Source organism: Hafnia alvei (genome assembly GCF_900095695.1).
Lineage (GTDB): Bacteria > Pseudomonadota > Gammaproteobacteria > Enterobacterales > Enterobacteriaceae > Hafnia > Hafnia alvei_B.
Genome location: NZ_FMIQ01000049.1, coordinates 1 through 57671, shown reverse-complemented (window position 1 = coordinate 57671; position 57671 = coordinate 1). Strand labels below are relative to the sequence as shown.

Sequence of the window (57671 nt, the reverse complement as noted above, 5' to 3'; positions counted from 1 at the left end):
TATCGCAGCCATAAAACCATCAACCCAACGGGCATTATTTCGATCGGGCCAAAGCAAGATCTTGAGGCTCCGCACGGCCGCGATAAACGTTAATTAAGCCGCACTTTAGCGGCAATGCTGTTCACTTAAGCGTGATTTTAGGGGAAGTACACCGATGGGGTCGTAGCAGCTTTAGCTGCCGGAGGCCCCGCGGTGTGCTAGCCCCGTGTATCTCGATCGTTTAAACGAACGGGATTACACCTTAGCGAGACTTCTTTATTTCTCACAAATACAGCGCAGGGCGAATAATCTGCTGTACGCCACGCTGGGTAAGCGCGGCGGCTAGCGTTTCAATATCTTCTTTTGTGGCACTTTGCCATGCCTGCGCGTCACCGCGAACACCATGATGATGAAAGGCGTTAAGGCGTACCGGAATCTCACCGAGTGCGGTAATAAACTGTGCTAATTCATCGACATGTTGCAGATGATCGCTATGCTGTGGGATCACCAGCAGACGCAGTTCGCTGAGCTTGTCGTGTTTTGCCAACCACTGAATACTTTGCTTGATCCTTTGATTATCTCGCCCCGTTAATGCCTTGTGGCATTCGTTTCCCCAAGCTTTAAGATCGATCATAGCACCGTCCATCCATGGTGCGATTTTCTCCCAGCCAGCGGTGGATAGTTCGCCGTTACTGTCGATTAGGCAGGTTAAATGCTTGAGCGTTGGCGTGGATTTAATCGCGGTAAAGAGATCATATAAAAAGGGCAGTTGCAGCGTTGCCTCGCCGCCGCTAACGGTGATCCCATTGATAAACAGCGCATTACGTTTTACCTGTGCTAAAAGGGAATCTACGCTGTAGCGCTGCACCATCGGGCTGGACTGCCGCGTACAGGTTTGCAGGCAGGTATCGCATTGCTGGCAGGCCTTCTCATCCCAGCGCACGCTCCCTTCCACCAGACTTAGTGCCTGATGAGGGCAGGTTGCTACACAGTCGCCGCAGTGGTCACAAAGGCCAATGGTGTAGGGGTTGTGGCAATTTTTACAGTTTAGATTGCACCCTTGCAGAAAAATGGCCAGGCGACTGCCTGGCCCATCGACGCAGGAGAACGGTAAGATCTTACTTACCGAAGCGCATCGTTTGCTCATGGCTAATCACTCGTGGCTGGCGTTGCATAATCCCGGTGTTTTTGGCCGCTTCCTCTCCCAGCCACGTGGTATTTAGGCGAGAGCCTTCCGCATTGAATTTTTCAATATCAGACAGACGCACCATGTAACCGGTGATGCGAACCAGATCGTTGCCGCAGACGTTAGCTGAAAACTCACGCATACCCGCGGCAAAACCTCCGAGGCAAAGCTGCATCATGGCTTCAGGATTGCGCTTGATGGTCTCTTCCAGCGTTAAGATATCGCTGATGCCCGATGTGTAATACGCATGGTGAGGCGCAACGGTCATCAAATGGGTGACGGGATCGGGTTCTGTGCCGTAAGGAATTCGTGCGCCCGGCGTGGTGCCAATGTCAGAACTAATACCCGATTGAGCATGCAGCATGGCACGCTGTTTCCAGCCGTGCTTAACCGGCGTTTGCGCTACAAATTCAGCTAATTGCTCACTGATACGGTAGCCAAGCTGATTAGCCTGCTCATTTTCACCGTAAACTCCCGATAAACCGTCTTTCTCCTGCAAAATATTTACGGCTTCTGCCAACGCATAAATCCCAAACATAGGTACAAAGCGCTGAGGATCGATTAAACCTTCTTTTACGAGAAAGCTTTGCTCAAAGAAATGCGATTGGTTGTAGAGGAAGTCGGTTCGAGCATCAATAATATTAATTTGCTGGCGACAATAATACGGTAGTTGGCGAGTGAAGAAGTCCTGTGAAGACTCGCTGCGTAACGCAACCTGCCGCAAATTAATACGAACTAAGGTGTTTCCGCCCCCGGCAAGCGGCAGAGAATTGTAACAACTGACAATGCCGTAGCCACCTTTTGTGAAAATATTATCATGTACAGGGCCGTTGGCTATGTGAGGCTTACTGCATTCACAAATATTTTTAGCCGCTTGAAGTAACAAAGATTCAGGCGTGATTTGTGGATCGTAAATAAACGTGAGGTTAGGCGCAACCTGCTTCAGCTCTGCATCTACGCGTAAAATCAGGCGAGTCAGTAAGTTATCGTTCGGCCCAATGTTTGCGTGCATAAAGGCATCTGGTAAAGTGCGATCCAGATAACGCCAGAAACGTTTTATGCGGATATATAATTCGTTTTCTGTTAGAATTCCAACATAAGGCAGCAATAAGCTGTCTAAATGACCGAGAAATACCGGCATAGAGGTGACGGAAGGTACATGGTGGTACAGGATGCACAGCATATTTAGTGCGTCGTCAAAGTCCTGCGCCGGTTCCAATTCCAGATATTCGGAGCCCTGTGACAAAAACTTGGCGTAATCCGGCAGAACGTAGCGTGGCTTGTACGGCGCATGCCCTTCAAACATATCGCAAATCACGTTCTCATCCAGTGCCTGACGAGCTTCTGGTGGTAAATTGGGATACGGCAGGGCGTTCTCGGCTTCTAGAGCCAGAAAGTGACGTTTTTGCTCTGGAGACAGCGTTTCGCTGGTCGCAATTTGCTGGCAACGCTGTAGTAAAGCAGGTAGTTCAGAAGTATTGATGGAATTCGTCATAACGCCTCTCTGCGGGCAATAGTGCTGTTTTATCGTCATTCTAAAGAGGATAAGCCAGCGATCTATTGATCCTGATATGGGCCGTGAGAAAGTAATGCGTTTTTCATCTATATAAGAGGTTATTTCGTGATGACAATCACATATAATCTCGAGTTGTTACAGTTGGTTTTTCATCTACTGTGACAGTGAGCACAAATGTGACGGAGGGTTTGTGTTCAAATAGTAACATATGATGTTGACCATGAAGGGCCACATGCGGTGAGATGGATCTCAGTTGCTTTCCGGTCAGAATGACGGAACAGAATCTTCAAGGAACCAAGTCCGCTCGCCAACGTATTGGGATACCTTCAAGGCTTTCGCGCTTATCGTGAACTGTGAAGCCTCCGAGCCCTAAATCATTGTGTCTGAATCTAGGCAAAGCCAGTTCAGCCCAGTTGGAGAGTAAAATGACTGATTTAAAAGTTGCTGCAAAACGTGCGTTACAGTTGATGGATTTGACTACCCTGAACGAAGACGACACCGATGAAAAAGTGATCGCTCTGTGCCATCAGGCAAAAAGCCCAGCTGGTAACACCGCAGCAGTTTGCATCTACCCACGTTTCATCCCAATTGCGCGTAAAACTTTGCGCGAGCAGGGCACCCCTGAAATTCATATCGCTACCGTGACTAACTTCCCGCACGGCAATGATGATATCGCTATTGCACTGGCTGAAACCAAAGCGGCTATCGCTTACGGCGCCGACGAAGTTGACGTGGTATTCCCATACCGCGCGCTGATGGCGGGCAACGAGCAGGTTGGTTTCGACATGGTTAAAGTCTGCAAAGACGCTTGTAACGAAGCAGATGTATTGCTGAAAGTGATCATCGAAACCGGCGAGCTGAAAGACGCTGCGCTTATCCGTAAAGCATCTGAAATCTCTATCAAAGCGGGTGCTGACTTCATCAAAACCTCTACCGGTAAAGTTCCTGTTAACGCCACGCTGGAAAGCGCAGAAATCATGATGACCGTGATCCGTGATATGGGCGTAGGCAAAACCGTTGGCTTCAAGCCTGCTGGTGGTGTTCGCACCGCTGAAGATGCCGCAGAATATCTGGCTCTGGCGGGTCGTTTGCTGGGTGATGACTGGGCTGATTCCCGTCACTTCCGCTTTGGTGCTTCCAGCCTGTTGGCAAGCCTGCTGAAAACGCTGGGCTACGATGCCAAAGGCACTGGCAGCGCTTACTAATTCAGTTTTTGTCTTAATGTTTTTCGCCGCGACGGTTTCGTCGCGGTGATACTTATTGTTTTATTTAAATTATTTGTTCGATACCCAAAATGATTGACGTTGCATTAAGGCGGCAAACATAGCCAACATAGCGGCAACTTCAAGCAGAAAGGGGCGGGGCGTTCCGCAGAACATACCTCTTTAACCTACACACATATCCAATGTCTTGAGCATGCGCTCTAAGCTCTAAGGATATAATCAGCAGGGGGATACAACCTTGTTTCTAGCACAAGAAATTATTCGTAAAAAACGTGATGGCCACGCGCTCAGCGAGGAAGAAATTCGTTTTTTCATCAACGGTATTCGTGACAATACCGTTTCTGAAGGTCAGATCGCGGCATTGGCGATGACTATCTTTTTCCACGATATGATCATGCCTGAACGCGTTGCTCTTACCATGGCAATGCGAGATTCCGGTACGGTTCTGGACTGGAAATCATTGAATCTGAACGGCCCGATTGTGGATAAACACTCCACCGGTGGCGTGGGTGACGTGACTTCATTGATGCTTGGCCCAATGGTGGCGGCATGCGGTGGTTATGTTCCGATGATTTCTGGCCGTGGTTTAGGGCATACCGGCGGTACGCTAGATAAACTGGAAGCAATCCCAGGATTTGACATTTTCCCTGACGATGCGCGTTTCCGTAAAATTATTTCTGAAGTGGGTGTGGCTATTATCGGCCAGACCAACTCTTTGGCACCGGCAGATAAACGTTTCTACGCGACGCGTGACATTACCGCGACCGTCGACTCAATTCCGCTAATCACTGCGTCTATTTTGGCGAAGAAATTGGCGGAAGGGCTTGATGCATTAGTGATGGACGTGAAAGTGGGTTCCGGTGCCTTCATGCCTACTTTTGAGCTCTCCGAAGCGCTGGCGCAGTCTATCGTTGGCGTAGCTAACGGCGCAGGCTGTAAAACAACCGCGTTACTGACTGATATGAATCAGGTTCTGGCGTCAAGCGCTGGTAACGCCGTTGAAGTTCGCGAGTCCGTGCAGTTCCTGACGGGTGAATACCGCAACCCGCGCTTGTTTGAAGTGACTATGGCTTTATGTGCTGAGATGTTGATTTCTGGTAATTTGGCCGCAGATCAACAGGACGCACGCAATAAGCTGCAAGCGGTGCTGGATAACGGCAAAGCGGCAGAGATCTTTGGCTGTATGGTGGCAGCACAAGGCGGCCCGGCTGATTTTGTTGAGCGCTACGATAGCTACTTACCACAGGCCACATTAAGCAAGCCGGTCTTTGCTGAACACGGTGGTATTATTACTGCTATGGATACCCGTGAACTCGGGATGTCAGTGGTTGGACTGGGCGGCGGACGTCGCCGTGCGACTGACAGCATCGATTACAGCGTTGGTTTAACTGATATGGTTCGTTTGGGCGACAGCGTGGATGCGCAGCGTCCATTGGCGATTGTGCATGCGTCCAATGAAGAAGATTGGCAACAGGCTGCTCGTGCAGTACGCAGCGCAATTGTGTTGGGTGACAAGGCTCCGGCAGAAAATCCGGTAGTTTATCGCCGTATCACCGAGTAAACGCCATACTTAACAGGTGTTGGTTAAACCAGCCTTCGGATTAAAACCAGAGAGTCGCCAAGTTTGCATCGGCTCTTTGGTCACAGCGCTAAAGCGCAGGAGAGTAAGATGAAACGTACATTTATCATGGTATTAGACTCATTTGGTATCGGTGCGAGTGAAGATGCTGAACGCTTTGGCGATGTGGGTTCCGATACGCTAGGCCATATTGCTGACGCCTGTGCGCGCGGCGAAGCTGACATTGGTCGCAAAGGCCCGCTGACCTTACCTAACCTGAGCCGTTTAGGCTTAGGTAAAGCGGCTGAAGAATCAACCGGCCGTTTCCCGCAGGGTTTAGATAAAAACGCCGATATCATCGGCGCATATGGCTATGCGAGCGAACTCTCTTCCGGCAAAGACACTCCGTCGGGTCACTGGGAGATTGCCGGTGTTCCCGTTCTGTTCGAGTGGGGCTACTTCTCCGATCATGAAAACAGCTTCCCACAGGAGCTGTTAGATATTCTGGTCAAGCGCGGCAACCTGCCGGGCTATCTGGGTAACTGCCACTCATCGGGTACTGTGATTCTGGACCAGTTGGGTGAAGAACACATGAAAACCGGCAAACCGATTTTCTATACCTCAGCTGACTCCGTATTCCAGATTGCTTGTCATGAAGAAACCTTCGGGCTAGACCGCCTGTATGAGCTGTGTGAAATTGCACGTGAAGAGCTGACTAAGGGTGGTTACAACATTGGCCGCGTGATTGCGCGTCCATTCGTGGGTGATAAGCCCGGTGAGTTCAAGCGTACCGGCAACCGTCATGACTTAGCGGTTGAGCCACCGGCACCAACCATGCTGAAAAAACTGGTTGATGAGAAGGGCGGCGAAGTCGTTTCTATCGGTAAAATTGCTGATATCTACGCTAACGTCGGCATTACGCAGAAAGTGAAAGCGACCGGTATTGATGCGCTGTTTGATGCAACGCTTATCGAGATGGAAAAAGCGGGCAATAACACTATTGTGTTTACCAACTTTGTCGACTTCGACTCCTCTTATGGCCATCGCCGTGACGTTGCTGGTTATGCTGCTGCGCTTGAGCTGTTTGACCGTCGTCTGCCAGAAATGCTGAAATTAGTGAAAGATGACGATATCATCATCTTCACCGCTGACCACGGCTGTGACCCAACATGGGAAGGCTCTGACCATACCCGTGAACACATCCCAGTTCTGGTTTACGGACCTAAAGTAAAACCGGGCTCGTTGGGCCACCGTGAAACCTTCGCAGATATTGGCCAAACCGTAGCAAACTACTTTGGTCTGTCTCCGATGGATTACGGTAAAGTGATGTTTTAATTTCTGAGCGCCACCCGGCTTTAATGAGTCGGGTGGCGTTTCATTTCACAGTTAGCTTGATATTTAGACTTACATACCAAAAGGATACGAATTATGGCTACGCCGCATATTAATGCCGAGATGGGTGATTTTGCAGACGTTGTGTTGATGCCGGGCGATCCGCTGCGCGCCAAACACATTGCTGAAACTTTCCTGCAAGACGTCCGTCAGGTAAACAGCGTGCGCGGCATGCTGGGCTTCACCGGTACTTATAAAGGCCGTAAGATCTCTGTTATGGGCCACGGCATGGGTATCCCATCATGTTCTATCTATGCGAAAGAACTGATCACTGATTTTGGCGTGAAAAAAATCATCCGCGTGGGTTCATGTGGCGCAGTGCGCATGGACGTTAAACTGCGTGACGTCGTTATCGGCATGGGCGCATGTACCGACTCTAAAGTTAACCGCATGCGTTTCAAAGACCACGACTATGCAGCAATTGCGGACTTTGACATGGTGCGTAACGCATCTGACGCAGCGAAAGCCAAAGGCATCAACGCACGCGTAGGTAACATCTTCTCTGCTGACCTGTTCTATACGCCAGACCCGTCTATGTTCGACGTGATGGATAAGTACGGCATTCTGGGTGTGGAAATGGAAGCCGCTGGCATCTACGGCGTTGCCGCTGAGTTTGGTGCGAAAGCGCTGACTATCTGCACCGTTTCTGACCACATTCGTACCCACGAGCAGACCACTGCTGAAGAACGCCAGACCACGTTCAACGACATGATTGAAATCGCGCTGGAATCCGTTCTGCTGGGCGATGCGGAAGAAGCTGCTGCTAAGTAATAGCGAATAGCTGGAATAAGTTTAAAGGCCCCTGAATAGGGGCCTTTTTTGTATTCGTGTTCGGGTGATTAATGGTATTGCGGGAAGGTTTCGGCTGTCTCTCGTTTATGTGGTGAATGGTGAATGGTGAATGGTGAATGGTGAATGGTGTAAGGTTTCGTTCGCCTATCCGCTGCTGTATTCACATACAAACTGGGTAGAAGGCGACCGATGAGGGGCGCCAGCGCGCGCCCCTTCAATCCTCGCGCTTTTATCCGAGACGCCATCTCCGCTCCGGTTTGGTATCGCCCATCCAGGGCGCCCCAAACTCCGCCGGTACATCCCTGTACCGGCGGCTCTCTCTACCAAGACTTAAACAATGAAAAGAAAAGAGAGAAATAAAATAAAAAGATAAGAAGACAAAAATGTCTTTTGTTTTTTTATGTTTAAGGAATGCATTTTAGAGCCGCCAGCAGGGATGCTGGTGGCAGGTTGAGGGCGTACAGGATGTGCGCTCCGAGACCGGTCGGACAAACGACTCGGTAAAAAGCGCGCGAGTTGAGAGTCCCCGCGCAACGGGACTCTCATCGGACGCCTACGTCAGCGGTTTCATGGAAACATAAAAGCTAACCGGCGTACGAAACCTTTCACTGTTCTAATATAAATACAAACAAGGCGACACAATTGCCGCCTTGTTCGTTCAGTGTTCGAAGCGTATAGAACCTACGAATCGATATTACATCAATTTAAATCACTTAGACCCAATCTTACGCAGTGGCTTACCCTGCATCAGATTACGTTCGATGTGTTCCAGAGAGATGTTCTTGGTCTCAGGGATCAGCGCTAGCGTAATGAAGATGAAGATAACGTTCAGACCGGCATAGACCCAGAAGGTGTGTGCGCTACCCAGAGAGTTCAGCATGGTCAGGAAGGTTGCCCCGACGATCATGTTGGCAATCCAGTTGGTTGCGGTTGAACAGGTGATACCAAAATCACGGCCTTTCAGCGGCTGGATTTCAGAACACAGCACCCAAATCAGCGGGCCGGCGCTCATGGCAAAACCGACGATGAAGATCAGCAGCATGATAACGGCAAAGTACTGAGCAAAGACGGAGCTGATACCGATGTTCATCATGGTACCCAATGTGCCCATACCTAAAGCCATCACGATGAAGCCGAGTATCAAGGTTGGCTTACGGCCCCAACGGTCAACTAAACCGATGGCGATGAAGGTGGCCAATACGTTAACCAGACCCACGATAACCGTGCCCCACATCTGCTGCGACGTGCTGGCAAATCCGGCTAAGTCGAAGATTTTTGGTGCGTAATACATAATGACGTTCATACCGGTGAACTGCTGCATCACCTGTAACAACACGCCTAGATAAACGGCACGACGGAAGTTTTTATTGTTAATAAACAACGCCCAACCGCTTTGTTTCACTTTCAGACTTTCGCGAATTTCATCCAGCTCACTTTTGGCTTGTTCACTGGTATCACGTAGTTTTTCTAACACACGGCGGGCTTTTTCATCGCTGCCGCGTGCGGCTAACCAGCGTGGGCTGTCTGGCAGGAAGAAAACACCAATCAACAACAGAATGGCTGGAATGGTGATAACACCCAGCATCCAGCGCCATGCGCCGGTGTAGCTGAAGGCAGTGTCAGAAAGATAGGCGGCCAAAATACCGATGGTGATCATCAATTGGTACATTGAAATCATACTGCCGCGAATCTTTTCTGGAGCAATTTCAGAAAGATAAATCGGAGCTGTATAAGATGCGATACCCACCGCCAATCCCAGTAGTACGCGAGAAAGGATCAGGATTTCAACGTCAGGTGCGAAGGCAGAGAACAGTGAGCCGACCACAAACAGGATTGCGCCAATCATCAAACTGTATTTACGGCCAATGCGGAAGTTCAACCAGCCACTACCTACTGCACCGACTGCCGCACCAAACATCATAGAGCTCACAACCCATTCTTGTTGGGAGCTGGTGATTTGAAACGTCTCGCTGATAAATGGCAAAGCACCAGCGATAACACCAATATCCAGCCCGAACAGTAAGCCTGCCAGCGCAGCTAAAAAGCAGACAAAGAACGTTAGACTGGCATTTGAACGGGTCTTGCGAACCGATTGTGTACTCACGGTAGTACTCATACTGCCTCCGAAAAGAAACTCGTTTGTATGCTTATCATGTTAAGAATCTATGGCGCTAATGTAAGTGCTCCCGATCACATAAATGTAATCGTTTACACCAATGTGGCATTCATATGGAGAGTGAGTCAGCGTGAGATTATGGATTTACTTACAGTAATCAATGGCTAATTCATTGGTTTTAAAACGATTTGATCCATAAAATACAATGGTGTCATATTGGTTTGTATGGGTGGTTTTTAATCATTAAACGTATTTTTAGTTTAAGTATGAATTTAATGTAATCGTTTTCATTTTGACGGCAATAGCGATGTGTCGATTTTTAGGCAACAAAAAAGCAGGCACAAAGGCCTGCTTTTTTCATTGGAATTAACCTTATTTCAAACCAGCAGCTTCACGCAGAAGTGCGGCTTTGTCGGTTTTTTCCCATGGGAAATGTTCACGGCCAAAGTGACCATAGGCTGCGGTTTCACGGTAGATTGGTTGGATCAGATCAAGCATCTGAATCAAACCGTATGGACGCAGGTCGAAGAATTCACGTACCAGCAGGGTGAGTTGCTCGGTAGAGATTTTCTCAGTGCCAAATGTTTCGATCATGATTGAGGTTGGCTCAGCGATACCAATTGCGTAAGAAACCTGAATCTCACAGCGGTCTGCCAGACCTGCAGCAACGATATTTTTTGCTACGTAACGGGCAGCGTATGCCGCTGAACGGTCAACTTTTGAAGGATCTTTACCAGAGAATGCGCCGCCACCGTGACGTGCTGCACCGCCGTAGGTATCAACGATGATTTTACGACCGGTCAAACCACAGTCGCCCATTGGGCCACCGATAACGAAACGGCCTGTTGGGTTGATGAAGTATTTGGTATTGGCAGACAACCATTCTGGCGGCAGGACCGGCTTGATGATCTCTTCCATCACAGCTTCTTTCAAATCAGGCAGGCTGATGGTGTCAGAGTGCTGAGTGGAAAGAACCACTGCATCGATACCGGCAATTTTGCCGTCGTCGTACAGGAAGGTTACCTGGCTTTTGGCGTCTGGGCGCAGCCATGGCAGGGTGCCGTTTTTACGTACTTCAGCCTGACGCTCCATCAGACGATGGGCATAGGTGATTGGCGCAGGCATTAATACTTCGGTTTCGTTGGTCGCGTAACCAAACATAATACCTTGGTCGCCAGCACCCTGTTCTAAAGGATCGGTACGGTCAACGCCTTGGTTGATATCTGGAGACTGCTTACCGATAGCGCTCAGAACGGCGCAAGAGTTAGCATCAAAGCCCATATCAGAGCTTACATAGCCGATTTCAGCAACGGTTTTACGGGTCAGCTCTTCAATGTCTACCCATGCATTAGTGGTGATTTCACCACCCACTAGCACCATGCCGGTTTTGACATAGGTTTCACATGCAACGCGCGCTTTTGGATCCTGTTCGAGGATCGCATCAAGCACGGCGTCAGAAATTTGGTCAGCAATCTTATCAGGATGTCCTTCGGACACTGATTCAGACGTGAAAAGGTGTTTAGCCATGGTGTTCTTTACCTTTAAAAGACGGGTTTAAAATCACTGCGTAATGCTGGGGTATGTACATCAGTATCTAGCTTGTGGCTAGCTCTGGTGCCTGATGCATCCTGCAACGCCCCTCAGGCAAAGCCGTTCAGCAGTTTATCAGTAAATAAGTATAGATGGATTACCATCTGGACGGCTATTTTAAGACAGACCCGCCGTAGTTTTCTAGTCTTTTTGTCACTTTATGTCCGCAAACGAGTATTTTTTTCTATACAGTCGGTTTCTTTTACACCTGCGTAAACGCACAGAAACAGTTTTTAGCAAAATTTCATTTTGCAATTTCCCGCTGTTGATTGTATAAACTGCGCGCGGCTTACCGTTGCATGACGCTTTAACCGAATCGCTAAAATGTGTTAACAGCAGTGGTTTTTAGATAACTTGCTGAAAATACAAGTGATAAGGGGCGGCTATGTGTCTCACTTCCGGCCGAGGAGGGTATGAGTTGTTGCTCATACTGTCAGTCTCAACACACTGTTAACTTTTTGGATCTGCGCGTTATTTTAACCGCAGGCATGGAGGTGGTTCAGGTAATGATCCGCACGAATATCTCAGCGACAACGGTCGCGTTTCACACTATTGCTTCCGGCAATATTCTGCGTCTTCATGGCGCTCCGCTGTTCCGCGCTTTGCGCCTTCCTTCCTATTTATCTGCATTTCTCGCATTTTCCCGATGTTATTCACCGCTTTGGTGAAGATGGGGAGCGACTCAGGATTCTTACGCCGATAGCGGCAACTGATGACTGAACAAGGGTAACCTGTAGCGTGGTATGACTACCAAACAACGCGCAGGTGAATTTTCATTGGGGTTTATCCTGCATTTAAGAATGCACTCCCCGACCCACGGAGTTAGCGACGTGTTTTGCTCTTATACTTATATCAGTCCGGCATTTTGTCCGGTGCTGAGCTTTGTGGTCACGCCAAAAATCCCGGCGTGTGGGTTGTTAAGCGCAGATGTTGCTGCGATAGTGAATAAGCGTGCTGTGAATAATTCCATTATTTGCCACGGCAGTGCACAAGGAGTTCGTCATGTCTAACGAACTTCGCCAACGTCCGCAGGAAGCGGCCGGACACCATCAATTGCGTTCTATGCAGGAGGTTGCCATGAATGATCGTAATGCCAGCAAAATGCTGAGTACTTATAACGTCGCCTACTGGGGTGGCAACTATTATGACGTCAACGAGTTGGGTCATATTTCAGTTTGTCCAGATCCCGACGTCCCAGAAGCGCGCGTCGATCTGACGCAACTGGTAGAGAAGCTGCAAAAAGAGAGCAACCAGCGTTTGCCTGCGCTGTTCTGTTTCCCGCAGATCCTGCAACATCGCCTGCGTTCAATTAACGCAGCGTTTAAGCGTGCGCGTGAATCTTTCGGCTATGAGGGCGGCTACTTCTTGGTTTATCCGATTAAGGTAAACCAGCATCGTCGCGTCATTGAGTCGTTAGTGAATTCTGGCGAGCCCTTAGGTTTAGAAGCAGGTTCGAAAGCGGAGTTGATGGCGGTACTCGCCCATGCTGGTATGACGCGTTCGGTGATTGTGTGTAACGGCTATAAAGATCGTGAATACATCCGCTTGGCATTGATCGGCGAAAAACTGGGTCACAAGGTGTATCTGGTTATCGAGAAGATGTCTGAAATCAAGCTGGTGATGGAAGAAGCCGAGCGCCTGAACGTGGTGCCCCGCCTTGGCGTGCGTGCGCGCTTATCTTCGCAAGGCTCGGGCAAATGGCAGTCGAGCGGCGGTGAGAAATCTAAATTCGGCTTGGCGGCAACGCAAGTATTGCAACTGGTTGAAACCCTGCGTGAAGCGGGTCGTTTAGATAGCCTGCAACTGCTGCATTTCCACTTAGGCTCTCAGTTGGCGAATATTCGCGATATCGCCACCGGCGTGCGTGAATCTGCGCGTTTCTACGTTGAGCTGCATAAGTTGGGTGTGAACATTCAGTGCTTTGACGTCGGCGGCGGTTTGGGCGTGGACTACGAAGGAACACGTTCCCAGTCTGATTGCTCGGTGAACTATGGCCTGAACGAATACGCGAATAACGTTATTTGGGGTATCGGCGATGCCTGTAACGAGCACGGTTTGCCGCATCCTACGGTCATCACAGAGTCTGGTCGTGCGGTAACGGCGCATCACACGGTTCTGGTTTCCAATGTCATTGGTGTTGAACGCAACGAATTCCATGCACCTGTGGCTCCGGCCGAAGATGCACCTCGTGCACTGCAAAGCCTATGGTCTACGTGGGAAGAGATGCAGGATTCTGATACCAAGCGTTCATTGCGTGAATGGCTACACGACAGCCAGCTCGATCTCAATGATGTGCATAGCCAATATGCGCACGGTATTTTAGATCTAACCCAGCGTGCTTGGGCTGAGCAGCAATATCTGACGATTTGTAGCCAGATCCAAGAGCATCTTGACCCAAGCAATCGCGCACACCGTCCGATCATTGATGAACTGCAAGAGCGCATGGCCGACAAGCTGTATGTGAATTTCTCGCTGTTCCAGTCGATGCCTGATGCGTGGGGGATCGATCAGCTGTTCCCGGTTCTGCCATTGAGTGGTTTGGATCAGGCGCCTGAGCGCCGTGCGGTGCTGCTGGATATTACCTGTGACTCAGATGGTGCCATCGATCATTACATCGACGGTGATGGGATCGCAACGACGATGCCGATGCCGCAGTACGATCCAGAAAATCCGCCGTTGATTGGTTTCTTCATGGTCGGTGCGTACCAAGAGATTCTGGGCAACATGCATAATCTGTTTGGCGATACAGCCTCGGTTGACGTCTTCGTCTTTGAAGATGGCAGCGTTGAGGTGCAAGACTCGGATGAGGGCAATACGGTTGCCGAAATGCTGGAATATGTTCAGCTCGATCCTGAAGTGCTGCTGACCCGTTTTCGCGATCAGGTGCGCAAAACCGATCTCGAACCTGAGCTGCAAACCCAGTTCTTGGATGAATTTGAGTCTGGTCTCTACGGGTACACCTATCTCGAAGATGAGTGATAGGCTGTTCTAACAGACATCGAGATCACAAAGTGTAAGGGTGCTTCGGCACCCTTTTTTGTGGCTGATGTATAGTGACAAATCACACCGATCTGAAGAATGGGAGTATTCACATGGAAAAAGTCGACCTGCATATGCACTCGCATCATAGTGATGACGCAGATTATCCGGTTGCAGAACTGATTGCTCGCTGCGTTCGTGAGGGCGTTACAACGCTGGCGGTAACCGACCACAATTCGGCGTTTTCATTTGCTGAATCTGAAAAGTGGCGGAGTGATGCGCTGAATATCATTTCGGGGATTGAAATCGACTGTACCTTTCAAGGACGTAATTTTCATTTGTTAGGCTATGGCTTTACGCCATCGGATGATTTCACGCAGGTGTATGAAAACTTCAACGATATTCAACGCGAGCTGGTGCCTGTAAAGCTGGCGAAGCTCCGTGAGTTCGGTTTCTTTATTGATGACGAGCATTTAGCGCGGCTGGCGAATGGCCGTTTGCCTCAGGAAGAGCAGATGGGCGAGGCTATTCTTGAAGATGAGCGTAATGCTAATAATCCGCTATTACTGCCGTACCGTTCCGGTGGTGCTCGCGCCGATATGCCATTAATTAATTTTTACTGGGATTTTTTCGGCCCCGGTAAAGCCTGCTATCAGCCAGTGACCTACCCGGCTCTGGAGGAGATGACGGATTTGATCCGTGACAACGGCGGCATTCCCGTTATTGCCCATATTGGGGCCAACGTGAAAGAAGAGCATGAGGCGATACTTGAACTAATGCTGGAATCTGGCGTGGCAGGAATCGAAGTTTTCTCCAGCTACCATGATGATGAACTGGCGCAGCGCTTATATGATTTTGCTCTTGAGCAGGGCGCTTATGTCACCTGTGGCAGTGACTTCCACGGGCGTAACAAACCCAAAATTGAAGTGGGAACCTGTCGATACAATCCAGAGCAGTTGCTAGAGATAAAACGTTTTCTCGATGTGGTGAATCAGTAAATTGTATTCTGCCCGGATGGTAAAAATGCATTCGAGGATAGGATTACGTAGTAGTGTCGAATGACTAAAAATAAAATCCCAGACAGTGTGACAGTCTGGGATTTATTATTTTTAAAATAAGATCAAACTATTTATTGGCTAGGTATATATCCGTATTGTATTCACCAATATAAGACCAGTCACTATTGCTACTTTTCGTTGTTGGGAAATACCAGTAATCTTTATTGCGTAATTGGAAGAATCGATAGCTACCCGCGCTGTGATATAGATATATATCACCTGGCGTGCCAGTTGGATTACTATCATCCCATGTGTGAAGCTTATCTTTTCCATAACGTTTCAGTATTTGTGCGCAATAGATAGTTTCGGGCCGTTGCTGTTCTCCTGGGGATTTCAGCTGAATTTTAGCACCCATATCTATAGTATTGTCTTTATCTGATACCGCACACACGACGCTAACGTAGGCGTTGGCAATACATTCTGCAGCGGAGCGGAAAACGGCGGTCGGGCCATTATGAGAAACTAATTCGAATCCTTCAGGCGTTTTCCAGCTATAGCTTAACTCCGCATCTGGACGGTTTGTCACTATGGCTTGTACCGTAAATTCCTCTCCTATCAAAACCGTTAATGGCAGTGATAATCGTCCTGAAATGCCTTGCTGTTCGAGTGAATAACGATAAAGAACTTTTTCATCTTCATTGAGCCAAATCTTGTCGTTGAGTTTCTTTAACTTCATTTTTGCTAAATTGACAGGGGCTTTCGCGGTTGAGCGATATCCCCACTGTTCAAAGAATGGCGATAAATCAAAACCTGAAACCTTGCAGGCTAACGCAATGAATAAAGATTTTTTTTCTTCATCGCTATCAGGTAACTCAGATACCGAAAGCATGCGAATATTATCAGTTAGGCGTTGATAAAAATCCTTTCCGAAGGTGAGATCAAGCTGCCAGAACATGGTGACGCTTGTCCATAAATCCTCTTCAGCATCGTAATTATTGCCCGATTGCTGCAGATAATCACGAGTACGTTGCCAACAGTTATCCGCCAGCAGGCGTGAAGTGAGCCCCAGTTCCCTCTGGACGTATAAAGAGGTCAGATTTTCGAGAACCTCACTTTTTGTCTGAAAGGCAATAACTTCATACTGGTGGCCGAGTTCATGCCACGGTCCCCACGATAGATTAATATTGTCCGTGATATCTTTGATGCCGTCCTGATTTGTCGCTATCCATTCGTTAGCTGAACTCATGTATCCGCCCGTGCTATCGGCTTTAGTAAAGAAGTGATAACGCACGGCGGTTGCAATATTCGGATATGGGCCATTTTGTGTCAGCCCGTATTGTGTTTCAGCCCAATCAATAATTTTATCCCATGAATTTAATATTGCGACGGGATCGGTGACATTACTTTTAAATTCGTGAATTGGGAGGGTAATGATCATACGCTTCCCGACCAACTCTGCGTAAGGTGATGTGTTTTTACTGACGGCCTGTGCAACATCTTTCAGCCATTGTTTCGCATTGGCATCATCTCTGCCTAATACAAAAACCGGCATCAGATTTCCACCACTAACAATAGTGACTTTCATATTTACCGCAGGGTCAGGAATATTATTAGATGCAATATATACTACGCCAGTTTGTGCGACGTTGATTTTATTGACCCCAACTTCAAGCGGTATTTTTTGCTTATCGCTATAATATTGTTGAGCCTCATCGTATCCCTCGACAATACAGTGGATCCAAATTTGTGGTGCATCTGTTGGTGTATTACCTGATACAGCATACTCAACGGTCAATACGCTGCCGGCTTTGGCCCAATAGCCTGTTGGCTGAATTGGCGCAGGAACAGATTGACGGCGCTGCAGATCGTTAAGTGCATAGGGGTCGCCATGTTGTTCAACCTGAAAAACATTACGTTGGTCTTCCTCAGGCTCAGGTTCAGGTTCTGGCTCTGGCTCAGGTTCATTCCCAATGGCATTCAAAAACGTTGTAGTGTATTCATAGTTTTTGGTTTGTGCCGAATTCTGCGTACAGGTGGATAAATCACCCATACCAGGGAAGTCACGACCAAGCGACCACATTGAAACCAGATTTAGGCTGTGCTGTTTTGCATATTGCGCCGTTTTGGTGGCGTCCTGAAAACTAAACATTTCACCAGCGGTATCGTTCTGGCCAATCATAGGGATCACACCGATCATCTTGTAGAGATCAGCAGAGGATTTATCTGGATAAATGCTGGATAGGTTATTTTTCGTGGCATCAATGGCACTCACGGCCGCCGCCCCCATATCCAGACCCGATGCGCCGTAATCCATCGCCATAATTTGCACGTTAAGTGCCAGACCGATCTGCTTAGCATAAGTGATCATGGCAATACCTTCACCGGTCAACCCTGTTGGCATCACCGGTAGCGTCAGGCTAAACCACAGCGTTGGATCCAGTTTTTGCGCTGCCAATGCGGCAGGGAACGCCACTTTGTAGTTGTATTGCCCCGCGCTTTCAAAATCAAAATCGATATGCTGAATACCGAAATCTTTTTTCAAGTTGAGATAGATAGTGGTGAGATCAGCTTGAGTTTGGGTAACTGAAGGATCGGTGCCGCTGGCGCCGCCAAACGCCGCAATCGGTTCGCCGCCAGCTGCATGAATAATGTCGCAGACTGGCTTAACAGCGCTGTATGGGAAATAAGTATTGCCCCAAACTAACTGGTTAGAGGCACGATCTTGTACGAGAAAAGCCAGATGGAATTTCTTCACTCCGAGGGCAATGGCATCGGAAACCAGGCTAGTGTTGATCCCCGGAGGATTTGTCCCCCAGTTTGCATTGATCGTGACATCGATATAAGGCGCAAAACTGGTGGTCGTGGCTAGCGGTGCCTGAGTGGTTGCCGTGATGATCGCAGAATAGGCGGAAACGTTATTATTGGCATCATAGGCGGCTACGCTTAGGCTATATACTGTATTGGCAGTCAGGCCGGTTAGTTCACAGGTTGTCGTGATGACATCTTTGGTGACGCTGCTACCACTGGCTGAGGTGTATTTGACTTTGTAGCCGGTAACACCAACGTTATCCGTTGATGCTTTCCATGTTAGCGTTAAGGAGGTATCGGTAATAGCACTAACGCCGAGGCCATTAGGTACAGAAGGCGCGCTGGTATCAGCAGAGGGGGTCGCTGTTTTAATCGTAGCGGTGGTTGCAGGTGATTGGTTACCTGCGGCATCTACGGCAGTTAGCGAAATAGCGTAATTTGTTTCCGCCGTTAGGTTACTCAAAATAACACTGGTGATGGTGGTTTGAATTTCAAGTGCAGCCTGAGTATCGCTCACTGGTTGGTAGGTCACCACATAATGGTCGACGCCAACGTCATCGGTTGCTGCATCCCAACTTAGAGAAACGCTGTTAACGCTAATGTTGGCAGACTTCAGATTGCTAGGTGCGGTAGGTGCAGTGGTATCAGGTGTTTGGGCGGTGGTGGTCACATTTGCTTCAACGATTGATGTCCAATTGTCAGGGGTATCGAAAGTAGCAATAGCGATGATATATGAGGTTGTCTCCATAAGGTTATTTATGGTGACCTGAGTTTCCGTGGTCTCGATTTGTAATGCGGCCTGAGGGTCATCCTCTGGTTGATAGGCTACATCATAGTGATCGACATCGCCAGTCGGTGCATCCCAGCTCAACGTAAAACTGTTCGCACCCACACTTGAGAATTTCAGGTTAGTGGGTTTTGTTTGTGCGTCGGTATCTGTGCTGGCAACGCTATTAATAGCGTTGAGGCCATTTACCCAATAAGCCACAGGAGACATACCACATGAGTCATTAGCGGTGACCGAGAAAGTCACTGTTTGATTATTAGCAACATTAGGCTCTTCCAAGTAACCCACTAAGCTACCATAAGAGGGCGTAAACATAATCCCATCATTATATTCAATATATGAATCTTCTCCAAAGTCTATTGTAATTTCAGGATTAATGAGCATCTCTCCGGTGTTATTAGTGAGTTCAAATTCAAATACTCCAACATATGATGAAGTATTTATCCATTTTGCATTGAAGGTGATATTAGTGTTATTTGACATGATATCTAATTCCTGATTTTATTTGGGTTGAAATGCAATATCAATGTTAGATACATATTCCTCATAAAAAAATAGAATTAAATTTATTCAAATAACTTTAAATAATAAAAGTTAGCTCATAGCTATTTAAAATTAAATAAACTAGGCGTGTAAACATAAATACATTTATTAATAAGTGTTCTTCTATGAATTAGTAATATTTTTAATTTTTATAAATATCTTATTTAGTAGCTGAGTTCTTTGCTGTTATCTCTTTGAGAAAAAAGACCTTTTATACAATTGTTTTTCAGGGTAGATAAAGACTCACGTCGGGCTTGAAGAGTTGAAAGTTTGCGGCGATAATTGCCAACAGCAGCTTTAAAAGCGAACAATAAATCCCTTTCTCGTCGGGCTAACGACGCGGAAGGGATTTTTTTTCATCGGTACTTTGACTTCGGCCAGCAACAACTGCGGCCTTTTACGAGGATTGATTATGAGCACCCTAGGCAATAAACCCGATAACTCACTGGTTTCTAACGCCTTTGGCTTCCTGCGTTTTCCGCTGAACTTCCAGCCATACGACAGCGATGCCGATTGGGTTATCACCGGTGTACCTTTCGATATGGCGACTTCAGGTCGTGCTGGTGGGCGTCATGGCCCTGCGGCAATTCGTCAGGTCTCTACTAATCTGGCGTGGGAAGGCAACCGCTGGCCGTGGAACTTCGATCTGCGCGATCGCTTAAACGTGGTTGACTGTGGCGACGTCGTATTTAACTTCGGTGATGCGCAGGACATGAGCGACTCTCTGCAGGCGCATACAGAGAAACTGCTGGAGTCTGGTAAGCGCTGTTTGACTTTCGGCGGTGACCACTTTGTAACCCTGCCTTTGCTGCGTGCGCATGCTAAGCATTTTGGCAAGATGGCGCTGGTGCATTTCGATGCGCATACTGACACCTATGCTAACGGCAGCAAATTCGATCACGGTACGATGTTTTTCCATGCACCTAACGAAGGTCTGATCGATCCAAACCACTCGGTGCAGATCGGTATTCGTACTGAATTCGATCGCGATAATGGTTTTACCGTGTTGGATGCCGCACAGGTAAACGATCGTGGCGTGGATGATGTGTTAGCGCAGATCAAACAGATCGTAGGCGATATGCCGGTATATCTGACCTTTGATATCGACTGTTTGGATCCTGCTTTTGCACCAGGTACCGGTACTCCTGTTATTGGTGGGCTGACTTCTGATCGTGCGCTCAAACTGGTACGTGGCCTTAAAGATCTTAATATCGTCGGTATGGACGTGGTGGAAGTCGCTCCGGCTTACGACCAATCTGAAATTACAGCTTTGGCCGCTGCAACGCTGGCGCTGGAAATGCTCTACATTCAGGCAGATAAAAAAGGCGAGTAATCCTCGCGTTTATACTGATATCAAGGCGGCCTTCGGGCCGCCTTTTTTCGTTATGGATGGTTATTTTCTTCGCCTCATCGTTGTAGATACTCATGTGATAAGAACAGAATAAGATGCTCGGTATAAAGGTAGGGTACAACGTTGGCGGTGTGGGATAAAAAAGTGTAAACAAGATTTTTCAATATTGAATAGAATGTTTTAAATATGAGGTTAGTCTCTCGGAATTAAATATAATTACTCTATTAGGATGGGGTTGAAATAATTATGTTTAATCATTCTAATGATTTATATAAATATCAATTCTATTTTTTTTGGGAATAATTTATGACAAAAGTTCCTACTGCACCACCGAACGCACAAGGCCTTAAACGCCGCTAAGGGGACGCAGTGTTGGGGGGAATATCCTTTTGGTGATGATCCTAGCGATCAAGAGATGATTGAAGCGGGTATCCGCTATGCGAGAGAAAATGGTTATTAAAATTATGCTATTTATTGGAGGGTTTATTTGTGGGGCTTTAGCCCTATTATATTTATTTTCTGATTCTGACCAATTGAATAATAGCCATCTGGTTAAATCATATCAGGCCTGTGATGGTGTTTACGTGAGTGTGCTACTTGATGATACCGGCGGTGCGACAGTTCCTTTTTTCTATCAATATTACTTGATGGAGCATCGCGTCATTTCGTTGAAAGACAAAAAACAGTTTCCTGCACCCGTATTAATTAGCGATGTTGGAAGTGCAAACATTACCTGTGATGGTAATAGAATAAAGATAAATGTTACTGGTCGAGTGTTTGAGTTCACCAACCGTGTTTTAGTCAAAAGTCTGCAGAGTAACGCCCGCCATATTGATTTAGTTGCGATCAGCCAGTAATCAATTGCTATGCCAACAGCTCATGGGTCTATTGATACTGTAAAGCGGCGCCAGTCGCTGTCTTTTTAACAGTAAATCACTTTTTTAATCTAATTTTTTGAATGACTACTTAGTTGCAGATAAATCCTACAAATCCTTACTCTGTGTGCCATAGGAGTTAACGAAACGTTACCCTTTCTACTTATTAAGGGGTAAATATTGAGTGAATAGTTCTATTTTTTGATTTGACTCAATATGAGCAGGGTTGTAACTGTTAGTTTGCCGCTGACAAAAACATCATTGAAGCAATGAGGATGGCAATGGACGTCAGTCGCAGACAGTTTTTTAGAATCTGCGCCGGCGGGATGGCTGGTACAACAGCGGCAGTTTTAGGATTCACTCCTACTATGGCGCTGGCGGAGTCACGTAACTATAAGTTGCTGCGTGCAAAAGAAACCCGTAACTCCTGTACCTATTGTTCTGTTGGCTGTGGGTTATTGATGTATAGCCTTGGCGATGGTGCCAAGAACGCGAAATCAACGATTTTTCACATTGAAGGGGACCCGGATCATCCGGTAAACCGTGGCGCACTTTGCCCGAAAGGTGCTGGCCTGCTGGATTACATCCACAGTGAAAATCGTCTACGTTACCCTGAATACCGTGCGCCAGGCTCTGATAAATGGCAGCGCATTAGCTGGGACGATGCTTTTGAGCGCATCGCCAAGCTGATGAAAAACGACCGTGATAAGAATTTTGAAACGACAAACGCCGAAGGCGTCACGGTTAACCGCTGGCTTTCAACCGGCATGTTGTGCGCCTCTGCGGCCAGCAATGAAACCGGTATGCTAACGCAAAAATTCGCCCGTTCACTGGGCATGTTGGCGGTTGATAACCAAGCGCGCGTCTGACACGGACCAACGGTAGCAAGTCTTGCTCCAACATTTGGTCGCGGTGCGATGACCAACCACTGGGTTGATATCAAAAACGCCAACGTTGTTATGGTGATGGGTGGCAACGCCGCTGAAGCGCATCCGGTCGGATTCCGCTGGGCGATGGAAGCCAAAAACAACAATGACGCCACGCTGATTGTGGTCGATCCGCGCTTTACCCGTACCGCTTCTGTGGCGGATATTTATGCGCCGATCCGCTCTGGCACCGACATTACTTTCCTGTCGGGCGTTTTGTTGTACCTGATTTCTAACAACAAAATTAACGCTGAATACGTTAAAAACTACACCAATGCCAGCCTGCTGGTGCGGGATGATTTCTCGTTTGAAGACGGCTTGTTCAGCGGCTATGACGAATCTAAACGTCAGTACGACAAAACCACGTGGAACTATCAGTTCGACGAAAATGGCTACGCCAAGCGCGACGACACCTTGCAGCATCCGCGCTGCGTGTGGAACCTGCTGAAAGCGCACGTTAGCCGTTATACGCCGGACGTGGTGGAAAACATCTGCGGCACGCCAAAAGCGGATTTCCTGAAAATCTGCGAAGTGCTGGCTTCTACGAGCGCGGCTGACCGCACCACCACGTTCCTGTATGCATTGGGTTGGACTCAGCACACCGTGGGTGCGCAGAACATCCGCACCATGGCGATGATCCAGTTGCTGTTAGGCAACATGGGGATGGCCGGTGGCGGCGTTAACGCCTTACGTGGTCACTCTAATATTCAAGGTCTTACCGATCTTGGTTTGCTGTCTACCAGCCTGCCGGGCTATTTGACGCTGCCATCGGAAAAGCACACCAATCTCGAAACCTATCTTGCCGCCAATACGCCAAAAGCGACGCTGCCGGGTCAGGTTAACTATTGGGGTAACTACCCGAAATTCTTCGTCAGCTTGATGAAGGCTTTCTATGGTGACGATGCGCAGAAAGAAAACAACTGGGGCTTTGATTGGCTGCCGAAGTGGGATCAGTCCTACGACGTGATGAAGTACTTCCAGATGATGGATCAGGGCAAAGTCACCGGCTATATCTGCCAAGGCTTTAACCCCGTTGCGTCGTTCCCAGATAAGAATAAGGTCGTTGATTCGCTTTCTAAGCTGAAATATCTGGTGATTATCGATCCGTTGGTGACAGAAACCTCAAACTTCTGGCAAAACCACGGTGAGATGAACGAGGTTGATACGGCATCGATCCAGACTGAAGTCTTCCGTCTGCCTTCAACCTGCTTCGCCGAAGAAGATGGTTCGATTGCGAACTCAGGTCGTTGGCTGCAATGGCACTGGAAAGGCGCAGACGCCCCAGGTGAAGCGCGTAACGACGGCGAAATTCTTGCCGGTCTGTACCATCGCCTGCGCACCATGTATCAGAATGAAGGCGGTAAAGGCGTTGAGCCGTTGCTGAAAATGGGCTGGGGCTATGAGCAGCCAGATCATCCTGAATCTGAAGAAGTGGCGAAAGAAAACAACGGTTATGCGTTGGCCGATTTGTACGATGCTAACGGCACGTTGTTAGCCAAGAAAGGTCAGTTGCTGGATACCTTTGCTCATCTGCGCGATGACGGCACCACGGCAAGCGCCTGCTGGATTTATGCCGGTAGCTGGACCAGCAAGGGCAACCAGATGGCGAATCGTGATAACAGCGATCCGTCAGGCTTAGGCAATACGCTGGGCTGGGCTTGGGCATGGCCGTTGAACCGCCGCATTATTTATAACCGTGCGTCGGCAGATCCAATGGGTAAACCGTGGGATCCTAAGCGCATGCTGATCGAGTGGAATGGTAGCAAATGGGTCGGAAACGATATTCCAGACTACAACACCGCCGCACCGGGCAGCGGCGTCGGACCGTTTATCATGCAGCCGGAAGGCCTGGGTCGCCTGTTTGCCATCGATAAGATGGCGGAAGGGCCATTCCCTGAGCATTACGAGCCGTTTGAAACACCGCTGGGCACTAATCCACTGCATCCAAACGTTATCTCTAACCCTGCGGCTCGCTTGTATGAAGCGGATGCCAAACGTATGGGCAGCAAAGCTGAGTTCCCTTATGTCGGTACCACGTATCGTCTGACCGAGCATTTCCACACGTGGACGAAGCATGCGCGCCTTAACGCCATCGTTCAGCCTGAACAGTTCGTAGAAATTAGCGAAGGTTTGGCCAAAGCGAAAGGCATTGAGCACGGTGATACGGTGAAAGTCAGCAGCAAACGCGGCTTTATCAAAGCGAAAGCGGTGGTGACTCGCCGTCTGCGTACCTTGCAGGTCAATGGTCAGGAAGTGGATACCGTTGGTATTCCAATTCACTGGGGCTTTGAAGGCGTGGCGCGCAAAGGCTTTATCGCCAACACCCTGACTCCGTTCGTAGGCGACGCTAACTCGCAAACGCCAGAGTACAAGGCGTTTTTAGTTAACGTGGAAAAGGTGTAAGGAGCCGAACTTATGTCCATGCAATCACAAGACATTATCAAGCGTTCGGCGACTAATGCCTTAACGCCGCCGCCGCAGGCTCGCGACTACAAAGAAGAAGTGGCTAAGCTTATCGACGTGTCTACCTGCATTGGCTGCAAAGCCTGTCAGGTAGCCTGTTCTGAGTGGAACGATATTCGTGACGAGGTAGGCCACTGCGTCGGGGTTTACGATAACCCTGCCGATTTGAGCGCTAAATCTTGGACGCTGATGCGTTTCTCGGAAGTTGAGCAAAACGGCAAGCTGGAGTGGCTCATCCGTAAGGATGGCTGCATGCATTGTACCGATCCGGGCTGCCTGAAGGCATGCCCGTCGGCTGGTGCGATCATTCAGTATGCTAACGGTATCGTAGATTTCCAGTCTGAGCACTGTATCGGCTGTGGCTACTGCATTGCGGGCTGTCCGTTCAACATTCCTCGCTTAAATCCAGACGACAACCGCGTGTACAAATGCACGCTGTGCGTTGACCGCGTGAGCGTGGGACAAGAACCTGCCTGCGTGAAAACGTGTCCGACCGGCGCGATTCATTTCGGCAGCAAGAAAGAGATGCTGGAAGTGGCAAGCGAGCGCGTTGAGAAGCTGAAAAAACGTGGCTTTGAGCACGCGGGTATTTATAACCCTGAAGGCGTTGGTGGCACTCACGTGATGTATGTTCTGCATCATGCGGATAAGCCAGAGTTGTACCACAACCTGCCGAAAGATCCGAAGATCGATATGGCGGTTGGTTTGTGGAAAGGGGTGCTGAAGCCGCTGTCAGTCGCTGGATTTATCGCAACCTTTGCCGGTTTGATTTATCACTATATTGGTGTGGGTCCGAACAAAGAGGTGAGCGACGAAGAAGAGAGTGATGACGAGAAGGGGAACCATCATGAGTAAAAGTAAAATGATCGTTCGTACCAAATTCATCGACCGTGCCTGTCATTGGACGGTGGTAATTTGTTTCTTCTTGGTCTCGCTATCTGGCATCGCACTGTTCTTCCCAACGTTGCAGTGGCTGACACAAACGTTTGGTACACCGCAGATGGGGCGCATCATGCACCCATTCTTTGGCGTGCTGATTTTTGTGGCGCTGATGTTTATGTTCTTCCGTTTTGTGAAGCACAACATTCCTGAACGTGAAGACGTGCCGTGGGTGGTGAACATCGTTGAAGTGCTCAAAGGCAATGAGCACGAAGTTGCTGACGTGGGTAAATATAACGCCGGTCAGAAAATGATGTTCTGGAGCATCATGAGTCTGATTTTCGTGCTGCTGATCACCGGCATCATTATCTGGCGTCCGTATTTTGCCCAGCACTTCCCGATCGAAATGGTGCGTTATTCGCTGCTGATCCATGCGGCTGCGGCAATCGTGCTGATCCACGCGATCCTGATCCATATGTATATGGCTTTCTGGGTTAAGGGATCGATCAAAGGTATGGTGGAAGGTAAAGTCAGCCGTCGCTGGGCGCGTAAGCATCATCCACGCTGGTATCGTGAAATCGAAGCCAAAGAAGCGAAAGGCGAGAAAGCCGACGACTAGCTCGTTTTGTTTTCTTCGTTAAATAAAAACCGCAGCTAAAGCAAAGCTGCGGTTTTTTTATGCGGCAGATTTTATTTGTCTGCAGCGATACGATCGCGGATGTGCTGTGCGCGTTCGGTTGATGGTGGGTGTGAATCAAACATGCTGCCTTTACGGCCACCGTCGAGCTCGGCCAGTTTCTCAAAGCTGGTTGCCAGCCCCAGCGTGTTCAGCTTGTGCTTTCTCAGGAAATCATATGAGAAGTCATCGGCTTCAGATTCTTGATGCTGTGAGAATTGCGAGTTGATCAGCGCTTCGCCCAGATCGGCTAACTGCGTTTGTGACAGTTCGGCGGCTACGCCGCTGGTGGAGGCTACTGCCGTTCTTGCCGCGATGGTGCCATAAGCGACCTTCATGGCTTTCAGGCTGTGACCAAGTGCAACGTGCCCCATTTCATGGCCTAACACGCCTTCAATTTCATCGTCGGTCATCATGTCCATCAAGCTGCTGTATACGCGAATACAGCCGTTTGCCATCGCGAAGGCATTGATGTCATCGGTCATGTACACCTTGTAATTAACCGGCATGCCGTTGATGTTGTTACCCATCGCCTTCGCAATTTTGTTTAAGCGCTTGGTGTATTTGCTTTTGCTGCTGGCGATTTGGCTTTGGTTATCCAACTCTTTACAGGATTGATTCGCGAGGGATCTTGCATCTGCATCGCTGAGCGTTGCGGCCTGAATCGCTTGTACGCCAGACTGCGCGGCCATTTGGGTATTAATGTGCTCACAGCCGGTTAATGTGGCTGATGCGATTGCTATCGCGATAAGCGTTTTAATGTTCATTATCTTTATCTTCCGTTGACAAATGATAGGTTAATTGTATGATTTTTATGCAATAAAATCGGCTGAGACTATCATTAGGTACATTCTGGAAGTAGTTAATTTACGATTAAAAGAGAAGCAATTTTGCGGCCGGGAGATAAGTGGAAAATGGCTCCGAAATGATATCGGAGCCTAGGAATATTATTGCTCTGCGGCGATGCGATCGCGAATGTGTTGCGCACGGGCCAGAGAGGATGGGTGATCGTCAAACATGCTGCTTTGACGCCCAGCTTCCTGTGAGGCCAGTTTGTCGAAGCTGGTGGCTAGCCCAACCGGGTTGATTCCGCGCTTTTTAAGCAGATCGAAAGAGTAGTCATCGGCTTCGCTTTCTTGTTTTTGTGAGAACTGTGAATTCACCAGTTTTTCTCCCAGATCGGCAAGCTGTGATTGGGATAGCTGTGCACCAACGCCGCCGCTGGCGGCAATGGCGGTACGCGCAGCCGTGGTGGCATAAGCCACCTGCATCGCTTTACGTGAATGGCCTAATGCAACGTGGCCCATTTCATGCCCAAGCACGCCTTCGACTTCGTTGTCATTCATCATGTCCATAAGTCCGCTGTAAACACGTACGCAGCCGTTGGCCATGGCCCACGCGTTGACGTCTTTCGTCACGTAGACTTTATAGTTGACTGGGGTACCATTGATGTCGCTGCCCAGTGCTTTAGAAATGGTCGCTAGGCGTTTGGCATAGGTGCTGTCCGCAGGAGCGATTTGGTTCTTGCTGTCCATTTCCGCACAAGACTGTTCACTTAAAGCTTTGACTTGAGCATCAGAAAGCGTTGCTGCCTGAAAGGCCTGTGCGCCAGACTGCATCAGGCCTTCAGCATTCATGTTTTGGCAGCCGCTGAGGAAGGTAGAGGCTGTTAGAGCGATAAGAGGAAGTGTTATTTTGTTCATGTTATTTTCCTTGGGTGCAGTCTTTCCAGAGATTGAATGACGATCTGTGATAGTGTATCCAGCACCAAATGGGCTGTCATTGAGTATGTATTCTGTCTATACAGACCCCGTATGAAAGCGGATTAATCTGCTATTAAGAGAAATATAATGAGACTTCATCGACTCATTTAGCCTTAGGGATTGCTGTTTTCATACGTAGTCTGAGAAAATACCCCGAACCCTATTTCTTTAAATCCGACTTGGAGTAGAACATGTCCTCTCGTAAAGAGCTTGCCAATGCGATCCGTGCACTCAGTATGGACGCTGTGCAGAAAGCCAATTCTGGTCACCCAGGTGCCCCTATGGGTATGGCTGATATCGCGGAAGTCCTGTGGCGCGATTACATGAATCACAACCCGACCAATCCAAATTGGGCCGATCGTGACCGCTTTGTGCTTTCTAACGGCCATGGCTCTATGTTGATTTATAGCCTGTTGCACCTCACTGGCTATGACCTGCCAATCACCGAGCTGGAAAACTTCCGTCAGTTACATTCTAAAACTCCAGGTCACCCTGAATACGGTTATACCCCAGGCGTAGAAACCACCACTGGCCCACTGGGTCAGGGCATCGCGAATGCGGTGGGTATGGCGATTGCTGAACGTACTTTGGCCGCGCAGTTTAACCGCCCAGGTCACGATATCGTCAATCACCACACCTATGCATTCTTGGGCGATGGTTGCATGATGGAAGGCATCTCTCATGAAGTTTGCTCTTTAGCGGGTACCTTGAAGCTGGGCAAACTGACCGCGTTCTATGATGACAACGGTATTTCTATCGATGGTCACGTTGAAGGCTGGTTCACCGATAATACCGCTGAGCGTTTTGAAGCTTACGGCTGGCACGTTATCCGTGGCGTAGATGGCCACAACAGCGACGCGATCAAAGCGGCTATCGAAGACGCACGTAAAGTGACCGACAAGCCATCTCTGCTGATGTGCAAAACTACCATCGGTTTCGGTTCACCGAACAAAGCAGGTTCCCACGAAGCTCACGGTGCGCCACTGGGGGCCGCTGAAATTGAAGCAACCCGTAAAGCTCTGGGCTGGAACTACGCTCCGTTTGAAATCCCTCAGGAAATCTATTCTCAGTGGGATGCTAAAGAAGCGGGCAAAGCCAAAGAAAGTGCTTGGGATAAGAAATTTGCTGCCTATCAGGCTGCATTCCCTGAACTGGCCGCTGAGTTCAAACGTCGCGTAAGCGGTGAGCTGCCAGCTAACTGGGCTGAAGAATCCAAGAAATTCATCGATCACCTGCAAGCCAATCCAGCGAAAATCGCAAGCCGCAAAGCGTCTCAAAACGCGCTGGAAGCTTTCGGGAAAGTGCTGCCTGAATTCCTAGGTGGTTCTGCTGACTTGGCACCAAGTAACCTGACCATGTGGTCTGGTTCTAAGCCGCTGAACGAAGATCTGGCCGGTAACTACATCCATTACGGTGTACGTGAATTCGGTATGTCAGCCATCATGAACGGTATTGCTCTGCACGGCGGTTTCCTGCCATACGGCGCGACCTTCCTGATGTTTATGGAGTATGCGCGCAACGCCGTTCGCATGGCTGCGCTGATGAAAATCCGTAATATCTTCGTTTATACCCATGACTCTATCGGTTTGGGTGAAGATGGCCCAACTCACCAGCCGGTTGAGCAGATGGCTAGCCTGCGCGTGACACCAAACATGAACACGTGGCGTCCATGTGACCAAGTTGAATCTGCGGTTGCATGGCAGTTCGCTATTCAGCGTAACGATGGCCCATCTGCGCTGATCTTCTCGCGTCAGAATCTGGCTCAGATGGATCGTACGGCAGAGCAGGTGGCTAACATCTCTCGCGGCGGTTACATCCTGAAAGATTGCGCTGGTCAGCCAGAGCTTATCTTCATTGCGACCGGTTCTGAGGTTGAGCTGGCTGTGAACGCTGCAGATCAGTTGACAGCGGAAGGTCGTAAAGTTCGCGTAGTTTCCATGCCTGCAACTGAAGTCTTCGATAAGCAAGATGCTGCCTATCGTGAGTCCGTACTGCCAGCGGCAGTTAGCGCTCGCGTTGCTGTTGAAGCCGGTATCGCTGACTTCTGGTACAAGTATGTTGGCCTGAACGGTGCCGTGGTAGGTATGACTACCTTCGGCGAATCTGCGCCAGCTGAGCTGCTGTTCAAAGAGTTTGGCTTCACCGTAGACAACGTAGTGGCTAAAGCGAAAGCGTTGCTGAAATAATTCGGTAGCTATCGCTGATAAAAACGGGATTGCCGCAGGGCAGTCCCGTTTTTTTATGCTTAGCGGCGCGCTTTAATACCCATAATTTGTGAGCTATAGCACATTTTAAGCGAAAGAAAGCGAGGCATAACGCCCATTTTATTGCGGTTATTTCTTTTATTGAGGCTTTGGTTTATTCTTAGCTGAAGCGTTTCAGTTGATTGATGAAGCATCAATTATCAGGATTATGTGACAGCGGGATTTCCATCGTTTTCGATGCTGGATTACTCTATGCTCTCGCCTTAAAACTTTCGTTTTAAACTGCGTTTGGCGCAGGGAGTGATATGACTATTCGCATCGCAATAAACGGTTTTGGCCGTATCGGACGCAGCGTATTACGCGCGTTATACGAATCCGGCCGTAGAGTAGAGATGTCCGTGGTAGCGATAAATGAATTGGCAAATGCTGAAGGCATGGCTCATTTGTTGAAATACGACACCAGTCACGGGCGCTTTGCTTGGGATGTCCGCCAGGAGCGGGATACGATGTGGGTGGGCGATGACACAATTCGTCTGCTGCATGAGAAGCAGATTGCAGATTTACCGTGGCGTGAACTGGGTGTGGATATCGTACTCGACTGTAGCGGTGTTTATGGCAGTCGAGCCGATGGCGAAGCCCATATTATGGCGGGAGCCAAAAAAGTTTTGTTCTCCCATCCAGGCAGCCACGATCTCGATGCGACCGTAGTCTACGGTGTGAACCAGCAGGAGTTGCAGCCAGAACACCACATTGTGTCTAACGCATCCTGCACGACTAACTGCATTATCCCAGTCATTAAATTGCTCGATGATGCGTTTGGGATTGAATCCGGCACGGTGACAACGATTCACTCATCAATGAACGATCAGCCGGTGATAGATGCGTATCATTCCGACCTGCGTCGGACACGCGCGGCCAGCCAGTCGATAATTCCCGTCGACACGAAATTGGCCGCTGGTATCACCCGCATTTTTCCTAAGTTCTGCGATCGCTTTGAAGCGATTTCAGTGCGAGTGCCGACGATTAACGTTACGGCAATCGATTTGAGCGTTAGCGTGCAGGCCGCAGTAAAGGTGAGTGATGTCAACCACCTACTGCAAAAGGCAGCAAGCACCTCATTTCGTGGTATAGTTGACTATACAGAATTACCACTGGTTTCGACCGATTTTAATCACGACCCGCACAGTGCCATTGTTGATGGCACGCAGACGCGCGTCAGCGGTCAACACTTGATAAAAACGTTGGTCTGGTGTGACAACGAATGGGGTTTTGCCAATCGTATGTTAGATACTACGCTGGCGATGTTCCAAGCGGTTTCCAGTACGGCACAGCCGCCTGTGCAGCTGTGACGGTCAAGCAACTTTAAGAGAATCAACGAGAGGGTTCACCATGTCTGTAATTAAGATGACCGATTTGGATTTGGCTGGTAAACGTGTCCTGATCCGTTCAGATCTGAACGTTCCAGTTAAAGAAGGCAAAGTGACTTCTGATGCGCGTATTCGTGCGTCGCTGCCAACTATCGAAGCTGCTCTGAAGCAGGGCGCTCGTGTAATGGTTACTTCCCATCTGGGTCGTCCTACCGAAGGCGAATACAACGAAGAGTACTCTCTGCTGCCAGTTGTTAACTATCTGAAAGACCACCTGAAGTCTCCAGTTCGTCTGGCTAAAGACTATCTGGACGGTGTTGACGTTGCAGAAGGTGAATTGGTTGTTCTGGAAAACGTTCGCTTCAACAAAGGCGAAAAGAAAGACGACGAAACCCTGTCTAAAAAATACGCCGCGCTGTGTGACGTTTACGTCATGGACGCATTCGGTACTGCACACCGTGCACAGGCTTCAACCCACGGCGTAGGTAAATTTGCACCTATCGCATGTGCGGGTCCTCTGCTGTCTGCAGAGCTGGAAGCACTGGGCAAAGCGCTGGGTAACCCAGCACGCCCAATGGTTGCTATCGTTGGTGGTTCAAAAGTTTCTACCAAACTGACCGTTCTGGACTCTCTGTCTAAAATCGCGGATCAGCTGATTGTTGGTGGCGGTATCGCGAACACCTTCGTTGCTGCTCAAGGCCACAACGTAGGCAAATCACTGTACGAAGCCGATCTGGTTGATGAAGCGAAAAAACTGCTGACTACCTGTGATATCCCAGTACCTACCGACGTACGTGTTGCTACCGAGTTCTCTGAAACTGCGGCTGCAACGCTGAAATCAGTAAATGACATTAAAGATGACGAACAGATTCTGGATCTGGGTGATGCTTCAGCACACCAGCTGGCTGAGATTCTGAAGAATGCGAAAACCATTCTGTGGAACGGCCCAGTCGGCGTGTTCGAGTTCCCTAACTTCCGTAAAGGTACCGAGATCGTTGCTCAAGCAATCGCTGATAGCGAAGCATTCTCTATCGCGGGCGGCGGTGATACTCTGGCAGCTATCGATTTGTTCGGTATCGCAGACAAAATTTCCTACATCTCTACTGGCGGCGGCGCATTCTTAGAATTCGTTGAAGGCAAAAAATTGCCAGCGGTAGTGATGCTGGAAGAACGTGCTAAGCAGTAATGAACCGTAACGGGAGGCCGAGCCTCCCGTTGTTCTATCTATTTGGATACACGATGCTCCATTGCGATATTCGTGATAAGCGTGTAGCAAGTAGCTGAAAACGATTTATTTTTTACTTACGGCCCACGAAACAGGACGACGTAACATGTCTAAAATTTTTGATTTTGTTAAACCGGGTGTCATCACTGGTGATGATGTTCAGAAAGTTTTCCAGATCGCTAAAGAAAACAATTTCGCATTGCCTGCAGTTAACTGTGTTGGTACAGACTCAATCAATGCGGTAATGGAAGCTGCTTCTAAAGTACGTGCTCCGGTTATCGTTCAGTTCTCAAACGGCGGTGCTGCATTTATCGCTGGTAAAGGCGTGAAAACCGACGTTCCTCAGGGTGCTGCAATCCTGGGTGCAATCTCTGGTGCGCATCACGTACACCAGATGGCTGAACACTACGGTGTTCCAGTGATCCTGCATACTGACCATTGCGCTAAGAAACTGCTGCCATGGTTAGACGGCCTGTTGGACGCTGGCGAAAAACATTTCGCTGCTACTGGCAAACCACTGTTCTCTTCTCACATGATCGACCTGTCTGAAGAGTCTCTGGAAGAAAACATCGAGATCTGCTCCAAGTATCTGACCCGTATGTCTAAATTAGGCATGACGCTGGAAATCGAACTGGGCTGCACCGGTGGCGAAGAAGATGGCGTTGATAACAGCCATATGGATAGCTCTGCGCTGTACACTCAGCCAGAAGACGTTGATTACGCGTACACTAAACTGAACGCAATCAGCCCACGTTTCACTATCGCTGCCTCTTTTGGTAACGTACACGGCGTATACAAGCCAGGTAACGTACAGCTGACGCCAAAAATCCTGCATAACTCTCAGGAATACGTTTCTAAGAAACACAACCTGCCACACAACAGCCTGAACTTCGTATTCCACGGTGGTTCTGGTTCTACTGCTGCAGAAATCAAAGAAGCGGTCAGCTACGGCGTAGTTAAAATGAATATCGATACCGATACCCAGTGGGCAACGTGGGAAGGTATTCTGAACTACTACAAGAAAAACGAAGGCTATCTGCAGGGCCAGCTGGGTAACCCAGAAGGCGCAGACAAACCTAACAAGAAATACTACGATCCACGCGTTTGGTTGCGTGCCGCTCAGACTAGCATGATTGCTCGTCTGGAACTGGCATTTGACGAACTGAACTGCAAAGACGTTCTGTAATGCTTGTTGCATCACGCTAATTTGCTTAGTGTGATAGACGAAATTAAAACACCCTAGCGTTCTCGTTAGGGTGTTTTTTTTGTATTTTTATTATGGCTAAAATATTCGTAATGGTTGGTTCGACTAATCCCAATTATTGTTATTTAAGCTTTGATTAGTTGGCGTATAGCGCATTGTCCGTTAACCTTACACAAACATGCCGTACAAAACGGCATAAATTGAGCATGTTGCGCTACTTTTGATTTGTTAAAGGAAGGATGGTTTATGAAAGACCTGAACGTTGCCGATGGAATTAATAGTGCTGGAAACTGGTTAGTGAAAAATCAGGACTTACTAATTCAGTATGCAGTGAATATTGTTGCTGCGATTGTTATCTTCATTGTCGGTTCGATTATTGCCAAAATTGTTTCTGGTGCAATTACCCGTCTAATGAAGGCGCGCGGCGTTGATCTCACAGTCGCTCATTTCCTTTCAGCATTAGTTCGCTACGGCATTATGGCGTTCACCATTATTGCGGCATTAGGTCGTATTGGTGTGCAAACAGCCTCCGTTATTGCGGTGATTGGTGCCGCAGGCTTAGCCGTTGGTCTGGCATTGCAAGGTTCACTCTCTAACTTTGCTGCAGGCGTATTGTTAGTTCTATTCCGTCCGTTCCGCACGGGAGAGTTTGTTGATCTTGGCGGTGTTTCCGGTACGGTGAAAGATGTTCAGATTTTCTCTACAACCATGCTAACTTCGGATAATAAAACTATCGTGGTACCCAACGGGAAAATCATTGCTGGCAATATTATTAACTATTCCCGTGAGCCAAATCGCCGCGTAGATATTACCGTTGGTGTGGCCTACGATGCGGATATCGATCTGGTCAAAAAAGTATTAGGCGATATTGTTGCTGCTGATAAACGTATTATGCAAGACCAAGGTGTGACCATTCGACTGAATGAAATGGCGGCTTCATCGCTGAATTTTGTGGTGAGAGTCTGGACGACGAATGCTAATTACTGGCCGGTCTATTTTGATCTGATGGAAAACTTCAAACGTGGTCTGGATGCCAATAATATTGGAATTCCATTCCCGCAAATGGATGTTCATCTGTATCAAACCGCTGTGCGCAAGGCTGGACAGGAATAATCCTTAGCGAGTGCCCCTCCATAACCGTCCTTTAGCAAAGGAAGCGTTGGGAGGGGGATCGCGTTATATTTCCCCTCTATTAGCTGCTCTAATCCCCGATAAGAATCATCCATTTCCTCTTCTTAACATCTCGGCGTAATATCGCTGCCATTCCGGCCCATCTTCTCTTTGGGGCGCAGCTATATTTTCGAGGAACTACCCATGCTTTCTGTTTTTTTACAGGGCTTTGCCCTGAGCGCAGCCATGATTTTGCCACTGGGCCCACAAAATACATTTGTTTTAAGCCAGGGGATCCGTCGGCAGTATCATCTGATGATTGCTTGTCTATGCGCGCTCAGTGATATCGTTTTAATCTGCGGCGGTATTTTTGGTGGTAGCGCGCTATTGAGTCAGTCACCCTTGTTGTTGATGCTAGTGACTTGGGGCGGAGTGGCATTTTTGCTGTGGTATGGTTGGGGCGCTTTTCGTGCGGCAATGGCGAAAGAGGGGATTCAAACGGGGGCTGACGTGGCGCAGCAAAGCCGCTGGCGGATTGTTGTGACCATGCTGGCCGTGACATGGCTTAACCCGCATGTCTATTTAGATACGTTCGTCGTCTTAGGCAGCCTAGGTGGACAGCTCTCAGTGGACGCTCGCAGTTGGTTTGCTTTTGGTGCCGTCAGCGCTTCTGCGATTTGGTTCTTTTCATTGGCATTGCTCGCTGCGTGGTTAGCACCGTGGTTAAGTACGCCCAAAGCTCAACGGGTGATTAATCTTCTGGTTGCCTGTGTGATGTGGGTTATTGCCCTACAGTTGGCAAGAAATGGGCTACATTTGTAAGGTGTAGTTGGCGGTTGATGGATAAAATTCTGGATTGTTCCTAATGCGTTAGCGCTTTTTTTAGTTCAGGATGTTGTCCATCTTTCAGCGCCATATACCGGCAGTTGAAACCACTAAACATCGAGTATGTCTACAAGGAGACACCATGAAGCTAAAAGCCTTAGCGATGGTTGCAGTGATGGGATTAAGCGCGTTACCCGCGCTGTCTCAGGCGGCTGAAATGCCAGAAGGACCACATCTAGTGACCTCTGGAACATCAAGCGTAGACGCAACTCCTGATATTGCGACGCTGACTTTCCAAGTTACCGCTTCTGCAAAAGATGCGGCGAGCGCCAAGACGCAGGTTGATCAGCGAGTAGCTAAATATTTTGATTTTCTGAATACCAACGGTATTGAGAAAAAAGACATCAGTGCGGCTAACTTAAGCACTCAGCCAGAGTACGATTACCTGAAAGACGGCAAAAGCGAGCTGAAAGGCTATCGTGCGGATCGCCGCGTGCAAGTCACTCTGCGCCAGTTGGATAAACTGAATGGTTTGTTGGATGGTGCATTGAAAGCGAATCTCAACGAAATTCGCTCCGTTGAGTTAGGCGTTGCTAAGCCAGAAGCTTATCGCGAACAGGCACGTCAGGAAGCGATCAAAAATGCAGTGAGTCAGGCCCAGTCTCTGGCAAAAGGTTTTGGCGTAGTGCTTGGACCGGTGTACAGCATTCGTTATCACGTATCTAACTACCAGCCAGCCCCAGTAAGCCGTATGTATATGGCGGCTGACGCAATGCAAAAGACCTCTGCTGCGCAGACCTATGAACAGCAAACTATCCAGTTTGACGATCAGGTTGATGTGGTCTTCAGCCTGAATAAATAACGGCTGCTGATAGCGCAAAAAAGCACACCTCGCAGTGTGCTTTTTTTATGGTTTTTTATAGCAACCATGGGTCGCTTAATCTTGGCGCAGTACGTTGTGCCCGTGAGAAAGCAGCGCGTCGGTGACTCGGCGCATCATGCGGCTTTCTGGTGCAAAGCGGTGCCAGTAAAGCATACGGCGCTGAACCATACCGGGAGTTAAGTTTATCAGCGAGCCTTCTTTCAGCTCTTTTTCGATCTGAAGATGCGGGATCATACAGCAGGTGGTTCCCTGCAATGCTAGCTGTACAAAGGCTTCAGAGGAGTTGACGATGTGACACGGTACGCTGCCCGGCGGCAGATCAAAGTTCTGTTGCAGGAACGCCTGATGCATGTCGTCTAAGTGGTCAAAGGCGACGGCTGGAGCTTTCAGCAGGGAAGAACGGTTCACGCCATTTGGGAAGTAACGTGCAGCAAAAGTCGGTGACGCCACAAACAGGTAATCAAGCGCACCAAGGCGGTCGACTAAACAGCTAGGTAGTGGCTGTGGCTGGATACTCACCGCGCCGACCACTTCACCACGACGGAGTCGTTCCTGAGTTCGCGTTTCGTCTTCAACCTGAAGGTTCAAGCGCAGCGGTGAATCCGCCAGCACCGGTTTTAAGGCAGGCAGCAGCCAAGTTGCCAAACTATCGGCGTTGACGGCGAGAGAGAGCAGTAGCGGGCCATCGGTGCTGCTATCGTTGCCTAGCCACTCCTCTTCAAGTAGCTCAACCTGATGCAACAAAGCCAGCAAACGCTGTCCCTGTTCCGTTGGGCGAGGAGGGACGGTACGAACCAGTAGGGGCTGACCGAACAGGTTTTCTAACTGCTTGATTCGCTGTGAAACCGCTGACTGAGTTATACAGAGTTTTTGTGCCGCACGCTCAAAGCCACGTTCGCGTATTACCGCATCCAGTGCTTGCAAAGTCCGGTAGTCCGGGCGTTTCATGTTGTTCTTCGTCCCCTGCTCTTATGATTTTTATATCTTAATAACTGCAATATGCCACATTTTTTCCCCTTCAAGAGGAGAAAATGCACTCTTATCATGGAAAAGGTGATCGCTTAGGGCGAAAAAGCCGCCTTCTGACACGCCATTTACAGGCAGTTACTCTATAATACGCACACGTTTTCGTAGCATAGTCCATAGGATTCGGTAATGACTCAAGATGAACTGAAAAAAGCAGTGGGTTGGGAAGCGCTCAAGTATGTAAAACCAGGCACCATCGTGGGTGTGGGCACGGGCTCAACCGCCGCGCATTTTATTGATGCGCTGGGCACCATGAAAGGGCAGATCGAGGGCGCGGTATCAAGCTCTGATGCTTCCACTGAGAAACTGAAAAGTTTGGGTATTACCGTTTTCGATCTTAACGAAGTCGATTCGTTAGATATTTATGTTGATGGTGCGGATGAAATCAACGGCCATATGCAGATGATCAAAGGCGGCGGTGCTGCACTGACTCGCGAGAAGATCGTGGCGGCCGTGGCGAAGAAATTTATTTGCATCGTCGACTCTTCTAAGCAGGTAGATATTCTGGGTAACTTCCCGCTGCCTGTAGAAGTGATTCCGATGGCGCGTTCTTACGTTGCGCGTGAGCTGGTGAAGTTAGGTGGTCAGCCAGAATATCGCCAAGGCGTTCTGACCGATAACGGCAACGTGATTTTAGACGTGCATAATCTGAAAATTATGGATGCGATTGCGTTAGAAAAACAGATTAACGGTATTGCCGGTGTGGTCACCGTTGGCCTGTTCGCGAATCGTGGCGCGGATGTAGCGCTGGTTGGCTCGGCTGACGGCGTGAAAACCATTACGGCCTAAATTATCAGCCATGATGAATCAGCAGCTCCGAAACTTCGGGGCTGTTTTTTTATGCGTACTGCCTTCGGTTTTTTATCTTATTCTTCCCTCTTCGTTAACTTCGTTTTAAACATAGAATTCCATTTATTTATCACACCCCCTAAATTCGGTGACATATGTCACATATTTGCGCTTGACGATACTTTCACGCTGTCACGATTAAAAGCAGTAGCATTTTTCGCCAACTTTTAACGTTTTCAACCCGTTGCTCCCCCCCACGTAGGCAATCGGTTGGCTTGCTGGATGCGTAATATTTGTTATGTTGGCTGCATGCCGCAGGAGTTTTGTTTTCCGTTGCGGCCACACTAAGGTTCGAATTAACAGGGGTTAGGGTCGGGTCATGGCAAAAGTATCTTTGGAGAAAGACAGGATTAAGTTCCTTTTAGTTGAAGGGGTTCATCAAAGCACCGTCGACAATCTACGTGCAGCGGGTTACACCAACATCGAATATCATAAAGGTGCGCTGGACTCTGAATCGATGAAGTCATCCATTCGTGATGCACATTTCGTTGGCATTCGTTCCCGAACCCACCTGACCGAAGATATCTTCGCTGCGGCTGAAAAATTGATTGCCGTAGGCTGTTTCTGCATTGGTACCAATCAGGTTGATCTTACCGCTGCGGCAAAACGTGGCATTCCGGTATTTAATGCGCCGTTCTCTAATACACGCTCGGTAGCCGAAATGGTACTGGGCGAGCTGTTGCTGCTGTTACGCGGCATTCCAACGGCCAATGCCTGTGCACATCGCGGTGAGTGGAATAAACAGGCCGTGGGCTGTTTCGAAGCGCGCGGTAAAAAACTGGGTATTATTGGTTACGGTCATATCGGAACTCAGCTGGGTATTTTGGCTGAAGGGATTGGTATGAACGTCTTCTTCTACGATATCGAGAACAAACTACCGCTGGGGAATGCGCAGCAGGTACGCCATCTCTCTGATTTGCTCAACATGAGCGATGTCGTTACGCTGCATGTGCCAGAAACGCGTTCCACCAAAGATATGATTGGTACCGAAGAGTTGGCGCTCATGAAGCCTGGAGCTATTCTTATCAACGCATCACGTGGCACCGTGGTGGATATCCCAGCCTTGTGCAACGCGTTATCTTCCAAGCATTTATCTGGCGCGGCCATCGACGTGTTCCCAACGGAGCCAGCCACCAACAGCGATCCGTTTAATTCGCCGCTGTGTGAGTTTGATAACGTCTTGCTGACGCCGCATATCGGCGGTTCCACGCAGGAAGCACAGGAAAATATCGGTGCTGAGGTAGCGGGTAAACTCACAAAATATTCTGATAATGGTTCTTCATTGTCGGCGGTGAATTTCCCTGAGGTTTCCTTGCCGATGCATGAAGAAAATGTCAGCCGTCTGCTGCATATTCATGAAAACCGCCCAGGCGTACTGACGCAGATTAACCAGATTTTTGCGGAAGAGGGCGTAAACATTGCCGCGCAGTATCTGCAAACCAATGCTCAAATCGGCTATGTCGTTATTGATATCGAAACCAAGACTGAACGTGCGGAAGCGGCGTTGCTGCGCATGAAAGAAATTACGGGGACGATTCGTGCCCGTTTGCTGTACTAATCTCTAAGCGAGAGCTTATTAGCACTAACAAAAATGGCAGCCTAATGGCTGCCGTTTTTATAGGGGAATTTTGTCATCTTACCAGCGGTAGTGAGTGCTGGGCGTGATGATTTCTGGCAGTGGAACGTCCCACTCTTGTACCGGTAACGCATCGACTCTCTGGCAGTCATGCGCCAATCCTATAGGGTACGGCCCGCATTGTTGCGCGTAGGCACTTTCCCAATCCTGCAAAGTACGGTCATAAAATCCGCCGCCCATGCCTAATCTTTGCCCTGTGGCGTCAAATGCAACCAGCGGGGTGAAAATGATATCCAGCCGAGACACAGGCAATACCTTCTGTACGTTAAGGCGTGGTTCTTCAATGCCAAAATGATTCAGAACCATTTCGCTTTCAGGGGCGTAGTGTAAAAACAGTAGGTTACCGCGGCTGAAGGGATGCAGGACCGGAAGATAAACCGATTTTCCCGCCTGCCAAAGACGTTCAATCAGCGGTCTGGTATCCAGCTCACCGTCGAAAGAGAGAAATAGGGAAACGGTGTGTGCATTTTGAACGCGCGGTAGTTGTATCACGCGCATAGCAATATCTTGTGCAGCCTGACGTTGGAAATCAGCGCTAAGGTTTTTACGCAATTGGCGAACTGAACGGCGGATATCCGAACGAGATAGACAGGAATTTAAAGTAGAATTGCTGAGAGAGACGTTATTAGACATGACACACCCGTTTAAGGATGTTTGGTGTAAGGGAATCTCCGAGGTGCCGCAGCAGGCTGTAACCCTTGAACCCATGGTTCAAGGTGAACGCAACGACGCAATCTTAAGGCTTCTCGGAGACCGAGCGTGCTCACCGATTACGGATCCGCCGCATTCTTGAGGTATTAAATATCGGCTCAGGGGACTGGCCCGCACACGAACACCTCAGAGAAATTTTGTATCCTTTACTGTTAATTAGCTTATCACATTTTTCTTAAAATGATACGACTTTCTTTAAAAATCGTTAGCTAATCAACATGTTACAACTATAAGTCACACTTATTCGAACTGCGCACCCTGACGATCAGTGATGCGACCTTGTTCCAGCAGAGCTTGTTCGATGGTCTGCTGCAACATGCGAATTCTTTGTTCCATATTGGAAGCATAATCGCGAGTTTTCAAGCGTTCTTGCGCCAGTTCGTGACATACGTTTAATGCCGCGATGAAAACTAGTTGCTCCGTATTGGTGACTCTAGTGCGAACTTTGAGATCTTGCAACCGCTGATTAAGATCCTCTGCAGCCTGATTCAACGCTTCTTGTTGTTCTGGCGGGCAATTAACTCTTAACGAACGACCAAAAATTTGAATATCTACCGGTTGTGCAGACATACCACCTTCCTGCCTAGATTTTGCGCCAGTTTCAAAACCGCGAGGGTCACTAAATCGGGCGCCAACTATATATACCTCGCTATGCAGATACAAGCCTTTTGACTCATGCCCTTCATACTTGAAGATTTATCTGTGTTGGCTGCGCTTGCTTGCCGACTTGATGTAACTCCAACTATTTTGGACATATACCCTTGGTAGCGAAAGCCGCAAATGTGAATGCAACTTCAATGACTTTGGGTATGACAAGCCTTATAGCGTGCCCTTTTCTGGTATAGCGACTGATCTTGATGGTAGCATAACACGAACTTTATCTGCCAACGATGACCAAAACGTATGCCAATTGAGATTACTGTACCCGAATATTCTGTTTTTACTCAGGCTTTGCAGCAGCAAGGCGTTGGATTAACTCCCGCTGAAATGCATGGCTTGATCAGCGGGATACTGTGTGGCGGCAATCATAACGATAATTGGCGCACGATGATCCACGATCTAACCAACGACGGCGAAGCGTTTTCTCAAACGCTCGCACAGCCACTTCAGGTGACTTATCAGCATACCCGTGATGCGTTAGAAGACGATGGTTTTGGCTTCCAACTGCTTTTGCCAGATAGCGACGACGTAACCGTGTTTGATCGTGTCGATGCGCTTTCCGGCTGGGTAAACCATTTCTTGCTGGGGCTAGGAATGATGCAAAAAAATCTTGGCCAGATTAAAGGCGAAGTCGGCGAAGCAATCGACGATCTGCGTAGCATTGCTCAGTTAGGCTACGAAGAAGACGAAGATCAGGAAGAGCTGGAACAATCTCTGGAAGAAGTCGCGGAATACGTGCGTATGGCAGCGATGCTGTGTCACAGCGAGTTCTCACAGAAAAAGCCAAACGCGGCTGAAATGCAAAAACCCACTCTGCACTAAATTAACATCACGCCAAGCGCAACGATGAAATCAGGCGGAACTCCTACCGCCTGATTGATCTTGCTTATCCCATTACGCAATCCGCATGATAGTCTATATCCTTCATACTTGAAGCTGCATCCGTGTTGGCTGCTCATTTCGTAGAGCGCCACGCCACGTGCTCGCAATTGCCGATTTCAGGAGAAGGTCATGACCCAGCAAGAATTTCAACGTCGCCGTCAGGCTGTTTTGGCACAGATGGCACCCGGTAGTGCCGCGCTTTTTTTTGCTGCGCCAGAATGTACCCGCAGCGCTGACAGTGAATACCCTTATCGCCAGAACAGCGACTTCTGGTATCTGACCGGCTTTAACGAGCCTGAAGCCTTGCTGATCCTGATTAAAAGCGACGAAACCCACAATCACAGCGTGCTGTTTAATCGCGTGCGTGATTTAACCGCTGAGATTTGGTTTGGGCGTCGTTTAGGGCAAGAGGCTGCGCCAGCAAAACTCGGCGTCGATCGCGCACTGCCTTATAGTGATATTGAAGAGCAACTTCACCTGTTGTTGAATGGGCTAGATGTGGTTTATCACGCTCAGGGCCAATATGATTTTGCAGACCAAATTACGTTTGCAGCGCTAGAAAAACTGCGTCGCGGCATGCGCCAGAATTTCCGCGCGCCGGCAACGCTGATCGATTGGCGTCCTTGGGTGCATGAAATGCGTCTGTTTAAATCGCAGGAAGAAATTGCAGCGATGCGCCGCGCAGGTGAAATCACCGCGCTGGGCCATACTCGAGCAATGGAGAAATGCCGTCCCGGTATGTTTGAGTACCAGCTCGAAGGTGAAATCCTGCATGAATTCACCCGTCATGGGGCGCGTTACCCTTCCTACAACACCATCGTGGGCGGCGGCGAAAACGGCTGCATCCTGCATTACACCGAAAACGAAAGCGAGCTCAAAGACGGCGAGTTGGTGTTGATTGATGCGGGCTGTGAATATAAAGGCTATGCCGGTGATATCACACGCACCTTCCCCGTCAATGGCAAATTTACCCAACCTCAGCGTGAGATCTACGATCTGGTGCTGGCCTCAATGGATAAAGCGTTTGAAATCTTTGGCCCAGGCCACAGTATTCGTGAAGCTAACGACGCCGCAGTACGCGTGATGGTTGAAGGTTTAGTCAAATTAGGCGTGATGAAGGGCGACGTAGAACAGCTGATTGCCGATCAGGCGCATCGTCAGTTCTTCATGCATGGTTTGAGCCACTGGTTAGGCTTGGATGTACATGACGTCGGTGATTACGGTTCTTCTGCTCGTGAGCGCGTGTTAGAACCGGGCATGGTGCTTACCTGCGAACCGGGGTTATATATCGCGCCAGATGCTGATGTTCCGGCGGAGTATCGCGGAATTGGCATCCGTATCGAAGACGATATTCTCATTACCGAGAAGGGCTTTGAGGTGCTGACCAAAGATGTGGTTAAGCATGCTGACGATATTGAAGCGCTGATGGCACAGGCAAAAGCCGCTAGCTGAGGAACGATACACGGCATGAAAATGATCATTGTAGGCGGAGGCATGGCGGGCGCAACGCTGGCGTTGGCGGTTTCCGCGTTGAGCGCAGGACGCGTTCAGGTTGAGGTCGTTGAAGCGGTTTTGCCAGACAGCCGAAAACATCCGGGATTTGATGCGCGCGCCATTGCGCTAGCCTACGGCACCTGCCAGCAATTAGCGCGTATTGGTGTGTGGCCAGCGCTGAAAGCGTGTGGAACACCGATTGAGCGTGTTCACGTCAGCGATCAGGGTCATGCCGGTTTTGTGGGGCTTGAAGCATCTGACTATCAGATCCCGTATTTAGGTCAGGTTATTGAGCTGCATCAGGCCGGTTCGCGACTGTTCAAACTGTTAGAAAAAGCGCCCGGCGTCACTCTACACTGTCCGGCAAAAGTGGTCGACGTCGAGCGCCAACAGCACAGCGCTACTATCACGCTGGATAATGGTACCCGTCTTTCTGGTGAGTTACTGGTGGCAGCAGATGGCTCATCATCGGCGTTAGCACAGCACTGTAACGTTGACTGGCGCAGCGAGGATTATGGTCATATAGCAGTTATTGCCAACGTCACGACCTCTCTACCGCATCAGGGCAAAGCGTTTGAGCGCTTCACCCGCAACGGCCCGTTGGCGATGTTGCCGATGAGTGAAGGCCGATGCTCGCTGGTGTGGTGCCATGCGGCTGAAGATCAGGCTAAGGTCGATAGCTGGAGCGATGCTGAATTTTTACACCAACTGCAACAGGCTTTCGGCTGGCGTTTAGGTACCATGGTGAAAACGGGGAAACGCCATAGCTATCCGCTGCGCTTAACGTCTGCCCAGCAACATATTAGCCATCGCCTTGCGCTGGTGGGAAACGCGGCACAAACGCTACACCCCATCGCGGGGCAGGGATTTAATCTTGGCCTGCGTGACGTCATGTCTTTGGCGGAAACTATTGCTCAAGCAGAACAGCAGGGCAATGATATCGGCAGCTATCAAGTATTAAGCCAATATCAACAGCGCCGAGAACCCGATCAACAGGCCACAATCGGTGTGACCGACGGTCTGATTCATCTGTTTGCCAATCGTCTGGCTCCGTTGGTTGTTGGGCGTAATCTCGGCCTAATGGCGATGGAGTTGGTTCCTCCGCTGCGCGAAACGCTGGCGCGGCGCACCCTTGGCTGGGTAGAACGCTAAGTTTATTCCTGTCGTGCTCAGCGCTGTTTAAGTTGCCTGAGTGATTGAAGGAATAGGATTCATTAACAGAAACAGAGAATCACAATGCAATCTTTTGATGTGGTTATTGCCGGTGGTGGCATGGTGGGGTTGGCAACGGCGGCGGCGCTTCAGGGCAGCGGGCTGCGCATTGCGGTGATTGAAAACCGTATCCCCGAGCACGCTGAGCTAACGCCTGAACCTGCGCTGCGTGTTTCTGCCATTAATGCTGCCAGCGAGCGTTTGCTACAGCATCTGGGCGTTTGGCAAGATATCCTCGCCCTGAGAGCGAGCGCCTATCAGGGCATGGAAGTTTGGGAAAGTGACAGCTTTGGGCGTATTGCGTTTCGTGCCCAAGAGTATGGGCATACCCACCTTGGCCATATCATTGAAAACCGTGTTATCCAACTGGCGCTGTGGAATAAAGTGAGCCGCCAGTCCGAGGTCACAATGATTGCGCCAGCGACACTCCAACAGGTGGCGTGGGGCGAAAACGAAGCTTTCATCACGTTAGATAATGGGCAGATGCTTACGGCTCGTCTGGTGATTGGTGCCGATGGTGCGCATTCATGGCTGCGTCAGCATGCCGATATTCCGCTGACGTTTTGGGACTATGGGCACCATGCGTTGGTGGCTACCATTAAAACCGAACGGCCCCATGAAGGCTGCGCGCGTCAGATTTTCCGCCCAAACGGTATTTTGGCTTTCTTGCCGCTGGAAGATGCGCATTTATGCTCCATCGTGTGGTCCGTTTCTCCGGAAGAAGCTCAGCGCTTAGCCGCTTTGCCTGAGTGTGATTTCAACCGTGAATTGGCCGTTGCGTTTGATACGCGTCTTGGTCTGTGCGAAGTCGTCAGCGCTCGACAGTCACATCCTCTGGTTGGGCGCTATGCCCGCAGCTTTGCCGCGCACCGATTAGCGCTGGTGGGGGATGCGGCGCATACCATCCACCCATTGGCTGGGCAGGGTGTGAACCTTGGTTTTATGGACGCGGCTGAATTGGCCTCCGAGATCAAACGTCTACAGCGTCAAGGCAAAGATATTGGTCGCTACATGTATCTGCGCCGCTATGAGCGTACCCGTAAGCACAGCGCCGCGCTAATGCTGACGGCCATGCAAGGTTTCCGCCAGCTGTTCGACGGCGATAACCCAGCCAAGAAACTGCTGCGTGATGTCGGCATGGCGCTGGCTGATAACCTTCCCGGTCTTAAACCGCGTTTGGTTCGTCATGCCATGGGCTTAGCGGATTTGCCTGAGAGTTTGCAAAAGTAGAGCCCGTAAATACAGACGTTGTAAAAATAGTGCTTCGCGGCTAGCTATGTATTTATGTTAGCCGCTCCCCCTTTTTTGTTCCCTTTGGTTATCCCTCCAACCTGATTTGAAATATTCTAATGTTGCCGTCTTTTTTGAATTAGTTTTTCTCATGCATGGAAATTTAACATCCGCTATTTTCCCTAATGAAATTGCGATATACGTTATATAACTGCAATGCAGTTGCGGTGAAAATGTTAATAATGTGCCATTCGACGCAGTTTTGTAGATGAAACTTCTGCATTATCCCTTCTCTAAATTTCACTATCGATAAAGTCTGGTCTTATTTTAACTTATGGTTAATCGCTGATATCGGTGATAACGTCTGGGGTAGGGTATCGTTTGCGTAGCGATGTTTATTGGCGTTTAGCTTTAGGCTTCACATCAACATTTTTAGACATTTTTAGGCAAAAAGTATCTTATTAGCGCGCCCGGGACTCTATAGCGAATGGCTTGTACCGGATGACAAACGTTCAGGAAAAGAGGGTTAAGATGGCCAAACAGACTCCACTCTTCGATCAACACGTCGCCTGTGGCGCGCGTATGGTTGATTTTCACGGCTGGATGATGCCACTGCACTACGGTTCCCAGCTCGATGAGCACCACGCGGTGCGTCAAGATGCGGGCATGTTTGATGTCTCACACATGACTATCGTCGATCTTCGTGGGCCGCGTACGCGTGAGTTCCTGCGCTACCTCCTCGCGAACGATGTGGCAAAGCTAACGGTACCGGGCAAGGCGCTCTATACCGGCATGTTGAACGCCTCCGCGGGCGTTATCGATGACCTGATCGTTTATTTCCTTGATGAAGAATATTTCCGCTTGGTGGTTAACTCCGCCACGCGAGAAAAAGATTTGGCGTGGATCACCGAGCATGCCGAGCCTTATCACGTTGAAATCACCGTGCGCGACGATCTGGCGTTGATTGCGGTGCAAGGCCCGCAGGCACAAGAACGCGCTGCGACGCTGTTCACTGATGCACAAAAACAAGCGATTAGCGGCATGAAACCGTTCTTCGGCGTACAGGCCGGCGACTACTTTATTGCGACAACGGGCTACACCGGCGAAAACGGCTATGAAATTGCTTTGCCAATCGGCGAAGCGGCGGAGTTCTGGCAGAAGCTGGTGAAAGCGGGCGTTAAGCCGTGTGGTTTGGGCGCGCGTGACACTCTGCGTTTAGAAGCTGGCATGAATTTATATGGACAGGAAATGGACGAAGGCGTTTCGCCGTTAGCCGCCAATATGGGCTGGACCATTGCTTGGACGCCAGAAGATCGTGATTTTATTGGCCGTGAAGCGTTAGAACAGCAGCGTGAGAACGGTACCGAAAAGTTGGTTGGTTTGGTGATGACCGAAAAAGGCGTGCTGCGCAATGAGCTGCCGGTGCGTTTTACCGATGCCAACGGAAATCTTCAAGAAGGTGTGATCACCAGTGGTTCCTTCTCACCAACTTTAGGTGTCAGTATTGCATTGGCTCGCGTACCTGCAAGCATTGGCGAAGAAGCTATCGTGCAGATCCGTAACCGTGAAATGCCAGTACGTGTCGTTAAACCCGGTTTTGTGCGCAACGGTAAAAGCCTGATTAATTAGGTTCCTACGCGCTGACCGCACTCAAATTGGCTACGCCAATTGAATCAGACTTATAAAGTAAAATTTAACAAACATTTAAGAGAGGATGTCGATGAGCAACGTGCCTACTGAATTGAAATATACCGCATCTCACGAATGGGTTCGCGCAGAAGGCGAAGGGGTGTATAGCGTTGGTATCACCGAGCATGCACAGGAACTGCTGGGCGATATGGTCTTTATCGATCTGCCAGAGGTCGGCACATCTTTCGATGCGGGCGATGACTGCGCTGTTGCCGAGTCTGTGAAAGCGGCTTCCGATATCTATGCCCCAATCAGCGGCGAAATCGTTGCCATCAACGATGAACTAGAAGGTGCGCCAGAGCTGGTCAACAGCGCTCCGTACTCCGAAGGCTGGCTGTTCCGCATCAAAGCATCAGACGAAGCGCAAATTGCTGGGTTGCTGGATGCCGCAGCCTACGAATCTTCTATCGAAGATTAAAGCCTGCGTTGTGAACGGTGTTGGGCGTAACCGCGCTTGATCGTGCTTCATACTTTCTCCCCGTGTTCTTAGCGGGGAGAAAGTGAGTTCGTGCCGCATTTATTTGTGTCAAATCAGCATTTCTTCTGTATGTACATTTAGGAATCAGTCACTCATGACCCAGACTCTCAGCCAGCTCGAAAACAGCGAATCCTTTATCGCTCGCCATATCGGTCCGTCTGCCCAGCAGCAACAGCAAATGCTGGAAACCGTTGGCGCACGCTCTTTGCATGAACTGATCGAGCAGATCGTTCCTTCCGATATTCAGTTACCTACTCCGCCTGCGGTCGGTGATGCCGTAACGGAACATCAGGCGTTGGCTGAGCTGAAAGCAATTGCGGGTCAGAATCAGCGCTACAAATCTTTCATTGGTATGGGGTACCACGGCGTACTGATGCCACCGGTTATTCAGCGCAATATGCTGGAAAACCCAGGCTGGTATACCGCTTATACGCCGTATCAGCCGGAAGTTTCTCAAGGTCGCCTTGAGGCGTTGCTGAACTTCCAGCAACTGACGCAGGATCTCACCGGTCTTGAATTAGCTTCGGCGTCCTTACTGGATGAAGCCACCGCCGCAGCGGAAGCCATGGCGTTGGCGAAGCGTGCTAGCAAGCTGAAAGATGCGAATCGTTTCTTTGTGGCTGCCGATGTTCATCCGCAAACGCTAGACGTGGTGCGTACCCGAGCTGAAACCTTTGGCTTTGATGTGATCGTTGATGATGCAGATAAAGTGCTCGATCATCAGGATGTGTTTGGCGTATTGCTGCAACAGGTGGGGACCTACGGCGAGCTGCACGACTACACCGATCTGATGAATGAGTTGAAAAGCCGCAAGGTGATTACCTGTATTGCCGCCGATCCTATGGCTCTGGTGCTGCTGGCCGCGCCGGGCAAATTGGGTGCTGACGTTGTGTTTGGTTCTGCGCAACGTTTTGGCGTACCGATGGGCTACGGTGGTCCGCATGCGGCATTCTTTGGCTGCCGTGATGAGTTTAAGCGCTCCATGCCAGGGCGTATTATTGGGGTTTCTCGCGATGCCGCAGGGAATACCGCACTGCGCATGGCGATGCAAACGCGTGAGCAACATATCCGCCGCGAGAAAGCGAACTCCAATATCTGTACTTCTCAAGTCTTGCTGGCGAATATTGCCAGCCTGTATGCGGTCTATCATGGCCCCGTTGGCCTGAAACGCATTGCCGATCGCATTCATCGTTTGACGGATATCTTGGCAGCGGGCCTGAAGCAAAAAGATGTCACCGTTCGCAACCACAGCTGGTTTGATACCCTCACGGTAGCCGTGAAAGACAAGGCCGAAGTATTGGCGCGTGCGCTGGGCTTTGGTTTTAACCTGCGCAGCGATATTCCGGGCGCAGTGGGGATTTCTCTGGATGAAGCGACCAGCCGCGAAGACGTTGAAGCGCTGTTTGCCATTCTGCTGGGTGATAACCACGGATTGGATATCGATACGCTGGATGCTCTGGTTGCTGAAGACAGCGCTGGCAGCATTCCTGCCCACATGCTGCGTACCGACCCGATTCTGACGCATCCCGTGTTTAACCGCTATCACAGCGAAACCGAGATGATGCGCTATATGCATCGCTTGGAGCGCAAAGATTTGGCGCTGAATCAGGCTATGATCCCACTGGGATCTTGCACCATGAAGCTGAATGCTGCTGCGGAAATGATCCCAATCACGTGGCCTGAATTTGCTGAATTACATCCGTTCTGCCCACCAGAGCAGGCGATGGGCTATCAGATGATGATATCCCAGCTGTCGCAATGGCTGGTTCAGCTAACCGGTTATGACGCCGTTTGTATGCAGCCAAACTCTGGTGCGCAAGGTGAATACGCGGGTTTGCTGGCCATTCGTCGCTACCACGAAAGCCGCAACGACGCTGCGCGCCATATTTGCTTAATTCCAAGCTCTGCGCATGGTACTAACCCTGCTTCGGCGCAGATGGCAGGTATGAGCGTGGTAGTGGTGGCCTGTGATGACTCCGGTAATATCGATCTGCACGATCTGCGCGCTAAAGCTGAGCAGGCGGGCGATGAACTTTCCTGCATCATGGTGACCTACCCGTCAACGCACGGCGTGTATGAAGAAACAATCCGCGAAGTGTGCCAGATCGTGCACCAGTTCGGCGGTCAGGTTTACCTCGACGGTGCGAACATGAATGCGCAGGTTGGGATTACTACGCCGGGCTATATTGGCGCCGATGTATCTCACCTGAACTTACATAAAACGTTCTGTATCCCGCACGGCGGCGGCGGACCGGGTATGGGCCCAATCGGTGTGAAATCGCATTTGGCTCCGTTTGTACCGGGGCATACCGTGGTGCAAATTGATGGTTTAACCACCCAGAAAGGCGCGGTTTCTGCGGCACCGTTTGGTAGTGCTTCCATTCTGCCAATTAGCTGGATGTACATCCGTATGATGGGGGCTGAAGGGCTGAAGAAAGCCAGCCAGACCGCGATCCTGAATGCCAACTACATCGCAACACGCTTGAAAGCGGCGTATCCGATTCTGTACGCAGGCCGTGATGGTCGCGTAGCGCATGAATGTATTTTGGATATTCGTCCGCTGAAAGAGCAAACCGGCATTAGTGAAATGGATATTGCTAAACGTTTGATCGACTTTGGCTTCCATGCGCCAACTATGTCGTTCCCGGTTGCGGGCACGTTGATGGTTGAGCCAACGGAATCTGAAAGCAAAGCTGAGTTGGATCGCTTTATCGATGCGATGCTGGCGATCCGTGCTGAAATTGAACGCGTGAGCAGCGGCGAATGGACGTTGGCGGATAACCCGCTGGTGAATGCGCCACACATTCAGGCTGAACTGGTTAATCACTGGGAGCACGCATATTCTCGCGAACTGGCCGTATTCCCAACGGAATCAACGCGTGAGAATAAATACTGGCCAACCGTAAAACGTCTGGATGATGTTTACGGCGACCGTAATTTATTCTGTTCTTGTGTGCCGATCTCTGAATACGAATAGCGCTTAGACTGTTCAATAAAAACCGCCCTGATGCTTAAAGTTGCTTCAGGGCGGTTTTTTTATGGATGTTTATGATGGAAGTGAACGTTACAGCAAATTGAGTAAGTGCAAAATAATATGGCTGCTGTCGCCGCGGCGCCACGCAATGGCAATATCACTGGTCAGCTGTGTGTCTTTCAGTTTCAAACACACCACGTTTTTCTCGTCAATCTTGCTTAATGAGTCAGGCACGATGGCCATGCCAAAACCTCCGCCTACCATGCTGATCGCCGAGGTCAACTGAGGCGATTGCTGGCCTAAATTGGGCGAAAATCCGGCGATTTCACAGGCATGGATCGTTTGGTCGTAAAGGCTGGGCGCCACCTCGCGTGGAAAAGTGATTAGAGATTCATCTTTGAGATCGATCAGGGAAACTGAGCCGTTATGGCTAAGCGGGTGTTGGCGAGGGAGTGCCACCATCATCTCTTCGGTGTCGATGACCCGACACATAAAGTCTTTACTGCGCTCGCACGGCAGGCGAATAAACGCGAAATCAATATTTCCCTCTTCTAACGCATTCATCAAGCCGGACATCTCTTTCTCCTGCGGCTGAAGATGCATCATCGGGTAGTTTTCTCTAAAGCTGTGTAACAGAGAAAAAACCGCAGGGTTGAACGCCGTAGAGCAGGCGAAACCGATGTTGACAGTTCCACTAATGCCTCGGGCGACGTTGCGTGCTCGCTCAAGCGCTGCATCGGTGAGTTTGATGATTTCACAGGCATCTTTGTAGAGCGTTTTACCCGTTTCGGTTAGCTCAATTCCGCGCGTTAAACGCTTAATCAGTGGGGCGCCAACCTCATGTTCAAGTCTTTGAATTTGCTGGCTGAGAGGGGGCTGCGAGATCCCTAACTGTTCTGCTGCACGCGTAAAGTGACCTGTTTGAGCCACCGCGACGAAATAGCGTAAATGGCGTAGTTCCATATCAAAAACGTCTCAAAGTGAACACAACATCATATTGGAACTCATTGCTGAAAGGAGTCAACCTTTAGTTAATAACGCTAATAATTGAATAACTGGATCACCTCATGAAATCACATCCTTCTGACTGCACATGCGTGGCAGACATCGCAAAAACGGCTATGCAGCTGCAACGTGCACATCCAGAACGCGTCATTTATCAAACTTCTCTAATGAGTGCGCTATTAAGCGGGGTTTACGAAGGGGAGACGACGATGGCCGATTTGCTCCAGCATGGCGACTTTGGCTTAGGCACTTTTAACCATCTTGATGGCGAAATGATCGCGTTTAACCGCAATATTTTCCAGCTACGTGGTGACGGCAGCGCTCGTCGCGCTAAGCCAGAACAGAAAACGCCTTTTGCGGTGATGACCTTTTTTCAACCGACTGAAGAATACCGCATCAATCGTTTGCATAGCCGCGATGAGATCCATCAGGTTATCGACAAAATGCTCACCAGCCAAAACGCCTTCTGTGCGCTACGTATTGACGGGGTATTCCGTAACGTAGAAACCCGTACCGTGCCGGAACAGCACCGCCCCTATAAACCGATGCAGGAAGCCATTGAGGCTCAGCCGACATACCACATAGAACATCGCGAAGGGGTATTGATTGGTTTTCTGACACCTAACTACATGCAAGGTATCAACGTTGCGGGGTATCACGAACACTTCATCACCGCTGAACGCGACTGCGGTGGACATATTCTTGATTATCAGGTGGAAAGCGGCGTTTTGACCTTTGGTTCTATCGATAAATTGCTGATCGATTTCCCTCATGATGATGATTTTATGCAGGCCGATTTGTGCCCTGCAAATTTAGATACGGCGATTCGTTCCGTTGAAAGTTAAGCCTTTTTGGCTGCGAGGAGTGTGGTTCCATGAAAAAGTCTGATAGCAATAAAGCATGGCAGTGCGGGGCGGATCTGATCGTCGCTCAGTTAGAAGCTCAGGGGGTTAAACACGTATTTGGTATCCCCGGAGCGAAAATTGATAGGGTGTTTAACTCGTTGGTTGATTCCAGCATTGAGACGATTGCCGTTCGTCATGAAGCCAATGCGGCATTTATGGCGGGAGCGGTTGGGCGCTTAACCGGCAAAGCCGGTGTGGCCCTAGTGACATCCGGGCCAGGCTGCTCCAATTTAATCACCGGCGTAGCGACGGCGACCTCAGAAGGCGATCCTTTGGTTGCGCTGGGCGGGGCGGTGAAGCGCGCCGATCATCTCAAACAGGTGCATCAGACGATGGATACCGTGACGATGTTCCGTCCGGTAACCAAATATTCCGCTGAGGTGACTTCGGCGTCGGCATTATCTGAAGTGATGGCTAACGGCTTTCGTGCCGCCGAGTTTGGCCGTCCCGGAGCCAGTTTTATCAGCTTGCCGATGGATATTCTCAATGAGCCGGTCAACAGCAGGGTGTTAACAACACAGCATCCTACTCTGGGCGCGGCTCCTTTTGAAAGTATCGTACAGGTGGCTCGCCGGCTGGAAAAAGCGAAAAACCCGGTGATTTTACTTGGCCTGATGGCAAGCCAGCCGCGCAACGCTGATGCTATTCGTCGCCTATTGCATAAAAGCGGGCTGCCGGTAACCAGCACCTATCAAGCGGCTGGGGTTATCGATCAGGCTCATTTCCATCGTTTTGCTGGGCGCGTAGGGCTGTTTAATAATCAGGCGGGCGACCGCTTACTGCGTAACGCTGATTTGGTGATAACAATTGGTTACAGCCCGATCGAATACGAGCCAGCGCAGTGGAACAACGATGATGCCGACTTGGTTCATATCGACATTATGCCTGCCGAAACCGATAGCGATTATCAGCCGGATATCGAGCTGGTGGGGGATATCGCAGAGACGCTAGATTTGCTGTCTGAACATATTCACGCCGCGCTTGATTTAAGCAGCGACGCGGTGGCTATTTTGGAAGAGCGCCGTCAGCAGCGCGATCTTTTAGCACAGAAAGGAAGAAGCTTAACCCAGTTTGCCATTCATCCACTGCGCTTGGTGAGAGCGATGCAGGACATTGTGAATAGCGATGTGACGCTGTGCGTCGATATGGGGAGCTTCCATATTTGGATCGCCCGCTATCTATACAGCTTCCGTGCGCGTCAGGTTCTGATTTCAAACGGGCAGCAGACGATGGGGGTTGCGTTACCGTGGGCGATTGGTGCCGCGTTGGTCGACCCGAGCCGTAAAGTGGTCTCGGTTTCCGGCGATGGCGGTTTTATGCAGTCCAGCATGGAGTTGGAAACGGCGGTACGATTAGGTGTGAACCTGTTGCATATCATATGGGTAGATGAAGAATACAATATGGTTGCGATCCAAGAAGACAAAAAATACCACCGCACGTCGGGGGTGAAATTTGGCCCAATCGACTTTAAAGCCTACGCGGAAGCGTTTGGTGCCAAGGGATTTGCCGTTACGTCTTCAGAAACATTGGAAAGCACATTGCGTGCAGCGATGGACGTACAGGGCCCTGCGGTGGTTGCCGTGCCGGTTGATTACAGCGATAACGCGCTGTTGATGAGCCAACTGAACATGAGCGAGCTGTTTTAAAATTCTTTATTGTGATTTCACCTACCCCGAAGGTTGTCTGACATAACATCTCTTCGGTTTCGGCCTCATCGTTTGCTTGATGAGGCTTTTTTTATTTTTCGCGTTCAGGAATATCTTTAAGCCTTACTTTTTTTCATTAATTTTGGGTGAGATTTTCTAATGACAAAACCCAATAACCACAATTAAAGCTTGGCTGGGTGATAATGTAAAAAGTGATAAATATTAAATAATTATATTGTTATTATATCCTATTACTTACGCTAATCATCATTTTTACTCATGTTACTGATGGTCGGTTTCTGGACAAGTCTGGCGACAAAAGTGTGATAGAGTTCTCACCGTGAAATGTTCCCCCTTTTAAGACGAGATCAGCGGGGCCTATCTGGCCTTATTTGTTGATACATCTGCATTTTTCATTATGGCAACCCACCTTGGTGCTTTTACAGGCTACGGGTGAACTATTGGCTTAAAACAACAACCATGACGTGTGACCACACACGCACTGGCATAAAAACAGGTAAGGCATTATGGAATTCATTGCTCAGTTAGTTAATCAGGTTAACAGTCTGCTTTGGGATGAACTGCTGATTTTCCTCCTGTGTGGTACAGGTATTTACTACACGCTGCGTTTGGGTTTCATTCAGATCCGTCATTTTGGATCTGGTTTTAAAGCGCTGTTCGGCGGTATTTCTCTGTCGGGCGCGAAGGCTGATAAGCAGGGCATGAGTTCATTTCAGGCGGTTGCAACGGCGATTGCTGGTCAGGTCGGTACCGGCAATCTGGCGGGCCCCGCAACGGCAATTGTGGCGGGTGGCCCCGGTGCAATTTTCTGGATGTGGATTTCCTCGTTTCTGGGAATGGCGACGATTTACGCAGAAGCGATGTTGGCGCAGAAATTCAGATCAAAAGATAAAAACGGCCAAGTGGTCGGCGGCCCTGCGTATTACATTGAGAAGGGGCTGAACTGCAAATGGCTGGCCTGTATTTTCTCCGTGTTGGTGATTATTGCGCTGGGCTTTATCGGCAATATGGTGCAGTCCAACTCTATTGCGGCGGCGTTTAATAGCTCTCTGGGCGTGCCGGGCTGGGTGATTGGTATTGTATTGGCGGTGATCACCGGCGTGGTGATTATGGGCGGGATCAGCAGCATCGCCTCATTCACCGAGAAAGTAGTGCCGATTAAAGCGGTGTTTTATCTGTTGGGAACCTTGGTTATTTTGGTGCACAACGCCCACTATATTTTACCGGCGTTTAAATCGATTTTTGTGGCGGCATTTAATCCAACGGCGGTGTTGGGCGGTGGTGCAGGGATTGCGATTCAGCAGGCAATGCGTTTTGGTATCGCTCGCGGTCTGTTTTCCAACGAAGCAGGCATGGGCTCAACGCCGCATGCTCACGCGGTGGCTAAGGTTGAGCGCCCAGAACAACAGGGTTATATCGCGATGATGGGCGTGTTTGTGGTGTGCGTTATCGTCACACTAACCGCATTGGCGATTATCACATCGGGTATGAGCATGTGGGAACTGGGTGGTAAAACCCAGACCAACTTCCTTGGTGTATTCACCGGGCAAGGCATTGCGGTGACTCAGCAGGCGTATACCTATGTTTATGGCTATTTTGGCAGCCTGTTTATTTCGGTTTCGCTATTCTTCTTTGCTTTCTCAACGATTGTTGGCTGGTACTACTATGGTGAAATGAATATTCGTTATCTATTCAATTCCCAACGTGCGGTACGTGCCTATCAACTGGTGGTGATTGCCTTCATCTTTATTGCCTCGTTCTTCAAAGTCGAGCTGGTGTGGAATATGGCGGATATGTTCAACGGACTGATGGTATTGCCAAACCTCGTGGCGTTGATTTTGCTGTCGCCGATAGTGATTAAGATGAGCAAGTACGTGGGTGGGAAGGTAGTGGAGAATAAGGTTTAAACGTGGTGGATGTTGTGTCCGCTTTTAGGCAATGAATTTTACCTTTGTACTGTGCGAACGTCCTTTAAGTATGGTGTTTATTACGTCCGCCTAAAATACCGAGTCCTGCATATACATCGTGCTGGCGT

At 49.3% G+C, this 57671-nt stretch carries 43 protein-coding genes and 1 other RNA gene (1 of these 44 running past the window's edge); 32 read left to right on the top strand and 12 right to left on the bottom strand.

Features of this window, described 5'->3' with window-relative positions; translation table 11 throughout:
- Positions 1–93, top strand: the 3' portion of a protein-coding gene (locus BN1044_RS13065) for a glutathione S-transferase family protein (protein ID WP_072309077.1). It extends 888 nt beyond the left edge of the window; 93 of the gene's 981 nt are visible here — the last part of the coding sequence; its start codon lies beyond the left edge, outside the window; its stop codon occupies positions 91–93.
- Between the two features lie 169 nt (positions 94–262).
- Here the strand turns inward: BN1044_RS13065 and BN1044_RS13060 are convergent, their stop codons facing one another.
- Together BN1044_RS13060 and BN1044_RS13055 are read right to left on the bottom strand one after the other, a co-directional pair.
- On the bottom strand, positions 263–1126 hold the full coding sequence (locus BN1044_RS13060) for a YjjW family glycine radical enzyme activase (RefSeq protein ID WP_072309076.1): 864 nt from the start codon (positions 1124–1126) through the stop codon (positions 263–265).
- Positions 1098–2660, bottom strand: coding sequence for a YjjI family glycine radical enzyme (locus BN1044_RS13055; RefSeq protein WP_139130944.1), 1563 nt, complete (start codon positions 2658–2660; stop codon positions 1098–1100). Before BN1044_RS13055 ends, BN1044_RS13060 begins: the two co-directional genes overlap by 29 nt.
- 446 nt (positions 2661–3106) lie before the next feature.
- Here BN1044_RS13055 and deoC point away from each other — a divergent pair, with 446 nt between their 5' ends.
- The 4 genes from deoC (at position 3107) to deoD (ending at position 7625) form a co-directional block, all read left to right on the top strand.
- Positions 3107–3886, top strand: coding sequence for a deoxyribose-phosphate aldolase (gene deoC / locus BN1044_RS13050; protein ID WP_072309075.1), 780 nt, complete (start codon positions 3107–3109; stop codon positions 3884–3886).
- A 256-nt stretch (positions 3887–4142) separates the two neighbouring features.
- Positions 4143–5465, top strand: a complete 1323-nt coding sequence (deoA, locus tag BN1044_RS13045; protein ID WP_072309074.1) for a thymidine phosphorylase — start codon at positions 4143–4145, stop codon at positions 5463–5465.
- Positions 5466–5573: 108 nt separating this feature from the next.
- Positions 5574–6797: a phosphopentomutase gene (gene deoB / locus BN1044_RS13040; RefSeq protein WP_072309073.1), complete on the top strand. Its 1224-nt coding sequence runs from the start codon at positions 5574–5576 to the stop codon at positions 6795–6797.
- 93 nt (positions 6798–6890) lie between these two features.
- Positions 6891–7625 carry a purine-nucleoside phosphorylase gene (deoD, locus tag BN1044_RS13035; RefSeq protein WP_040046209.1) on the top strand — a complete coding sequence of 245 codons (735 nt, stop codon included), beginning with the start codon at positions 6891–6893 and terminating at the stop codon, positions 7623–7625.
- Positions 7626–8355: 730 nt separating this feature from the next.
- Here deoD and BN1044_RS13025 read toward each other — a convergent pair.
- The gene (locus BN1044_RS13025; RefSeq protein WP_025799118.1) at positions 8356–9762 is read right to left on the bottom strand and encodes a sugar porter family MFS transporter; all 1407 of its coding nucleotides are present in this window, start codon (positions 9760–9762) and stop codon (positions 8356–8358) included.
- Positions 9763–10134: 372 nt separating this feature from the next.
- On the bottom strand, positions 10135–11289 hold the full coding sequence (gene metK, locus BN1044_RS13020) for a methionine adenosyltransferase (protein ID WP_072309072.1): 1155 nt from the start codon (positions 11287–11289) through the stop codon (positions 10135–10137).
- A gap of 806 nt (positions 11290–12095) precedes the next feature.
- Between metK and BN1044_RS13010 the strand changes: the two genes are divergently transcribed.
- From BN1044_RS13010 to BN1044_RS13000, 3 genes are all read left to right on the top strand, one after another.
- Positions 12096–12362 (top strand): hypothetical protein, encoded by a 267-nt coding sequence (locus BN1044_RS13010; protein ID WP_139130943.1) that lies wholly within the window; start codon positions 12096–12098, stop codon positions 12360–12362.
- Positions 12355–14331 carry a biosynthetic arginine decarboxylase gene (gene speA / locus BN1044_RS13005; protein WP_072309069.1) on the top strand — a complete coding sequence of 659 codons (1977 nt, stop codon included), beginning with the start codon at positions 12355–12357 and terminating at the stop codon, positions 14329–14331. Before BN1044_RS13010 ends, speA begins: the two co-directional genes overlap by 8 nt.
- A 113-nt stretch (positions 14332–14444) precedes the next feature.
- Positions 14445–15329 (top strand): PHP domain-containing protein, encoded by an 885-nt coding sequence (locus BN1044_RS13000; protein WP_072309068.1) that lies wholly within the window; start codon positions 14445–14447, stop codon positions 15327–15329.
- A gap of 127 nt (positions 15330–15456) precedes the next feature.
- On the opposite strand, the gene BN1044_RS12995 is transcribed toward BN1044_RS13000, so the two are convergent.
- The gene (locus BN1044_RS12995; protein WP_168780268.1) at positions 15457–19239 is read right to left on the bottom strand and encodes a fibronectin type III domain-containing protein; all 3783 of its coding nucleotides are present in this window, start codon (positions 19237–19239) and stop codon (positions 15457–15459) included.
- A gap of 640 nt (positions 19240–19879) precedes the next feature.
- On the opposite strand from BN1044_RS12995, the gene speB reads away from it, so the two are divergent.
- The 5 genes from speB to fdnI all read left to right on the top strand — a co-directional run bounded on the left by speB (position 19880) and on the right by fdnI (position 26580).
- Entirely contained in the window at positions 19880–20800 is a 921-nt protein-coding gene (gene speB / locus BN1044_RS12990) for an agmatinase (RefSeq protein ID WP_046459071.1), read from the top strand.
- Between the two features lie 455 nt (positions 20801–21255).
- Positions 21256–21675: a hypothetical protein gene (locus tag BN1044_RS12985; RefSeq protein ID WP_139130942.1), complete on the top strand. Its 420-nt coding sequence runs from the start codon at positions 21256–21258 to the stop codon at positions 21673–21675.
- Positions 21676–21974: 299 nt separating this feature from the next.
- Entirely contained in the window at positions 21975–25022 is a 3048-nt protein-coding gene (fdnG, locus tag BN1044_RS12975; protein WP_139130941.1) for a formate dehydrogenase-N subunit alpha, read from the top strand.
- Between the two features lie 12 nt (positions 25023–25034).
- Positions 25035–25937 (top strand): formate dehydrogenase subunit beta, encoded by a 903-nt coding sequence (gene fdxH, locus BN1044_RS12970; RefSeq protein ID WP_072309064.1) that lies wholly within the window; start codon positions 25035–25037, stop codon positions 25935–25937.
- Positions 25930–26580 carry a formate dehydrogenase-N subunit gamma gene (gene fdnI / locus BN1044_RS12965; RefSeq protein WP_072309063.1) on the top strand — a complete coding sequence of 217 codons (651 nt, stop codon included), beginning with the start codon at positions 25930–25932 and terminating at the stop codon, positions 26578–26580. Before fdxH ends, fdnI begins: the two co-directional genes overlap by 8 nt.
- A gap of 71 nt (positions 26581–26651) precedes the next feature.
- Here the strand turns inward: fdnI and BN1044_RS12960 are convergent, their stop codons facing one another.
- Positions 26652–27404: a metalloprotease LoiP gene (locus BN1044_RS12960; protein ID WP_072309062.1), complete on the bottom strand. Its 753-nt coding sequence runs from the start codon at positions 27402–27404 to the stop codon at positions 26652–26654.
- 180 nt (positions 27405–27584) lie between these two features.
- Positions 27585–28340: a metalloprotease LoiP gene (locus tag BN1044_RS12955; protein WP_072309061.1), complete on the bottom strand. Its 756-nt coding sequence runs from the start codon at positions 28338–28340 to the stop codon at positions 27585–27587.
- 251 nt (positions 28341–28591) lie between these two features.
- On the opposite strand from BN1044_RS12955, the gene tkt reads away from it, so the two are divergent.
- The 7 genes from tkt to BN1044_RS12920 all read left to right on the top strand — a co-directional run bounded on the left by tkt (position 28592) and on the right by BN1044_RS12920 (position 37197).
- Positions 28592–30586: a transketolase gene (tkt, locus tag BN1044_RS12950; protein WP_072309060.1), complete on the top strand. Its 1995-nt coding sequence runs from the start codon at positions 28592–28594 to the stop codon at positions 30584–30586.
- A gap of 323 nt (positions 30587–30909) precedes the next feature.
- Entirely contained in the window at positions 30910–31953 is a 1044-nt protein-coding gene (epd, locus tag BN1044_RS12945) for an erythrose-4-phosphate dehydrogenase (RefSeq protein WP_072309059.1), read from the top strand.
- A 40-nt stretch (positions 31954–31993) separates the two neighbouring features.
- On the top strand, positions 31994–33157 hold the full coding sequence (pgk, locus tag BN1044_RS12940) for a phosphoglycerate kinase (protein ID WP_072309058.1): 1164 nt from the start codon (positions 31994–31996) through the stop codon (positions 33155–33157).
- A gap of 145 nt (positions 33158–33302) precedes the next feature.
- On the top strand, positions 33303–34382 hold the full coding sequence (gene fbaA / locus BN1044_RS12935) for a class II fructose-bisphosphate aldolase (RefSeq protein WP_072309057.1): 1080 nt from the start codon (positions 33303–33305) through the stop codon (positions 34380–34382).
- A gap of 264 nt (positions 34383–34646) precedes the next feature.
- Complete coding sequence (gene mscS / locus BN1044_RS12930; RefSeq protein WP_072309056.1) at positions 34647–35513, top strand: small-conductance mechanosensitive channel MscS; 867 nt, start codon at positions 34647–34649, stop codon at positions 35511–35513.
- Between the two features lie 201 nt (positions 35514–35714).
- Entirely contained in the window at positions 35715–36332 is a 618-nt protein-coding gene (gene argO / locus BN1044_RS12925; RefSeq protein ID WP_072309055.1) for an arginine exporter ArgO, read from the top strand.
- Positions 36333–36477: 145 nt separating this feature from the next.
- Positions 36478–37197, top strand: a complete 720-nt coding sequence (locus BN1044_RS12920) for an oxidative stress defense protein (protein WP_040046197.1) — start codon at positions 36478–36480, stop codon at positions 37195–37197.
- Between the two features lie 75 nt (positions 37198–37272).
- Here BN1044_RS12920 and BN1044_RS12915 read toward each other — a convergent pair whose 3' ends face one another.
- Positions 37273–38166 carry a LysR family transcriptional regulator ArgP gene (locus BN1044_RS12915; RefSeq protein WP_043490926.1) on the bottom strand — a complete coding sequence of 298 codons (894 nt, stop codon included), beginning with the start codon at positions 38164–38166 and terminating at the stop codon, positions 37273–37275.
- A 207-nt stretch (positions 38167–38373) separates the two neighbouring features.
- On the opposite strand from BN1044_RS12915, the gene rpiA reads away from it, so the two are divergent.
- Both rpiA and serA read left to right on the top strand, forming a co-directional pair.
- Positions 38374–39033, top strand: a complete 660-nt coding sequence (gene rpiA, locus BN1044_RS12910) for a ribose-5-phosphate isomerase RpiA (protein ID WP_025799156.1) — start codon at positions 38374–38376, stop codon at positions 39031–39033.
- 379 nt (positions 39034–39412) lie between these two features.
- Positions 39413–40651: a phosphoglycerate dehydrogenase gene (serA, locus tag BN1044_RS12905; RefSeq protein WP_072309054.1), complete on the top strand. Its 1239-nt coding sequence runs from the start codon at positions 39413–39415 to the stop codon at positions 40649–40651.
- A 78-nt stretch (positions 40652–40729) separates the two neighbouring features.
- Here serA and BN1044_RS12900 read toward each other — a convergent pair whose 3' ends face one another.
- The 3 genes from BN1044_RS12900 to zapA form a co-directional block, all read right to left on the bottom strand.
- Positions 40730–41362, bottom strand: a complete 633-nt coding sequence (locus BN1044_RS12900) for a 5-formyltetrahydrofolate cyclo-ligase (RefSeq protein ID WP_072309053.1) — start codon at positions 41360–41362, stop codon at positions 40730–40732.
- A gap of 31 nt (positions 41363–41393) precedes the next feature.
- Positions 41394–41576, bottom strand: a non-coding RNA gene (gene ssrS, locus BN1044_RS12895) — 6S RNA.
- Between the two features lie 104 nt (positions 41577–41680).
- Complete coding sequence (zapA, locus tag BN1044_RS12890) at positions 41681–42010, bottom strand: cell division protein ZapA (protein WP_004846886.1); 330 nt, start codon at positions 42008–42010, stop codon at positions 41681–41683.
- 333 nt (positions 42011–42343) lie between these two features.
- On the opposite strand from zapA, the gene BN1044_RS12885 reads away from it, so the two are divergent.
- The 7 genes from BN1044_RS12885 to gcvP all read left to right on the top strand — a co-directional run bounded on the left by BN1044_RS12885 (position 42344) and on the right by gcvP (position 52062).
- The gene (locus BN1044_RS12885) at positions 42344–42922 is read left to right on the top strand and encodes a YecA/YgfB family protein (protein WP_072309052.1); all 579 of its coding nucleotides are present in this window, start codon (positions 42344–42346) and stop codon (positions 42920–42922) included.
- Between the two features lie 189 nt (positions 42923–43111).
- A complete protein-coding gene (pepP, locus tag BN1044_RS12880; RefSeq protein WP_072309051.1) occupies positions 43112–44434 on the top strand; it encodes a Xaa-Pro aminopeptidase in 1323 nt (440 codons plus the stop codon).
- Positions 44435–44449: 15 nt separating this feature from the next.
- Positions 44450–45628, top strand: coding sequence for a 2-octaprenyl-6-methoxyphenyl hydroxylase (gene ubiH, locus BN1044_RS12875; RefSeq protein ID WP_072309050.1), 1179 nt, complete (start codon positions 44450–44452; stop codon positions 45626–45628).
- Between the two features lie 84 nt (positions 45629–45712).
- On the top strand, positions 45713–46918 hold the full coding sequence (gene ubiI, locus BN1044_RS12870) for an FAD-dependent 2-octaprenylphenol hydroxylase (protein ID WP_072309049.1): 1206 nt from the start codon (positions 45713–45715) through the stop codon (positions 46916–46918).
- 531 nt (positions 46919–47449) lie between these two features.
- Positions 47450–48547 (top strand): glycine cleavage system aminomethyltransferase GcvT, encoded by a 1098-nt coding sequence (gene gcvT / locus BN1044_RS12865; protein ID WP_072309048.1) that lies wholly within the window; start codon positions 47450–47452, stop codon positions 48545–48547.
- 91 nt (positions 48548–48638) lie between these two features.
- Complete coding sequence (gene gcvH / locus BN1044_RS12860; protein WP_025799171.1) at positions 48639–49025, top strand: glycine cleavage system protein GcvH; 387 nt, start codon at positions 48639–48641, stop codon at positions 49023–49025.
- A gap of 154 nt (positions 49026–49179) precedes the next feature.
- Positions 49180–52062 (top strand): aminomethyl-transferring glycine dehydrogenase, encoded by a 2883-nt coding sequence (gene gcvP / locus BN1044_RS12855; RefSeq protein ID WP_072309047.1) that lies wholly within the window; start codon positions 49180–49182, stop codon positions 52060–52062.
- A gap of 87 nt (positions 52063–52149) precedes the next feature.
- Here the strand turns inward: gcvP and BN1044_RS12850 are convergent, their stop codons facing one another.
- Complete coding sequence (locus BN1044_RS12850) at positions 52150–53022, bottom strand: LysR family transcriptional regulator (RefSeq protein WP_072309046.1); 873 nt, start codon at positions 53020–53022, stop codon at positions 52150–52152.
- Between the two features lie 104 nt (positions 53023–53126).
- Between BN1044_RS12850 and budA the strand changes: the two genes are divergently transcribed.
- The 3 genes from budA to BN1044_RS12835 all read left to right on the top strand — a co-directional run bounded on the left by budA (position 53127) and on the right by BN1044_RS12835 (position 57543).
- Positions 53127–53909 carry an acetolactate decarboxylase gene (gene budA, locus BN1044_RS12845; RefSeq protein WP_072309045.1) on the top strand — a complete coding sequence of 261 codons (783 nt, stop codon included), beginning with the start codon at positions 53127–53129 and terminating at the stop codon, positions 53907–53909.
- A 29-nt stretch (positions 53910–53938) separates the two neighbouring features.
- Positions 53939–55615: an acetolactate synthase AlsS gene (gene alsS / locus BN1044_RS12840; RefSeq protein WP_072309044.1), complete on the top strand. Its 1677-nt coding sequence runs from the start codon at positions 53939–53941 to the stop codon at positions 55613–55615.
- Between the two features lie 527 nt (positions 55616–56142).
- Positions 56143–57543 carry an alanine/glycine:cation symporter family protein gene (locus BN1044_RS12835; RefSeq protein WP_072309043.1) on the top strand — a complete coding sequence of 467 codons (1401 nt, stop codon included), beginning with the start codon at positions 56143–56145 and terminating at the stop codon, positions 57541–57543.
- Positions 57544–57671: the final 128 nt, after the last annotated feature.

Coding starts and splice junctions, on each gene's coding strand:
- BN1044_RS13060 (WP_072309076.1), bottom strand. CDS start 1,126: ATGAGCAAACGATGCGCTTCGGTAAGTAAGATCTTACCGTTCTCCTGC.
- BN1044_RS13055 (WP_139130944.1), bottom strand. CDS start 2,660: ATGACGAATTCCATCAATACTTCTGAACTACCTGCTTTACTACAGCGT.
- deoC (WP_072309075.1), top strand. CDS start 3,107: ATGACTGATTTAAAAGTTGCTGCAAAACGTGCGTTACAGTTGATGGAT.
- deoB (WP_072309073.1), top strand. CDS start 5,574: ATGAAACGTACATTTATCATGGTATTAGACTCATTTGGTATCGGTGCG.
- deoD (WP_040046209.1), top strand. CDS start 6,891: ATGGCTACGCCGCATATTAATGCCGAGATGGGTGATTTTGCAGACGTT.
- BN1044_RS13025 (WP_025799118.1), bottom strand. CDS start 9,762: ATGAGTACTACCGTGAGTACACAATCGGTTCGCAAGACCCGTTCAAAT.
- metK (WP_072309072.1), bottom strand. CDS start 11,289: ATGGCTAAACACCTTTTCACGTCTGAATCAGTGTCCGAAGGACATCCT.
- BN1044_RS13010 (WP_139130943.1), top strand. CDS start 12,096: ATGACTACCAAACAACGCGCAGGTGAATTTTCATTGGGGTTTATCCTG.
- speA (WP_072309069.1), top strand. CDS start 12,355: ATGTCTAACGAACTTCGCCAACGTCCGCAGGAAGCGGCCGGACACCAT.
- BN1044_RS13000 (WP_072309068.1), top strand. CDS start 14,445: ATGGAAAAAGTCGACCTGCATATGCACTCGCATCATAGTGATGACGCA.
- BN1044_RS12995 (WP_168780268.1), bottom strand. CDS start 19,239: ATGTTTACGCCCTCTTATGGTAGCTTAGTGGGTTACTTGGAAGAGCCT.
- speB (WP_046459071.1), top strand. CDS start 19,880: ATGAGCACCCTAGGCAATAAACCCGATAACTCACTGGTTTCTAACGCC.
- BN1044_RS12985 (WP_139130942.1), top strand. CDS start 21,256: ATGCGAGAGAAAATGGTTATTAAAATTATGCTATTTATTGGAGGGTTT.
- fdxH (WP_072309064.1), top strand. CDS start 25,035: ATGTCCATGCAATCACAAGACATTATCAAGCGTTCGGCGACTAATGCC.
- fdnI (WP_072309063.1), top strand. CDS start 25,930: ATGAGTAAAAGTAAAATGATCGTTCGTACCAAATTCATCGACCGTGCC.
- BN1044_RS12960 (WP_072309062.1), bottom strand. CDS start 27,404: ATGAACATTAAAACGCTTATCGCGATAGCAATCGCATCAGCCACATTA.
- BN1044_RS12955 (WP_072309061.1), bottom strand. CDS start 28,340: ATGAACAAAATAACACTTCCTCTTATCGCTCTAACAGCCTCTACCTTC.
- tkt (WP_072309060.1), top strand. CDS start 28,592: ATGTCCTCTCGTAAAGAGCTTGCCAATGCGATCCGTGCACTCAGTATG.
- epd (WP_072309059.1), top strand. CDS start 30,910: ATGACTATTCGCATCGCAATAAACGGTTTTGGCCGTATCGGACGCAGC.
- pgk (WP_072309058.1), top strand. CDS start 31,994: ATGTCTGTAATTAAGATGACCGATTTGGATTTGGCTGGTAAACGTGTC.
- fbaA (WP_072309057.1), top strand. CDS start 33,303: ATGTCTAAAATTTTTGATTTTGTTAAACCGGGTGTCATCACTGGTGAT.
- mscS (WP_072309056.1), top strand. CDS start 34,647: ATGAAAGACCTGAACGTTGCCGATGGAATTAATAGTGCTGGAAACTGG.
- argO (WP_072309055.1), top strand. CDS start 35,715: ATGCTTTCTGTTTTTTTACAGGGCTTTGCCCTGAGCGCAGCCATGATT.
- BN1044_RS12920 (WP_040046197.1), top strand. CDS start 36,478: ATGAAGCTAAAAGCCTTAGCGATGGTTGCAGTGATGGGATTAAGCGCG.
- BN1044_RS12915 (WP_043490926.1), bottom strand. CDS start 38,166: ATGAAACGCCCGGACTACCGGACTTTGCAAGCACTGGATGCGGTAATA.
- rpiA (WP_025799156.1), top strand. CDS start 38,374: ATGACTCAAGATGAACTGAAAAAAGCAGTGGGTTGGGAAGCGCTCAAG.
- serA (WP_072309054.1), top strand. CDS start 39,413: ATGGCAAAAGTATCTTTGGAGAAAGACAGGATTAAGTTCCTTTTAGTT.
- BN1044_RS12900 (WP_072309053.1), bottom strand. CDS start 41,362: ATGTCTAATAACGTCTCTCTCAGCAATTCTACTTTAAATTCCTGTCTA.
- zapA (WP_004846886.1), bottom strand. CDS start 42,010: ATGTCTGCACAACCGGTAGATATTCAAATTTTTGGTCGTTCGTTAAGA.
- BN1044_RS12885 (WP_072309052.1), top strand. CDS start 42,344: ATGCCAATTGAGATTACTGTACCCGAATATTCTGTTTTTACTCAGGCT.
- pepP (WP_072309051.1), top strand. CDS start 43,112: ATGACCCAGCAAGAATTTCAACGTCGCCGTCAGGCTGTTTTGGCACAG.
- ubiH (WP_072309050.1), top strand. CDS start 44,450: ATGAAAATGATCATTGTAGGCGGAGGCATGGCGGGCGCAACGCTGGCG.
- ubiI (WP_072309049.1), top strand. CDS start 45,713: ATGCAATCTTTTGATGTGGTTATTGCCGGTGGTGGCATGGTGGGGTTG.
- gcvT (WP_072309048.1), top strand. CDS start 47,450: ATGGCCAAACAGACTCCACTCTTCGATCAACACGTCGCCTGTGGCGCG.
- gcvH (WP_025799171.1), top strand. CDS start 48,639: ATGAGCAACGTGCCTACTGAATTGAAATATACCGCATCTCACGAATGG.
- gcvP (WP_072309047.1), top strand. CDS start 49,180: ATGACCCAGACTCTCAGCCAGCTCGAAAACAGCGAATCCTTTATCGCT.
- BN1044_RS12850 (WP_072309046.1), bottom strand. CDS start 53,022: ATGGAACTACGCCATTTACGCTATTTCGTCGCGGTGGCTCAAACAGGT.
- budA (WP_072309045.1), top strand. CDS start 53,127: ATGAAATCACATCCTTCTGACTGCACATGCGTGGCAGACATCGCAAAA.
- alsS (WP_072309044.1), top strand. CDS start 53,939: ATGAAAAAGTCTGATAGCAATAAAGCATGGCAGTGCGGGGCGGATCTG.
- BN1044_RS12835 (WP_072309043.1), top strand. CDS start 56,143: ATGGAATTCATTGCTCAGTTAGTTAATCAGGTTAACAGTCTGCTTTGG.